Source organism: Leucothrix arctica (assembly GCF_003172895.1).
Taxonomy (GTDB): Bacteria; Pseudomonadota; Gammaproteobacteria; order Thiotrichales; family Thiotrichaceae; genus Leucothrix; species Leucothrix arctica.
Map to the genome: position 1 here is coordinate 1 of NZ_QGKL01000011.1, position 57,671 is coordinate 57,671.

At 42.8% G+C, this 57,671-nt stretch carries 49 protein-coding genes, 3 tRNA genes and 2 riboswitches (1 of these 54 running past the window's edge); of the genes, 41 read left to right on the top strand and 11 right to left on the bottom strand.

Annotation, left to right across the window (positions count from 1 at the left end):
- Positions 1-988: DUF481 domain-containing protein (locus DKT75_RS03160; protein ID WP_109821987.1), on the top strand; the 988-nt coding region annotated here is incomplete at its 5' end.
- A gap of 717 nt (positions 989-1,705) precedes the next feature.
- On the opposite strand, the gene DKT75_RS21725 is transcribed toward DKT75_RS03160, so the two are convergent.
- Positions 1,706-1,909 (bottom strand): hypothetical protein, encoded by a 204-nt coding sequence (locus DKT75_RS21725; RefSeq protein WP_146201313.1) that lies wholly within the window; start codon positions 1,907-1,909, stop codon positions 1,706-1,708.
- A 106-nt stretch (positions 1,910-2,015) separates the two neighbouring features.
- Between DKT75_RS21725 and DKT75_RS03165 the strand changes: the two genes are divergently transcribed.
- Positions 2,016-2,092, top strand: a tRNA-Arg gene (locus DKT75_RS03165).
- Between the two features lie 75 nt (positions 2,093-2,167).
- On the opposite strand, the gene mutS is transcribed toward DKT75_RS03165, so the two are convergent.
- Positions 2,168-4,747 (bottom strand): DNA mismatch repair protein MutS, encoded by a 2,580-nt coding sequence (mutS, locus tag DKT75_RS03170; RefSeq protein ID WP_109821988.1) that lies wholly within the window; start codon positions 4,745-4,747, stop codon positions 2,168-2,170.
- 212 nt (positions 4,748-4,959) lie between these two features.
- Here mutS and DKT75_RS03175 point away from each other — a divergent pair, with 212 nt between their 5' ends.
- The 7 genes from DKT75_RS03175 to DKT75_RS03205 all read left to right on the top strand — a co-directional run bounded on the left by DKT75_RS03175 (position 4,960) and on the right by DKT75_RS03205 (position 10,724).
- Complete coding sequence (locus tag DKT75_RS03175) at positions 4,960-5,451, top strand: CinA family protein (RefSeq protein WP_109821989.1); 492 nt, start codon at positions 4,960-4,962, stop codon at positions 5,449-5,451.
- An 84-nt stretch (positions 5,452-5,535) separates the two neighbouring features.
- Positions 5,536-6,585, top strand: coding sequence for a recombinase RecA (gene recA / locus DKT75_RS03180; protein ID WP_109821990.1), 1,050 nt, complete (start codon positions 5,536-5,538; stop codon positions 6,583-6,585).
- Positions 6,566-7,030 carry a regulatory protein RecX gene (locus DKT75_RS03185; protein ID WP_158278787.1) on the top strand — a complete coding sequence of 155 codons (465 nt, stop codon included), beginning with the start codon at positions 6,566-6,568 and terminating at the stop codon, positions 7,028-7,030. Before recA ends, DKT75_RS03185 begins: the two co-directional genes overlap by 20 nt.
- A gap of 82 nt (positions 7,031-7,112) precedes the next feature.
- A complete protein-coding gene (locus DKT75_RS03190) occupies positions 7,113-8,330 on the top strand; it encodes a YeeE/YedE family protein (protein WP_109821992.1) in 1,218 nt (405 codons plus the stop codon).
- Between the two features lie 63 nt (positions 8,331-8,393).
- Positions 8,394-8,469 (top strand) — tRNA-Lys (locus DKT75_RS03195).
- A 19-nt stretch (positions 8,470-8,488) separates the two neighbouring features.
- A tRNA-Lys gene (locus DKT75_RS03200) sits at positions 8,489-8,564 on the top strand.
- 519 nt (positions 8,565-9,083) lie between these two features.
- The gene (locus tag DKT75_RS03205) at positions 9,084-10,724 is read left to right on the top strand and encodes an electron transfer flavoprotein-ubiquinone oxidoreductase (RefSeq protein WP_109821993.1); all 1,641 of its coding nucleotides are present in this window, start codon (positions 9,084-9,086) and stop codon (positions 10,722-10,724) included.
- 68 nt (positions 10,725-10,792) lie between these two features.
- Here the strand turns inward: DKT75_RS03205 and DKT75_RS03210 are convergent, their stop codons facing one another.
- Positions 10,793-11,713, bottom strand: a complete 921-nt coding sequence (locus DKT75_RS03210; RefSeq protein WP_109821994.1) for a LysR family transcriptional regulator — start codon at positions 11,711-11,713, stop codon at positions 10,793-10,795.
- Positions 11,714-11,862: 149 nt separating this feature from the next.
- Between DKT75_RS03210 and DKT75_RS03215 the strand changes: the two genes are divergently transcribed.
- The 15 genes from DKT75_RS03215 to DKT75_RS03285 all read left to right on the top strand — a co-directional run bounded on the left by DKT75_RS03215 (position 11,863) and on the right by DKT75_RS03285 (position 29,082).
- Positions 11,863-14,289 (top strand): FAD-dependent oxidoreductase, encoded by a 2,427-nt coding sequence (locus DKT75_RS03215; protein ID WP_109821995.1) that lies wholly within the window; start codon positions 11,863-11,865, stop codon positions 14,287-14,289.
- Positions 14,290-14,392: 103 nt separating this feature from the next.
- Positions 14,393-15,139: an electron transfer flavoprotein subunit beta/FixA family protein gene (locus tag DKT75_RS03220; RefSeq protein ID WP_109821996.1), complete on the top strand. Its 747-nt coding sequence runs from the start codon at positions 14,393-14,395 to the stop codon at positions 15,137-15,139.
- Positions 15,139-16,068, top strand: coding sequence for an electron transfer flavoprotein subunit alpha/FixB family protein (locus DKT75_RS03225; RefSeq protein WP_109821997.1), 930 nt, complete (start codon positions 15,139-15,141; stop codon positions 16,066-16,068). Before DKT75_RS03220 ends, DKT75_RS03225 begins: the two co-directional genes overlap by 1 nt.
- A gap of 500 nt (positions 16,069-16,568) precedes the next feature.
- Positions 16,569-17,621, top strand: a complete 1,053-nt coding sequence (locus DKT75_RS03230) for a taurine ABC transporter substrate-binding protein (RefSeq protein ID WP_109822093.1) — start codon at positions 16,569-16,571, stop codon at positions 17,619-17,621.
- 157 nt (positions 17,622-17,778) lie between these two features.
- A complete protein-coding gene (locus DKT75_RS03235; protein WP_109821998.1) occupies positions 17,779-18,573 on the top strand; it encodes an ABC transporter ATP-binding protein in 795 nt (264 codons plus the stop codon).
- Positions 18,574-18,575: 2 nt separating this feature from the next.
- Positions 18,576-20,507 (top strand): ABC transporter permease, encoded by a 1,932-nt coding sequence (locus DKT75_RS03240; RefSeq protein WP_109821999.1) that lies wholly within the window; start codon positions 18,576-18,578, stop codon positions 20,505-20,507.
- 66 nt (positions 20,508-20,573) lie between these two features.
- A complete protein-coding gene (gene purU / locus DKT75_RS03245; protein ID WP_109822000.1) occupies positions 20,574-21,446 on the top strand; it encodes a formyltetrahydrofolate deformylase in 873 nt (290 codons plus the stop codon).
- Positions 21,447-21,694: 248 nt separating this feature from the next.
- Positions 21,695-23,626, top strand: coding sequence for a threonine--tRNA ligase (gene thrS / locus DKT75_RS03250; RefSeq protein ID WP_109822094.1), 1,932 nt, complete (start codon positions 21,695-21,697; stop codon positions 23,624-23,626).
- 50 nt (positions 23,627-23,676) lie between these two features.
- Positions 23,677-24,213, top strand: coding sequence for a translation initiation factor IF-3 (gene infC / locus DKT75_RS03255; RefSeq protein WP_109822001.1), 537 nt, complete (start codon positions 23,677-23,679; stop codon positions 24,211-24,213).
- A gap of 84 nt (positions 24,214-24,297) precedes the next feature.
- Positions 24,298-24,495: a 50S ribosomal protein L35 gene (rpmI, locus tag DKT75_RS03260; protein WP_109822002.1), complete on the top strand. Its 198-nt coding sequence runs from the start codon at positions 24,298-24,300 to the stop codon at positions 24,493-24,495.
- A gap of 16 nt (positions 24,496-24,511) precedes the next feature.
- Positions 24,512-24,871 (top strand): 50S ribosomal protein L20, encoded by a 360-nt coding sequence (gene rplT / locus DKT75_RS03265; protein WP_109822003.1) that lies wholly within the window; start codon positions 24,512-24,514, stop codon positions 24,869-24,871.
- A 119-nt stretch (positions 24,872-24,990) separates the two neighbouring features.
- A complete protein-coding gene (gene pheS, locus DKT75_RS03270) occupies positions 24,991-25,989 on the top strand; it encodes a phenylalanine--tRNA ligase subunit alpha (protein ID WP_211665145.1) in 999 nt (332 codons plus the stop codon).
- Between the two features lie 13 nt (positions 25,990-26,002).
- The gene (gene pheT / locus DKT75_RS03275) at positions 26,003-28,390 is read left to right on the top strand and encodes a phenylalanine--tRNA ligase subunit beta (RefSeq protein WP_109822005.1); all 2,388 of its coding nucleotides are present in this window, start codon (positions 26,003-26,005) and stop codon (positions 28,388-28,390) included.
- Positions 28,391-28,445: 55 nt separating this feature from the next.
- Positions 28,446-28,745 carry an integration host factor subunit alpha gene (gene ihfA / locus DKT75_RS03280; RefSeq protein WP_109822006.1) on the top strand — a complete coding sequence of 100 codons (300 nt, stop codon included), beginning with the start codon at positions 28,446-28,448 and terminating at the stop codon, positions 28,743-28,745.
- Positions 28,726-29,082, top strand: a complete 357-nt coding sequence (locus DKT75_RS03285) for a MerR family transcriptional regulator (RefSeq protein WP_109822007.1) — start codon at positions 28,726-28,728, stop codon at positions 29,080-29,082. Before ihfA ends, DKT75_RS03285 begins: the two co-directional genes overlap by 20 nt.
- Positions 29,083-29,121: 39 nt before the next feature.
- On the opposite strand, the gene DKT75_RS03290 is transcribed toward DKT75_RS03285, so the two are convergent.
- From DKT75_RS03290 to DKT75_RS03300, 3 genes are all read right to left on the bottom strand, one after another.
- Positions 29,122-29,643 carry a hypothetical protein gene (locus DKT75_RS03290; protein WP_109822008.1) on the bottom strand — a complete coding sequence of 174 codons (522 nt, stop codon included), beginning with the start codon at positions 29,641-29,643 and terminating at the stop codon, positions 29,122-29,124.
- A 92-nt stretch (positions 29,644-29,735) separates the two neighbouring features.
- Positions 29,736-31,988, bottom strand: coding sequence for a GumC family protein (locus DKT75_RS03295; protein ID WP_109822009.1), 2,253 nt, complete (start codon positions 31,986-31,988; stop codon positions 29,736-29,738).
- A gap of 233 nt (positions 31,989-32,221) precedes the next feature.
- A complete protein-coding gene (locus tag DKT75_RS03300; RefSeq protein ID WP_109822010.1) occupies positions 32,222-34,081 on the bottom strand; it encodes a hypothetical protein in 1,860 nt (619 codons plus the stop codon).
- Between the two features lie 261 nt (positions 34,082-34,342).
- Here DKT75_RS03300 and DKT75_RS03305 point away from each other — a divergent pair, with 261 nt between their 5' ends.
- Together DKT75_RS03305 and DKT75_RS03310 are read left to right on the top strand one after the other, a co-directional pair.
- Positions 34,343-35,524, top strand: coding sequence for an O-antigen ligase family protein (locus DKT75_RS03305; RefSeq protein WP_158278788.1), 1,182 nt, complete (start codon positions 34,343-34,345; stop codon positions 35,522-35,524).
- 11 nt (positions 35,525-35,535) lie between these two features.
- Complete coding sequence (locus DKT75_RS03310; RefSeq protein ID WP_109822012.1) at positions 35,536-36,951, top strand: lipopolysaccharide biosynthesis protein; 1,416 nt, start codon at positions 35,536-35,538, stop codon at positions 36,949-36,951.
- On the opposite strand, the gene DKT75_RS03315 is transcribed toward DKT75_RS03310, so the two are convergent.
- The 4 genes from DKT75_RS03315 to DKT75_RS03330 all read right to left on the bottom strand — a co-directional run bounded on the left by DKT75_RS03315 (position 36,939) and on the right by DKT75_RS03330 (position 40,822).
- A complete protein-coding gene (locus tag DKT75_RS03315; RefSeq protein ID WP_109822013.1) occupies positions 36,939-38,309 on the bottom strand; it encodes a leucyl aminopeptidase family protein in 1,371 nt (456 codons plus the stop codon). The two genes, DKT75_RS03310 and DKT75_RS03315, sit on opposite strands and share 13 nt — an antisense overlap.
- A gap of 20 nt (positions 38,310-38,329) precedes the next feature.
- Positions 38,330-39,202: a DUF4743 domain-containing protein gene (locus DKT75_RS03320; protein WP_109822014.1), complete on the bottom strand. Its 873-nt coding sequence runs from the start codon at positions 39,200-39,202 to the stop codon at positions 38,330-38,332.
- On the bottom strand, positions 39,203-40,042 hold the full coding sequence (locus DKT75_RS03325; protein WP_109822015.1) for an SDR family NAD(P)-dependent oxidoreductase: 840 nt from the start codon (positions 40,040-40,042) through the stop codon (positions 39,203-39,205).
- Positions 40,043-40,168: 126 nt separating this feature from the next.
- On the bottom strand, positions 40,169-40,822 hold the full coding sequence (locus tag DKT75_RS03330) for a sugar transferase (RefSeq protein WP_109822016.1): 654 nt from the start codon (positions 40,820-40,822) through the stop codon (positions 40,169-40,171).
- A gap of 301 nt (positions 40,823-41,123) precedes the next feature.
- Here DKT75_RS03330 and DKT75_RS03335 point away from each other — a divergent pair, with 301 nt between their 5' ends.
- On the top strand, positions 41,124-41,348 hold the full coding sequence (locus DKT75_RS03335) for an FmdB family zinc ribbon protein (RefSeq protein ID WP_109822017.1): 225 nt from the start codon (positions 41,124-41,126) through the stop codon (positions 41,346-41,348).
- A gap of 21 nt (positions 41,349-41,369) precedes the next feature.
- On the opposite strand, the gene DKT75_RS03340 is transcribed toward DKT75_RS03335, so the two are convergent.
- Positions 41,370-42,137, bottom strand: coding sequence for an inositol monophosphatase family protein (locus DKT75_RS03340; protein ID WP_170310652.1), 768 nt, complete (start codon positions 42,135-42,137; stop codon positions 41,370-41,372).
- Positions 42,138-42,362: 225 nt separating this feature from the next.
- On the opposite strand from DKT75_RS03340, the gene DKT75_RS03345 reads away from it, so the two are divergent.
- The 14 genes from DKT75_RS03345 to DKT75_RS03410 all read left to right on the top strand — a co-directional run.
- Entirely contained in the window at positions 42,363-42,947 is a 585-nt protein-coding gene (locus tag DKT75_RS03345) for a ZrgA family zinc uptake protein (protein ID WP_109822019.1), read from the top strand.
- Between the two features lie 4 nt (positions 42,948-42,951).
- Positions 42,952-43,860: a site-specific tyrosine recombinase XerD gene (xerD, locus tag DKT75_RS03350; RefSeq protein ID WP_109822020.1), complete on the top strand. Its 909-nt coding sequence runs from the start codon at positions 42,952-42,954 to the stop codon at positions 43,858-43,860.
- 70 nt (positions 43,861-43,930) lie between these two features.
- Entirely contained in the window at positions 43,931-44,692 is a 762-nt protein-coding gene (locus tag DKT75_RS03355) for a DsbC family protein (protein ID WP_158278789.1), read from the top strand.
- 56 nt (positions 44,693-44,748) lie between these two features.
- Positions 44,749-44,839: riboswitch (glycine riboswitch) on the top strand.
- 4 nt (positions 44,840-44,843) lie between these two features.
- A riboswitch (glycine riboswitch) is annotated at positions 44,844-44,923 on the top strand.
- A 49-nt stretch (positions 44,924-44,972) separates the two neighbouring features.
- Complete coding sequence (gene gcvT, locus DKT75_RS03360) at positions 44,973-46,061, top strand: glycine cleavage system aminomethyltransferase GcvT (RefSeq protein WP_109822022.1); 1,089 nt, start codon at positions 44,973-44,975, stop codon at positions 46,059-46,061.
- Positions 46,062-46,124: 63 nt separating this feature from the next.
- Complete coding sequence (gene gcvH, locus DKT75_RS03365) at positions 46,125-46,511, top strand: glycine cleavage system protein GcvH (protein WP_109822023.1); 387 nt, start codon at positions 46,125-46,127, stop codon at positions 46,509-46,511.
- Positions 46,512-46,539: 28 nt separating this feature from the next.
- Positions 46,540-49,434, top strand: coding sequence for an aminomethyl-transferring glycine dehydrogenase (gene gcvP, locus DKT75_RS03370; protein WP_109822024.1), 2,895 nt, complete (start codon positions 46,540-46,542; stop codon positions 49,432-49,434).
- Between the two features lie 29 nt (positions 49,435-49,463).
- Positions 49,464-49,826 (top strand): diacylglycerol kinase, encoded by a 363-nt coding sequence (locus DKT75_RS03375; protein WP_109822025.1) that lies wholly within the window; start codon positions 49,464-49,466, stop codon positions 49,824-49,826.
- Positions 49,827-50,026: 200 nt separating this feature from the next.
- Positions 50,027-51,472 carry a cytochrome-c oxidase, cbb3-type subunit I gene (gene ccoN / locus DKT75_RS03380; protein ID WP_109822026.1) on the top strand — a complete coding sequence of 482 codons (1,446 nt, stop codon included), beginning with the start codon at positions 50,027-50,029 and terminating at the stop codon, positions 51,470-51,472.
- 27 nt (positions 51,473-51,499) lie between these two features.
- The gene (gene ccoO, locus DKT75_RS03385) at positions 51,500-52,258 is read left to right on the top strand and encodes a cytochrome-c oxidase, cbb3-type subunit II (RefSeq protein ID WP_211665138.1); all 759 of its coding nucleotides are present in this window, start codon (positions 51,500-51,502) and stop codon (positions 52,256-52,258) included.
- Positions 52,259-52,290: 32 nt separating this feature from the next.
- Positions 52,291-52,494, top strand: coding sequence for a cbb3-type cytochrome c oxidase subunit 3 (locus DKT75_RS03390; protein WP_109822027.1), 204 nt, complete (start codon positions 52,291-52,293; stop codon positions 52,492-52,494).
- A complete protein-coding gene (gene ccoP, locus DKT75_RS03395) occupies positions 52,487-53,413 on the top strand; it encodes a cytochrome-c oxidase, cbb3-type subunit III (protein WP_109822028.1) in 927 nt (308 codons plus the stop codon). Before DKT75_RS03390 ends, ccoP begins: the two co-directional genes overlap by 8 nt.
- Positions 53,414-53,477: 64 nt before the next feature.
- Entirely contained in the window at positions 53,478-54,887 is a 1,410-nt protein-coding gene (gene ccoG, locus DKT75_RS03400; RefSeq protein WP_109822029.1) for a cytochrome c oxidase accessory protein CcoG, read from the top strand.
- 9 nt (positions 54,888-54,896) lie between these two features.
- Positions 54,897-55,667: a FixH family protein gene (locus tag DKT75_RS03405; protein WP_109822030.1), complete on the top strand. Its 771-nt coding sequence runs from the start codon at positions 54,897-54,899 to the stop codon at positions 55,665-55,667.
- On the top strand, positions 55,667-57,671 hold the 5' portion of the coding sequence (locus tag DKT75_RS03410) for a heavy metal translocating P-type ATPase (protein ID WP_109822031.1). It continues 452 nt past the right edge of the window; only the first 2,005 of its 2,457 coding nucleotides appear in the window; it begins with the start codon at positions 55,667-55,669; the stop codon falls past the right edge of the window. Before DKT75_RS03405 ends, DKT75_RS03410 begins: the two co-directional genes overlap by 1 nt.

The following is a 57,671-nucleotide window of genomic DNA, read 5'->3' on the forward strand; positions in this document are numbered from 1 at the left end:
GTCTTCATACTCTGCAGCTCTAGGTTTTGATGCTGAGCGTGTATTCAGTTCTGCAAGCCGTAACACAACTATCGAAGCTGATGCTGCAGGTTCTATTTCTCGTGGTTCTGCTGATGGCGCTAACTCAGTAAGCTACTTCGATGCAGGTATTGCTGGTCAGGTTGATACATATTTCCGCCCTAATTCAAAAGGCGCATTTTGGTTCGGTGCTGCAAGTCTAGATGCTGAAAAAGATCAGGAAGACTTCGGTAGTACTGTTGGAGTTGGTCTAGGTTACGGTCGTGTTGTTAACGCTACGCCAATGGCTAAGGCGATTCGTCTAGTTGAAGCGCTTCGTGTTCAGGGTGCTTTGAAGTCTGTACCAAGCACAGCTGCTCACCAGCAAATTGCTAACATCATCAACAACGAAACTGCTTATAAGAGCAAGCACGGTTTTGACGTTTATGAGCAGTACTGGTTTGCTGACATGGAAAAAGCATTGGGCCAAGGTCAACTAGGCGCTGGCGCAATCATCAAGGCATATGACGTTCTAACTAATGAGTATTTCACTACTCGTAAGATTGGTTGGAAAGTTCAAGCGGGTGTTGGTGTTGAGCTAAGCCGTATTGATGGCGAAGATGGTGGAGATCCAACAGTGACTCTTGCTGGTGAATACCACAAGCCACTAAACCGTAAGACACAGTTCTCTAATGAAGCTGAGCTAGTGACAGACTACGGTGATGACAACGGTTACGACTTTGAAAATGTTATGACGCTTACTTATGAGCTAAGTGACAAGATTGACTGGGAAAACTCTTGGACACTTACTTCTGTAGATTCTGGTGTTTCTGGAACAGATAATACAACTAACAACTATCTTTCTTCAGCGTTTAGCTATGAGTTGGATAACCAGTTAGACCTAGGTCTTGTTGCTACAATTACTGATCTAGATGGTGCTGATGACCTTGATACATCTCTAAACTTTAACGTTGGCTACCGCCTTCGTTAATTATTATTACTGAGCTTTATAGTTCAGTAATGGTAGGAAAAAGCGGAGTGATGCCTATGCATCCTCCGCTTTTTTTTGCTTTGAAAATAGCTAAATGAATAAAGTATTATTTGTCGGTATAAGGGGAGTGTATGAATTGTCAGCTGACCTATAAATCTAAGTAATACACTAAAAGAATACTTAAGCAGTTCAGAGTTATACGCTCCATTTCGTTATATATTTAATGAGTTAAATAGCGTGTAAATATTTGATGGACGTGACTGTGCGTAAAATAAAATGCTGAAGAGGTGTTGGCATGCATTAAGGGGGGGGGGGGCAGGAGAGAAAGGGGTGGGGTGCAATTAACACCCCAATATTATTTGTTTACTTATGCCCTTTATAAATCTATCAAAGTAGCGTTTTATTTTTATTGTTCTCAGCCAGTTTATTCTTATTGTTTATTTTGTTCTTATTCTTTGCTTCGGCTGATTGGCTACTCGATGTGAGAACTATAAGTTAAAGCCGATGAACGGTATCTTAATGGGTGGGGGATTTTTAAACTTTAATTGTTGATTGGGCAATTAGTTTCATATTTCACGCTTTTGAGTCGCTCAGCAGGTAAATAAGTGACAAGTATCAAAATAGTGACGTCGTAACGTGACACTATCAGTTTTTCAGAACCTGTTTTTTGTAAGTGATTAAAGGTATTAAGTTATTACTTTACAAGGGCTTGAGTTTTTATGTGGGAAGTTGGCATGCTAACTGCAATATATAAATCAACAACAGAGCAATAATAATAAAATAACTATAAAAAGATTTACCAGCAAGCCCCCGAGAAGAGCGATCTATAAATAATAAAAATAAGATCACCGCCAATCTCAATCCCCTAGCGCCCTTTACTTCCCCCGGTAAAGGGCGTTTTTTATTTCCGAAGGCTTTCACATTTCACCCCTTATTTATGCTGGCGGGTGATTCACTGGTTATGTGCCACAAAAGTTTTTGAATGGATTCAACTTGACAGGTTTTGCTGCTAGAATACTTGCGCTAAGTCCCCGTAGCTCAGTTGGATAGAGCATTCGCCTCCTAAGCGAAGGGTCGGACGTTCGAATCGTCTCGGGGACGCCACTCCAATACTTTCTGTATTAAATGCCTTTTATATTCTGAAGCCTTACTAGTAACTATAAGTAACTGATTGTTTAATTACTTTATCAACTTGCGAAGTTGGTACAGTGCGTCATGAGCCTGTCTCGGGGTCAAGTCGTCCGGATCAATCTCAGCAAGTGCCGCCTTAACGGCATCTGCCTGTGGGTCATGAAATGGCTCTGGTTCAAAGTTAAGCGCTAGCGGTAACGTTCCGCCTTCAGGTGCTTTCAATGATTCAGCTTCAAGCGCATGAAGTTTCTTTTGTGCCTGATGAATAACTGACTTTGGAACACCTGCAAGCTGTGCAACCTGCAAACCATAACTCTGGTTGGCAGGGCCATCTTTAACTCTGTGTAAAAAGACAATTTTATCCGCGTGTTCAACCGCATCAATATGAACATTAGCGATACTGTTTATTTGATCTGGCAGAACTGTTAGCTCGAAGTAATGGGTAGCAAACAAGGTAAACGCCTTTCGTTGAATCGCAAGGTATTCAGCGAATGCCCACGCCAATGACAAGCCATCAAATGTACTCGTACCGCGTCCGATCTCGTCCATCAGTACTAATGAGTTGGAGGTTGCATTATTAAGAATGTTAGCCGCTTCGGTCATCTCAACCATAAAGGTAGATCGACCTGTGCTTAAGTCATCATGTGCACCGATACGGGTAAAGATACGATCAATAGGGCCAATTACTGCACTTTGTGCAGGGACAAAGCTACCAACATGCGCCATCAGTACTAATAGCGCAACTTGTCTCATGTAGGTCGACTTACCACCCATGTTTGGTCCAGTGACCATTAACATGCGACGCTTCGTATTCATCACAAGATCATTGGGAACAAAAGGTGCGTCCAGCGTAGTTTCAACAACAGGGTGGCGACTCTCAACGATGTTTAAGCCCGCTTTATTCGTCAGTTCTGGGCGGGAGTAATTTAGAGTAACGGCACGCTCAGCAAAGTTACTCAATACATCTAGCTCAGCAATAGCTTGAGCGGTGGTGCGTAATGGTTGTAGATGCCCAGCGAGTGTTTGAAGTAGCTTTTCGTATAATGACTTTTCACGCGCCAAGGCGCGTTCACGAGAGGACAGTACCTTGTCTTCAAATTCCTTAAGCTCTGGTAAAATAAAGCGTTCAGCGCCTTTGAGAGTTTGGCGTCTTACATACTCAGGAGGGACTTGATCCGAGTGCAGTCGAGAGACTTCTATATAAAATCCATGAACACGATTGTACGCAACTTTTAGCGTTGAAATCCCCGTACGCTGGCGCTCGCGTGTTTCTAAATCGAGTAAGTATTGATCTGCATTTTGACTAAGGTTGCGTAGTTCATCTAGCTGTTCATCATAGCCTTCAGCAATCACGCCACCATCGCGGATGAGGGCTGGCGGTTCATTGATAATTGCCTGGCTTAATAATTCCAGTAGCTCACTATGACAGTCGATTTGTAAGCGTAAATCTTGTATGTAGTTGAAATCAATAGGATCAATCGTTGAATGAAGTTGCGGCACAATTGTTAGTGAATTTCGCAACGTTGATAAGTCACGTGGACGTGCCGACCCTAATGCAATACGAGAAACGATTCGTTCAATATCGCCAATTTGTCGCAGTAGCGGTTTGATGTCTTCATAGCCATAAGTATCAATCAAGCACTCTACGGATTGGTGACGATTGCGGAGCACGTTCTGGTCCTTTAGCGGTTTGTTCAACCAGCGACTGAGTAAGCGTCCGCCCATGCTCGTTGCCGTTTGATCAAGCACTGAAATCAGTGTGTTCTTATGGTCACCACTTAAACTTTGCTCAAGCTCAAGATTACGACGACTAGCAGCGTCTAGCACGATACCGTCATCGGTCGATTCAATATGCATGCCTGTAATGTGAGGTAGGGCAGCGCGTTGAGTTTCTTGGACGTATTGTAAAAGTGCGCCAGCAGCAACAATGGCTAGCGGCAGGTCGGTACAGCCAAAACCACTAAGGTCATGAGTTCCAAACTGCTTAGTCAACAATTGTAGTGCAGTGTCACCATCGAAGTGCCAGCTGGCGCGTCGAGTAATTGAATGCTGTGTCTTGTGTAGTGGGTTTTGTTCTTCTTGGAGAAGTATCTCTGCGGGCTGTAAGCGCTCAATTTCATTAATTAAAGAATGTGAGTTCTCAAGCTGTGAAAGTGTGAAACGGCCACTACTTAAGTCGATATAAGCCAGACCAAAAGCATCATTTTCTTGGAAAATGGCCATTAGTAGGTTGTCACGTGTTTCATCTAAAAGGAAATCATCGGTCACTGTGCCGGGCGTTAAAACGCGTGCCACCTTACGTTCAACAGGGCCTTTACTCGTTGCAGGGTCGCCCACTTGCTCACAGATAGCCACTGAAACACCGAGCTTCAGCAGCCGAGGCAGGTATTGTTCAGCGGCATGGTAAGGTATCCCCGCCATAGGAATAGGCTCGCCATTTGACTTGCCACGAGCGGTGAGTGTGATGTTGAGTAGTTCAGATGCTTTTTTTGCGTCCTCAAAAAACAACTCATAAAAATCACCCATGCGATAAAATAACATTTGATCTGGATGCTCAGCCTTAATTTTAAGAAACTGTTGCATCATAGGGGTATGAGTTGGTTTGGCTGTTTTTGGTTTTGCTGGCATTGTCTAAGCTAACTCTATTGAGTGACGTAAGGGGTAGCTCGCTATCATAGCGAATGCCGCATCGTTCCTCTAGTAGAGAGTAGGTCTAGCAGTGAATGATGTCGCCTACTTTTGCGTCGGTTCTTATTATATTAATGGTTCGAGTGTCATCAAAAGAAACAAAAAGCGAACAAAAGCTTTTTAAGCGCAAATTTTTTAGGTAGGATATGGCGATGAATGAGTTAAACCTCCAAAACACAGCAAAGCAGGTAATGAGCTTGTTGGCTGAAAGAAATTATCAATTGGTTGCTGTTGAGTCATGTACGGGTGGTTGGGTTGGTAAAATTATCACTGACTTGTCGGGTAGTTCGGCTGTGTTTGCTGGAAGTTTTGTTACTTATAGTAACCGTGCTAAACAGCAAATGGTGGGTGTTCAACTTAAAACCTTAGAAGCTTTCGGTGCAGTAAGCGAGCAGGTTGCTGCTGAAATGGCTCAGGGTGCAGTACAAAGAACGGATGCTCAAATTGCACTATCAATTACCGGTGTAGCAGGTCCAACGGGTGGTACCAAGGCAAAGCCAGTGGGTATGGTTTGTTTTGGTTGGGCGATAGAAAATAACGATCCTGAAACAACGGTTTGTTATTTTGATGGTGATCGTGACGAGGTTCGTCAGCAAGCAGTAGAATATGCATTGCAGGGTGTCGCATTGCGTTTGGCTAAGTAAGTCATATACGTTTAGAATGCGTCACAACTTAAATTATAATAATCGGGCAATCCTATTTGCCGTTAGCTGAAAGGAAATTTACGCGTGGATGATAATAGAAAGAAAGCTTTAGCCGCAGCACTTGGTCAGATTGAAAAGCAGTTTGGTAAGGGCGCAGTTATGCGCATGGGCGATGATAGCGCTGCTCGTAATATTGAAGTTATCTCTACAGGTTCTCTGACCTTGGATATCGCATTGGGCATAGGTGGTTTACCACGTGGCCGCGTCATCGAGATCTATGGTCCAGAGTCGTCAGGTAAAACAACCATGACGCTGCATACTATTGCAGAGTGTCAAAAAGCAGGTGGTACAGCAGCATTTATCGATGCTGAGCATGCACTAGATCCAGGTTATGCTGAAAAGCTGGGTGTACAAATTGATGATCTACTCGTTTCTCAGCCAGATAACGGTGAGCAAGCACTAGAGATAGCGGATATGCTAGTGCGCTCTGGTAGTGTTGATTTGGTTGTCATTGACTCGGTGGCTGCATTGACGCCTCGTGCAGAAATTGAAGGCGATATGGGTGACTCTCATATGGGTCTTCAGGCGCGTTTGATGTCACAGGCTCTACGTAAGCTGACTGCAAATATCCAGAAATCAAAGACGATGGTTATCTTCATCAACCAAATTCGTATGAAGATTGGTGTGATGTTTGGAAGTCCAGAAACTACAACGGGTGGTAATGCACTTAAGTTCTACGCATCTGTTCGTTTGGATATTCGCCGTATCGGTGGTATCAAGAAGGGTGACGAGATCGTTGGTAACAGCACGCGTGTTAAAGTTGTTAAGAATAAAATGGCACCTCCGTTCAGAGAGGCTGAGTTTGAAATTCTTTATGGTCAAGGTGTTTCTCAGCAGGGTGAGATAATTGACCTTGGTGTTAGAGAAGGTTTGATCAATAAAGCAGGTTCCTGGTATAGCTACAAGAGCAATAAGATTGGTCAGGGTAAAGATAATGTTCGTACCTTCCTTTTGGAAAATCCTGATATTTCTGACACGATTGAAAAGCAACTTCGTGAGAAATTGCTAAAGCCTGCCGGTCGTCCTGAGAAGCCAGTCGAGAAAGAAGAAGACGGTGCTGACGAAGCAGAATAAGTTAGATGATGTCAGTCGCTGCTGGAAGTCAGCGATTGACTATTTGTCGAGGCGTGAACACTCGCGCCTCGAACTTAAAAGAAAGTTACAACTTAAGCCTTTTTCCGAGTCTGTTGATTTAGAAGGGTTACTAGATCGCCTGTTAGAATCAAACTATCAGAGTGATGAGCGTTACGCTGAGAGCTTCGTTCGATCTAGGATAATTAAAGGGCAGGGCGAGAATAAAATTCGCCAACAACTACTCCAGCGTGGGGTTGATAGTCGACTGGCCGATCGCTCAATTCAAGAAGCTGATGTTAATTGGTGGGATCTTGCTGAAAAACAGCGAGAGAAGCGCTTTGGTGAGGCTTACCCTGTTGGCAGAGACGCACAAGCCAAGCAATCGCGTTTTCTCTTATCTAGGGGCTTTCCCTCATATATCGTTCGTGAAGTGACTCAAGCTTAATTTTTTAATTAAAGCGTTTATAATGCCGTCCTTAGTCTAGCGCTGTTGTTGCTAGTGACTTTATATTTAGGGCGTACTTATTATGGAAATCACCACTCAGGTGCTTCTTTGGGCTTTCGGGCTCGCATTTATCTTAGGCGTCGTAGCCACCAAAACCAGTTTTTGTACTATGGGTGCTGTGTCCGATATAATTAATATCGGTAATACAGGCCGTATGCGTGCATGGTTGTTTGCAATGGGGCTAGCTATACTAGGTGTTAGTTGCTTAAGCTTGTTGGGTTATGTAGATATGTCATGGACAGCTAGCAATGACACTGCAAACCCTCCTTACCGTGCACCATTGTTTGCGTGGCCTAGGCATTTACTCGGTGGGGTGATTTTTGGGGTGGGTATGACAATCGCCTCAGGTTGTGGAAATAAAACGCTAATACGAATTGGTGGAGGTAATCTCAAGTCGGTAGTAGTGCTCTTGGTTATGGGAGTTGCCTCCTACTTGATGATTTTTACTAACTTTAGTTATGACTACTTTATTGGGTGGATGGAACCCGCTTTCATTAACCTCAGTCAATATGGTGTTGCAGACCAAGGCGTGAATACAATAATAAGCACCCTAGGCGGTTTTGATAGTGACCGTAGCTTGATGGTTACTGCTGGAGTAATCGGTGGAGGGTTTGTCTTATGGGCGTTTCTCTCTAAAGACTTCACTGCTTCATTTGATCATTGGTTATCAGGTCTTGTGGTTGCTGTAGTGATCGTTGCAGCGTGGTGGGTTACAACCGGTACGTTAGGTGTTGAGCTATTAGATGAAGTTGAAATGATGGATGAGCGTCCTTTTGCGGTGGGTGCGCAATCATTTACCTTTGTGCAACCTTCGGCTCATTTATTAAGATGGATTGAAACAGGGTTTTCGAGTCAAATGATTACTTTCGCGCTGTGTGCAGCTGCGGGAGTTTTATCTGGAGCTTTTGTATATTCACTAGTCACGAAGCAGTTTCGAGTTGAGTGGTTCTACAATGTAAAAGACTTCGTTGTTCATGTGATCGGTGGCTTCTTGATGGGGGTTGGTGGTGTGCTTGCGATGGGTTGTACTGTTGGGCAAGCAATCTCAGGGGTCTCTACGCTGGCGTTGGGTTCTTTTCTGACATTTGCGTCGATTGTTTTTGGTAGTGCTTTAACAATGAAAATCCAGTATTACGGAATGGTCTATGAAGATGAATCTAACATCTTAAAGGCGTTAGTTTCATCATTGGTTGATATGCACTTATTGCCAGAAAAACTGCGTCAATTACAAAAAGTGTAAAAAGTTTTAAAAAGAACTTGTAAAAATAATCGCGGTGTCTATAATACGGCTCTTCTTGACGGAGGGGCGTTAGCTCAGTCGGTAGAGCAGTTGACTTTTAATCAATTGGTCGAGCGTTCGAATCGCTCACGCCCCACCATCCTCAAGAATCCCAAAATGGGGCGTTAGCTCAGTCGGTAGAGCAGTTGACTTTTAATCAATTGGTCGAGCGTTCGAATCGCTCACGCCCCACCATTCTTTTGCAGTATCCTCTCATAGTTAATCCTCAGTAAAATTCAGTTCGAATAAACCAATCAATTGTAATTAAATTTACCCTTGTTACTACCCAGTAAGCAAGCTTATCTGCGCCCTAAATAAAAGATTTTTCATTGTGTGCGATGGTATTCTTAAGCCTGTTTTTCAGGTGAAAATTTCTTCAAATAGTCAGTAAAAAAAACACTCATAAAGCTATTTTGGCGGAATAAAAACACCCTATTTAGTGCTTATAATTTCAGTAAATTATTTAAAATTGATTTTTTCTCTAGCTTAAAAATATTTTTCGGTGCTATTCTTTTTCTCTTCAAATTAAATTTTATTCGAAAGGCGAGCCTATGAATTTTAGAATTCAGTCAAGAAAGGTGACCCTTGTCAGCATGCTCCGCAAAGAAAAAGCTATGTTTTAGACGTGGTGTTGGTGAAGCTTCGGCGGTAAGTGATGGAGGAGCGTGTTGATCCTAAATACATATTAAGTTTAGACATTATAGAGAGAAAGCCATGAGTGAAAGAGATGCTATAGATGTGGATGTAGTTATTGTTGGTGCTGGCCCTGCTGGTTTATCGGCGGCAATTCGTCTGGCACAGCTAGCCCAAGAAAATGACAAAGAAATAGCAATTACAGTGTTAGAGAAAGCGGCTGAAGTAGGTGCTCATTCTTTGGCAGGAGCAGTCCTAGAGTCACGTGCTCTAGATGAGTTAATACCAGACTGGCGCGAAAAGGGTGCGCCAATCAAGACTCAAGTGACGGAAGATCACTTTGTGTATCTTACTGAGAAAAAATCAATACGCTTACCGACGCCGCCATCAATGGATAATCATGGTGAGAAAAACCATATTGTTAGTTTAAGTCGTTTGACTAGCTGGTTAGGTGAGCAAGCCGAGGCTATGGGTATTGATATATATGCGGGTTTTGCTGCAGCCGAAGTGTTAACCGATGAGAATAATAAAGTTGTTGGTGTGGCTACGGGTGAAACAGGTGTAATGAAAGATGGAACCCATGGTCCTGAGTATGACCCAGGTATGGAGTTGCGCGCTAAGGTAACGATTGTTGCAGAAGGTTGTCGCGGATCAGTTAGTCGTGTGTTGATCGATAAATATGATCTTGCTAAAGACTCGGCGCCACCAACTTACGGTTTGGGTATTAAAGAAATTTGGGAAGTGTCGCCTGAGCAGCATTCAGAGGGGAGAACATTACACTCGATTGGTTGGCCTCTGAAGAGTGATACTTACGGTGGTTCATTCTTATATCATATGGAAAACAACCTAGTTGCTGTTGGTTTTGTTGTTGGTCTAGATTATTCAAACCCTTATTTAAGCCCTTTTGAAGAATTTCAGCGCTTTAAAACTCATCCAGATATTCGTAAAACATTTGAAGGTGGTAAGCGTGTTAGTTACGGCGCTCGTGCAATCACTGAAGGTGGCTTGCAATCATTGCCTAAACTTGATTTTCCTGGTGGCTTACTGGTTGGTGATGCGGCAGGTTTCTTGAATGTTGCAAAAATCAAAGGTATTCACACAGCAATGAAAAGTGGCATGTTAGCTGCTGAAGCTTGTTTTGATGTGGTGACTGCTGAAGATTCTGAGGCTGTTGGTGATGTTTCTTATGATGCCGCGTTCCGTAGTTCTTGGATGTTTGATGAGCTGAATGCGGTGAGAAATATCAGGCCTGCGTTTAGTAAAGGTCTTCTGTTCGGTTTAGTAAATGCTGGCTTCACTGCCTATGTGACTCGAGGTAAAGAGCCTTGGACAATGACGCATCATGCAGACCATTTGCAGCTAAAGAATAAAGATGCTGTTGAAAAGATTGAATATCCAGCGCCTGATGGAAAGTTGACGTTTGATCGTTTGTCATCGGTGTATTTGTCTAACACTAACCACAATGAACAACAGCCAATTCATTTGAAATTGAAAGACCCTAGTGTTGCTATCGATACTAACTTGGCACTCTATGATTCACCGGAGTCGCGCTATTGCCCAGCTGGAGTATATGAAATAGTTGAGCATACGGAGGGTGTGCCAGAAATGCAGATTAATTCGCAAAACTGTGTGCATTGTAAGACGTGTGATATCAAAGATCCGACGCAAAATATTGTATGGACAACGCCTGAAAGTGGTGGTCCTTTATACAGCAGTATGTAATCTTTGGACTTGAAATAATGGTTGGTGTGAGCTAACCATTGTTTCAATTGGCCAAATTAGCAAGCAAATTACAGCTCAAGATCCTTCGCGATCCAATCCCTTAATATCATTGCGTTATCAGAATACATTCTTGTTGATGCCGCATAAAAGTCATAGCTGTAACTATTTAGAGATTTTTTGAATAGTCGTATGAGCAAGCCATTGTTTAGTTCGTTAAGCATTAGTTCATCCGCTAAAACTAAACCCTGTCCATCGACAGCGGCTTGTGCGCGAACATTAGCATCGCCCAGTGTTCGACGTGGATTGTTTAGTCTTAGTTCGCTGTCTGGCAGTTGATATGCATCAAGCCAGTCTTGCCACATATCTTCTTCTCTATCTTCGCATAGCAAAGGAATATTTTTCAGTGGTCCGCTCAGTAGGGTGTCGATGTTTAGGTGCTGTGTCGAGCTGATATTGTGAGTTTCTAATAGTCGTGGGCTTATAACTGGAAATAAAGGCATGGTAATTTTAGCAAAACGATCTTTGTCTAATTTATCGTTACGAGGTCCCCAGATAATAGCTAAGTCAACATCGTCGAGCTTGAAATCATCCGCGTCTACAGTGTGTTGAAGCATAATGTTGATGTTTGGAAATGCTTCGTTGAAGCGACTAATGCGTGATGATAGCCAGCGTGCGGCGACATAGGTTGTGGCTGCAATAGTCACATTTGCTTGTTGTTTGCTGACTTTTAGTTTGGAAACTGTGTGCTCTAATTCTTGAAATAATCGGCGAGTCGTTTGGAAGAGTAATTGCCCTGCTTCGGTGAGATAAATTTGACGTATGGAACGTTTAAATAATTTGCATTGGAGGTCTTCTTCTAGTTTCCTAATTTGGTAGCTGACTGCTCCTTTGCTAACACATAGTTCTTTGGCTGCTAGCAAGAAGCTTAAGTGGCGAGCGGCTGCTTCAAAGACCTTTAGACTTTCAAGTGGCGGGAGTGAATGTTTCATTAGTCATGTTTTCCGAAGGTGGATGAGCGAGGAAGGCTTTAATGTATGGGTCAGTTTATTTGAACTATATAACAGAAACTTTCGTTTGTCATTCATGTGTCGTATTGTGCATTATGATAATCAATATTTAAATAGCTTGGAGTATGTAGATGGTTGATTCAGTTAAATCCCATGCGCGCGTCGTGGTCATTGGTGGTGGTATCGCAGGTTGTTCAACGCTGTATCACTTGACTCAGTTAGGCTGGACGGATGTTGCTTTGGTTGAGCGTGACGAGCTAACGTCAGGTTCTACTTGGCATGCGGCAGCTCAGGTTACACAGTTTGGTGGAAATCAAACGATGATTGGTTTGAAGCGTCATAGTATTGATTTATACCGTGAGCTTGCTAAAGATACTGAGCATCCATTCTATTATGAAATTACGGGTGGTATGCGTACTGCTTACACTCAAGATCATATCGATACTTATCAGCATTACATTGGTATGGCTAAAAGTATGGGTGTTGAGATGGAGTACATCAGCCCTAAAGAAATTAAAGAACGTCATCCTCTTTTGTCGACTGATAAAATGTTGGGGGCTTGGTGGGATCCATTGGATGGTTATATTGATCCATCAGGAATCACACTAGCACTTGCTCGTAAAGCACGTGAAGCAGGCGCATCGGTTTACCGTTCAAACCCTGTTGAAAGTATTACTAAGAAAGAAAATGGCGAGTTCATCGTTCATACAAAGAATGGTGATATCACTTGTGAAAAAGTAGTTAACGCGACAGGTTATCGTGTAAATGAAGTAGGTAACATGTTGGGTGTAGAGCATCCTGTTACATCAATGGAGCACATGTACTTCCTAACGGACAACTTACCTGAGCTTGAAGCGCTAGATTTCCAAGTTCCAATCATTCGTGATCCTCTTGATGACTTCTATAGTCGTCAGGAAAAGAATGGTCTATTGGTTGGTATTTACGAGCAAGATTGTAAGACGTTTGGTATGGATGGTATCGATCCTAACTTTACACGTGACCTATGCCCACCAGATCTAGATCGTTGCCTAGATAACATGGAGCGTATCTTTGAGCGTATGCCTGCACTACAAGAAGCGGGTATTCACACAACAGTAAATGGCCCAATCACTTATACAATTGATGGCGCGCCATTGATTGGTCAGATTCCAGGTATTGAAAACGCTTACTGTGCAATCGGTCTTCGTGCGGGTATCGGTGAAGGTGGCGGACACGGTAAGATTTTGGCAGACTTGATCGTTCATGGTGAATGTGAGTGGGATGCTTGGTGTGTTGATCCACGACGTTTCACACAGTATGCAAACACAGAGCATACGACTTTAAAGACGATCGAAGATTATCAGAACGAATTCCATTACCACATGCCGCATGAGCATCGTCCAGCGTCACGTTTAGCAAGAACAACACCTATTTATCCTGTGCTAGATCAAAAGGATGCAGCTTGGGGTGTGGTTAATGGTTGGGAAAGAACATTGTTCTTCAAGCCAACTCCTGATTTTGTAGATGAGCATTCGTTCCGCTTTACACCAACAAAAGATGTTGTTGATAAAGAAATCAAAGCGATGACTAAAAATGTCGGCATCATGGAAGTTTCAGGCTTTAACCGTTTCTCTATTCAAGGTGAGGGTGCTGCTGACTTCTTAGATGGTTTGACGTGTAGCAACATTCCTAAAAAGGTCGGTAAAGTAAGTCTGTGTTACTTGCTAAACGAACATGGTCACGTACTAACTGAAGCAACACTTGCTAAGTTAGATGAAGATCATTTCTGGTACGGTTCTGCGGCTGCGGCTGAGTGGCACGATTTAGATTGGTTGAATAAGCATAAGCCAGACACAGTAACGATTACTGAAATGGCAGCTTCACATACTATTCTTGTGGTTGCTGGTCCTAAGTCTCGTGAATTGTTGCAGTCACTATCACCACGTTGTGATTGGTCAAAAGCAGCATTCCCTTGGTTGAATGCGAAAGAAATGACAATTGGTCACGCTAAAGTAATGGCAATGACAATCAGTTTTTCTGGTGAACTTGCATACGAGTTACACGTTCCAAATGAGCAATTGTACTTGGCGTATAAGTTGATCAACGAAGCGGGTGAGAAGTTTGGTTTGACCCAGTTCGGTATGTACGCGACAGAGTCAATGCGTATGGAAAAAGGTTACCTACACTGGAAAGCAGATTTGATCTATGAGCGCAACCCAATGGAATCAGGTATCGGCTTCTTCGTGAAGATGGATAAGCCAAGCTTCATCGGTAAAGAGCCACTAGCAAAAATGATCGCTGAAGGTAATAAGAAGCAGCTAGCTACATTCGTATTTGAGTGTGATATAGCACCTGCACACGTAGGTGACTCTATGTACAACGGTGACAAGTTGGTTGGTACAGTAACTTCTGGTGCTTACGGGCATCGAGTTAACAAAAACATTGCGTATGCTTTTGTTGAGCCTGAGTTTGCAGTTGTTGGAACTGAGTTGAAAATTGAAATACTTGGTGAGATGTATCCAGCAGTTGTTACTGAAACTTGCTTGTATGACCCTAAGAACGAATTAGTTCGAGGTTAATCAGTGTGGCAGGGTAGTTGCTGTGATACAGCAACTACCCTGCATTAGGTAATTTCTAATAGGTAAGACCTATTGGTTAAGTACTTTGAAAAGAGGAATATTAATGAAAGTTTTAGTTGCTGTGAAACGTGTTGTTGATTACAACGTGCGAATTCGCGTTAAGTCAGATGGTACGGGTGTCGATAAAGACAATGTTGTGATGTCGATGAATCCTTTCGACGAGAACAGTCTAGAAGAAGCGATGCAGATGAAAGAAGCTGACGTTGCTAGCGAAGTTATCGCTGTCAGTATTGGTGATGAGAAATCGGAAGATACGTTACGTAGTGCATTTGCAATGGGTGCTGATCGTGCGATTTTGATTAAAACTGACGTAGAGTTAGAGCCTTTAGCGATTGCTAAATTGTTGGCTAAGGTTGTTGAACAAGAGTCGCCACAGGTTGCGATCTTGGGTAAGCAAGCGATTGATGATGACTCAAACCAAACAGGCCAGATGTTATCTGCAATGCTAGGTTGGTCTCAAGGTACTTTTGCGTCAAACGCTGAGCATGTTGACGGTGCGATAAACCTAACACGTGAAACAGATGCGGGTTTAGAGACAATCAAAATTACACTTCCTGCTGTAATTACAACTGATTTACGTCTAAATACACCTCGTTTACCTAAGCTACCTGCAATCATGAAAGCTAAGAAGAAGCCGATTGAAACGCATGAAGCAGATTCGTTTGGGATTGATTTAGCGCCGCGCTTAGAGGTTGTAAGTGTTGCAGCACCAGCAGAGCGTGCAGCGGGTATCATTGTTGCAAATGCAGCAGAGCTTGTTGAAAAATTGAAAGAAGCGGAGGCACTATAATGTCTATTTTAGTAGTTGCAGAGCATGATAACGCTAGCCTGATTTCTGGCACGTTAAGTACATTGGCAGCAGCAAAAATTATCGGTGGTGATATCACTGTATTGGTTGCCGGTGAAAATGCGGGTTCAGTAGTGACTGAAGCTCAAGCTTTAGAAGGTGTGAGCAAAGTATTGGTCGCTGATAATGCGGCACTTGCTGATGGCCTTGCAGAGAATATTGGTAACTTAGTATCGAGTATTGCTGGTAACTACAGTCACGTACTAACACCAGCATCAAACTTCGGTAAAAACTTCATGCCACGTGTAGCTGCAAAGCTAGATGTGATGCAGGTTTCTGATATCGTCGAAGTAGTTTCTGCTGACACATTTGTACGTCCTATTTATGCAGGTAATGCATTAATGACGGTGAAGAGTAATGATACTGTTAAGTTAATTACTGTTCGTAGTACGGCATTTGATGCAGTTGAAGCGACTGGTGGCTCTGCTGCAGTAGAAGATCTTGCATTCTCTGATGTATTTGCTGGCTCCTCATTTATTAGTCGCGATGTGACTTTGTCTGAAAGGCCAGAGCTTGGGACAGCGAAAATTGTTGTTTCTGGTGGTCGTGGTGTCGGCAGTAAAGAAAACTTTGCTGTGATTGAAGGGTTGGCAGAAAAGCTAAATGCAGCTGTTGGTGCATCTCGTGCGGCAGTAGATTTAGGTTATGCGCCTAACGATTGTCAGGTCGGTCAAACAGGTAAAGTTGTTGCTCCTGAAATTTATTTCGCTATTGCTATCTCTGGTGCGATTCAGCATCAGGCTGGTATGAGTGAAAGTAAAATCATTGTAGCGATTAATAAAGACGCTGACGCACCAATTTTCAATATTGCAGATTACGGTATTGTGGGTGATTTGTTTGATGTCGTTCCAGAGTTAATGGAAGTTTTATAAGGCATAGTTCAAATTTGCAGGGTGAGAATTTTGCACCCTGCGTTTTGTTAAAGCTCTTTTAATAGTCGAGTTATCGGTTCTTTTTAATATCCTATGGAAGATGTCATAAATATAAAACAAGTTTTTCTGGGAATGTTTGTCGTTATAAAGTTTTAAAAAAGCAGTAAATTGTTGTGTGTTTATTGCCCTTGAAGGATTGTCGTTTTCCCTGTAAATGTAGGGGTTAGCGTTTGTTGAGTGGTTTTTATCGTTTTGGTTGATACTTATTTATTTGTTTTTAATCACTGAATGTTGGTGGGTATAGGACTAGTCAACTGAACCATTGATTTAAATTACTCATTTGTCATATGGGTTGATTTATGAGAAGTTTTCATGGTCAATTCTTTATTGACTTAAAGAATACGGGTCTGTTCTGCTTGTGTTGGTAACAAGATGGTGATTACTGCCAAGGTCGTATCTCTTTGGTTAACTGTTAGCAATGAGAGGATAAAATGAAACCAATGAAAAATCTTTTAAAGAAAGCTACGTTTACAGCAATCGGTTTAACATTTGCAGCATCTGCTTCCGCAGATATTAATGTTGCATATTTCCTAGAGTGGGCAACACCGAATCAAATCGCGAAAGTTGAAAAAACATACGACGAGGCACTGGGTGAAAAAGTTAACTGGGTTAACTTCGCATCAGGTGTTGCAATGACGGAAGCGATGTTATCTGGGGATATTGATATCTCTTTCAGTCAAGGTATGGCGCCTTTTGTAAACGCAATAAATGCGAATGCTCCACTTAAAGCGGTTGGTATTGCTGTTGTTTATGGTGCTGGTGGTGATTGTGTTGTTAGCAATGCTTCAGGTATCACTAAGGACAATGCTTCAGAGTTAGAAGGCCAATCAGTTGCTGTACCACTGAATACAATGTCTGATTTTGAATTCCGTATGACAATGGTAAACCTTGGTGTTGATGTAAGTAAAATTACAGTGGTTGACCAAGAGCCAGCTGACGCAGCGGTATCACTAACAGATGGTCAAGTTGCAATGGCTTGTGGTTTTGGTGAGAACTCTCTTTCTAAGATGAAAGAAGTTGGTAAGCCAATCTTCACCTTAGCGGAAAAGACTGCGGCAGGTATTGAAAGTTACGACATTGTTTCTGTATCAGAGAAGTTTGCTGAAGAGAATCCAGAAGCACTGAAGACTTTCATGGAAGTCACATCACAAGCAAATGCAGACTTTGCTAAAGATCAGTCAAAAATATCTGTTATCGCTAGCGATGCAGGTATGAGTGTAGACAAAACGAAGAAGCAGATGGCTGGATTTAGCTTCCCTTCAGCAGAAGTTCAAGTAAACGAGTACCTTAGTAAAGACGGTAAAGTTGCAACGCTATTGCCTTTCATGGGTAAGATGTTTGCGACAGCAGCAGCGCCTGCAAAAGCAGATTACAGCGCTGTGATTGACGCATCTTTTCTTGGTGCAACACCAGCAGTAGCAGCGACTTTAGAGTCACTAGCAGAGCGTGTTATGTCACTAGAAGCTAAAGTAAAGACTTTAGAAACTAAGTAATAATCGTCGTGTTACTAAAAGCGGCAGCGAGAGTTCTCTCTCTGCCGCTTTTTTTTAATCAAAAAATTCGATGATCAGTAACTAATAGTAGCCGGAGCTAGGCCTGCTTAGCTAATAGTTACCTGAAGAGTGCGGTTCATTATTTTAAAGGGAATATATGAGTGATCTTGTCGCGAAAGACTTAAGTATGGTTTTTGATGTTGGTTCGGGGGGGCAGGTGCATGCGCTTAAGAATATCAACTTCACATTGAAAAATGGTGAGCTACTCTCCGTTTTGGGACCATCAGGGTGCGGAAAAACTACGCTGTTAAATATCATTGCGGGCTTTAACCGCCCTACAGGTGGGGCAGTCTACTTAGGTGATGAAGAAATTGAAGGGCCAGGTGTAAACCGAGGGATGGTTTTCCAGCAAGGCGCTTTATTTGAATGGTTGACTGTGTCAGAAAATATTAGTTTTGGCCTTCGTATGAAGGGTGGAACATCAAAAGGAAGTCAAAAAAGGGTTGATGAGTGGTTGGATATTGTTGGCTTGTCAGGCTTCGGTAATGTGCCAACGTATCAATTATCTGGGGGTATGCAGCAACGTATTGCATTAGCACGTTGTCTTATTAATGACCCTGATCTGATTTTGATGGATGAGCCATTAGGTGCTTTAGATGCGCTTACACGAGAAAAAATGCAGGCTCTAGTTCTGAAAATTTGGAAAGAGACTGGAACCACCATCATGATCATTACTCACTCAGTAGAAGAAGCGTTACTGCTAGGGGAAAGGTTGTTTGTTATGGCGCCACGTCCAGGGCGAATTCATAAAGAATACAATCTTCCATTTGCGGAAATGGGGGTGACTCAAGACACTCGCGATATCAAAAATACACCTGAATTTATTCAGACACGTGAAGAGATTCTTACCATGATTTGGGATATGGAAGAAGAAATTATGGGGCAGACGTAATTATGTTAGATTTCTTATTTACATACCGAGGCCCCATCGTAGGCACGCTATTCCTGGCTTTAATTGCGACTATTGTCTGGGCTGTGCTTTATGGCCGTAAACTCATGCGTACAGAAAAGTCAGATGCTGTTTTTGGTAATCCAGAGCGTGCATTAGGTGGTTGGCATTGGGTAATTACAGGTGTCAGTTTTATCCTGTTGTTATGGTTCTACTTCTCTTGGGATGCAGCAAGGGCGTTTCGTCCAGTAGCGGCAAACGAGTTTTGCCAAGTAGACAAGCTTTCATCAGCAGGTAATCCAATTCGTTCTGTTTTGCCTCTGGAAAAATCTTTCTTGAAAGGCACTAGTCTATTAGTTAGAGAAAATAGGCAATTAAGCGATTTAGCGGACGACCTCGAACGCCTTGGCTTTTCTGATACAGAAAAAGCGGAAGCGAAAGAGATTGTCAGCTTGATGCGGTTAGCTATTGTGGGAGCAACGTCTCCACAGTATTTGGATGCGTCAACGCAAACTAGATTTGTAGATATTGAAAGTCGTATAACAGCACTAACCGCTAAATTAGCGAATGAAGGCTACCCAGGTGCTCCAACGGCAGCTCAAGAAGAAGCCGCTGCTAATATTGCACGCTGGGGTGATTCTGGTAACGAAATACCATATGCACCAGCAACACCTCTTGGTTATAAGTTCGCTGCTGCTGCAGTAGAAATGAAAGCTATTTCTAAAGACTTTATTAAGATAAAAAATACCAACGAGCACTTTTTAGGTCAGGTTGATGAGCTTAAGTCTCAGATAGCTGCGTTTGATACTAAAGCTAAAGCTGCCACTGGTTTAGATGAGCTACTCGTTGAGAATCGAGCTGATTTCTTTAAGGGTTTAACGCATGTGTTACGACGTGTTGATGACGGTAATATTTTTCCGCCAGATGCGTTAAATGGCATTCAAACAGCTTTAGTAGCACTAGATGGTGAACAAAAGAGTCAGCAGGGTGGGTTGAAGTATTTTGGTGCATTAATGATGCCAGGTGGTGAAATTCGTGCCGGTAGTAACTCATGTAGTGAGCAAGGTTCAGGGCGTTGGTTGCCAAAGCCATCTGACACTTTGCGTACATTTGTGCGTATCTCTAACCCTGAAATTGGTTACAAAGGTAACCCACTACTTTGGTACAAAATGAAGCCGTTTGGTGAAATGGTTGACTTGGTTGTTCCAGACTTTATTTCTTCTTTCGTTCCTGGTGACTTCCCTCGTCATGATGAGAATGGCGTCGTTACGCCTAACCTGAAGAGTAAAGTACATGACTTTGTTACTGGTAATTTTGTTTCATTTAAAGTGCCGATGCCAGCAGGCCATGTTTGGGACTCGTTAATCCGTGTTGTTGCAGGACTGTTCTTCGGTATTCTCTTAGGGGTTCCATTAGGGTTGTTCATGGGGCTGTCGAGATTTTCGAAAGGTTTCTTTGACCCAATTATCGAGCTTTATCGTCCTGTACCGCCACTTGCTTGGGCGCCATTGATCTTAACGATCTTCGGTATTCAAGATGACGGAAAAATTTTCCTACTATTCATGGTTGCCTTCGCAATTATGGTTGTCTCTGCAAGAACAGGTGCGACAGGTACAAATCTCTCTAAAATCCATGCAGCTCATTCGCTGGGTGCTTCTAAAGGGCAGATTTTGCGTAAAGTGATTTTGCCAAACTCTTTGCCTGAAATACTGACTGGTATTCGAATTGCCATTGGTGTTTGTTGGGGGACGTTGGTCGCTGCTGAAATGCTCGCAGGAACGACGGGTATTGGTTTTGTAGAGAACGTTGCACGTAAGCAGTCGGACTACGAAATTATTTGGACGACGATTATTATCCTTGGATTACTTGGATTGTTATTTGACCTGATGATGCGTTGGGTGATTGATAAGACAATTCCATGGAGAGGTAAAGGTTAAGCCTCAGTTATACGCTGTTTTTTGTGATTACAGATTTATTTACTAAACTTTTTAGAGATTGCAACAATGTTAGAATCAACGTTATCGAACGACGAATTTATTTTCCAAGCAACATGCCCCCTAGGAGGGGGTATTGTTTCGGAAGTATCGTCTTATTTGTGGGATAAAACCTGCTACATAAAAGAACTGCATCAATTTGATGATTTAAATACCGGTGAGTTTTTTATGCGTGCGGTATGTCGCATCGACTCTGATGAGGTATCAATAGACTCTATTCGTGAAGGGTTTGGTGCTCTTTCCGATAAGTTCGGCATGACGTGGGACATGCACGACAGCACTAAGCCTTGTCGCGTATTAATCATGGTAAGTAAGCTGGATCATTGTCTTGATGATCTTCTTTATCGTCACCGTAAAGGTGAGTTGGCAATGGATATCACGGCGATTGTTTCTAACCACCAAGACGTGCGTCCAATGGCAGAGCGAGAAGGGATTCGTTTTGTGCATTTACCAATAACGAAAGAGAATAAAGCTGAGCAAGAAGCGGCTTTACTTGAAATCGTTGATGAGACGAATACTGATTTAGTTGTTCTAGCTCGTTATATGCAGATTCTTTCTGATAAATTGAGTAAAAGACTGAGCGGTAAGGTAATCAATATTCATCACTCTTTCTTGCCAGGCTTCAAGGGTGCTAAGCCTTATCATCAAGCGTTTGATCGTGGTGTTAAGTTGATCGGTGCGACGGCTCACTACGTAACGGCTGATCTTGACGAAGGTCCAATTATCGAGCAGGCAGTACAGGTAGTAGACCACTCGTTCAATTCAGAGATGTTGACTGCTGCAGGTCGTGATACAGAGACAATTGCACTAGCGAAAGCAGTTAAGTACCATGTAAACCATCGTGTGTTTATGACGGGTAATAAGACTGTCGTGTTTAAGTAAAAGCTTCAAACATTGAAGCCTTATGTTACCTATAATAGGTAACTGAGGTTTCAATGCTCTTCGATAAAGCGTTTGTTCATATCTCCTAAAGCAAAATAGCGTCGTAATAACCAACAAACTTATGAAAAACAATGGTTACTCTAACGCGATGAAGTTGCTACACTTCGCACTCTGAATTTACCAACACCGATTAATACGGTGAAAAAATCATGTGGCCATTGGTATTGGTCACCACTGGAGATAAAGATATGCCTGTAATTACCCTTCCTGACGGTAGTCAGCGTGACTTTGACGCACCCGTAACTGTTTTAGACGTAGCATTTGATATTGGCCCAGGTTTGGCCAAAGCAACCTTGGCTGGAACAGTTAATGGTGAGCTTGTTGATGGCAGTTATGTAATTAGTGAAGACGCTAGCTTAAGTATTGTCACTGCTAAAAATGATGAAGGACTAGAAGTGATTCGTCACTCGTCTGCTCATTTGATGGGGCAAGCTGTAAAACAGTTGTTCCCAACGGCTCAGGTAACGATAGGCCCGGTCATCGAAAATGGTTTCTTCTATGACTTCGCATATGAGCGTGCATTCACGCCAGAAGATCTAGAAGCCATCGAAAAGCGCATGCAGGAACTCATCAAACAAGATATCCCTGTTACTCGTGAGCTAATGGAGCGTGATGAAGCGGTGAGCTTCTTCCGTGGCATGGGCGAAGAATATAAAGCAGAGATCATCGAGTCTATTCCCGCGGATCAAGCGTTATCGCTTTATCGTCAAGGTGACTTCATTGATCTTTGTCGTGGACCACACGTACCAAGTACAGGAAAAATTCCAGCGATTAAGTTAACGAAACTTGCAGGCGCGTACTGGCGTGGAGATTCTAACAATGAAATGTTGCAGCGTATCTATGGTACGGCTTGGGGTAACAAGAAAGACCTAAAGTCTTATCTACATAACGTAGCAGAAGCTGAAAAACGTGATCACCGTCGTCTAAGTCGTCAGTTGGATTTATTCCACATTCAAGAAGAGGCACCGGGTCAGGTATTTTGGCATCCAAAAGGTTGGACTGTTTATCAGACAATCGAAAATTATATGCGTGAGCAGCAACGCTTACGTGACTACAAAGAAATTAAAACACCACAGTTAGTTGATTTTTCTTTGTGGGAACGCTCTGGTCATGCGGCTAAGTACAGTGAAGATATGTTCTCACTGGTATCTGATGAAAAGCAGTTTGCTTTGAAACCAATGAATTGCCCATGTCATGTGCAAGTATTTAATCAGGGTCTTAAAAGTTACCGTGATTTGCCAATGCGTTTGGCAGAGTTTGGCTCATGTCACCGAAACGAGATGTCAGGTGCGCTACATGGTTTGATGCGTGTGCGTGGATTTGTTCAGGATGATGGGCATATCTTCTGTACTGAAGATCAGATTCAAACAGAAGTTGCTGACTTTATCGACTTCTTACATGACGTTTATCGTGACTTTGGTTTTGATAATGTTATTTATCGTTTATCGACACGTCCAGAAAGTCGTGTAGGTAGTGATGAAAATTGGGATAAAGCAGAGAAAGCGTTAAGTGATGCGTTAGATGCGCAAAACTTAGACTGGGAAGAAAACCCTGGTGAAGGTGCTTTTTATGGTCCTAAAATAGAATTCTCATTTAAAGATTGTATCGGTCGTACTTGGCAGCTTGGTACAGTTCAGGTTGATTTCTCTATGCCTGGGCGTCTTGATGCACAGTATGTTGCTGAGGATGGTTCTCGCCAAGTGCCGGTTATGTTACATCGTGCGATCCTTGGGTCATTCGAGCGTTTCATCGGTATTTTGATCGAACATCACGAAGGGCGTTTCCCTTTGTGGTTGTCTCCTGATCAAGCTGTTATCATGAATATTACTGATTCTCAGTCAGATTTCGTTCAATCGGTAGCCGATAGACTGAAAAAAGTTGGCATTCGAGCGACTTCGGACTTGAGAAATGAGAAAATTGGATTTAAAATCCGCGAGCACACTTTACAACGCGTCCCATATCTATTAGTGGTTGGTGATCGTGAAGTAGAAGCTGATTCTGTTGCAGTAAGAACGCGAACAGGTGAAGACCTAGGTACAATGACTGTTGATGCCTTGATTTCACACCTGCAAACCGAAATTACTCAGCGTGCAGACTTAAATGGTGTGCAGAAAGACTAAGCCAAATGGTTTGTCTTTTATATTTTTTAATAATTAAGGAGGGCTAGCATATCGCTCGCAACCTAAAAAAGAATCGTGTCAATGAAGAAATTACCTTGCCGAAGGTAAGGTTAATTGATGCAGAAGGAGAAAATGTTGGTGTTGTATCTTATGAAGATGCAATGGCACGTGCTGCAGCAGTGACACTTGATTTGGTTGAAATCGTGCCGAATGCTGAGCCTCCAGTATGTCGAATTATGGACTTTGGTAAGTTCAAATTCGAGAGCAGTAAGAAGAAAGGTGCTGCTAAGAAGAAACAGAAGAAGACTCAAGTTAAAGAGATCAAGTTCCGCCCAGTGACAGATATTGGAGATTACAATATCAAGCTGCGTAACATGATTAAATTTCTTGAAGTTGGCGATAAGACTAAGGTTACAGTACGTTTCCGTGGTCGTGAGATGGCTCATCGTGATTTAGGCATGGCTATGCTTAAGCGTGTTGAGAAAGATCTTGAAGAGTACGGTACTGTTGAGCAATTCCCTAAGATGGAAGGTCGCCAGATGATTATGGTGATGTCTCCAATTAGTAAAGATAAGCAACAGCCGTAACAAGCTAAAGCGTTCGAGCGCATCACTTTAAGGAGGGCACTCTTGAGTGATGTTTGATTAACCCGTTACTAACGGAGTATGAAGATGCCTAAGATCAAAACTAACAGCGGTGCTGCAAAGCGTTTCCGCAAACGTGCTAATGGCACATTTAAGTGTAAGCAATCACACTTGCGTCATATCTTGACTAAGAAAAGCTCAAAGCGAAAGCGTCACCTGCGTGCAGGGGATGTTATTGAGGCGTGTGATACGCCTGCGGTTCGTAAAATGATGCCTTACGCTTAATCAGGAGATTTAAAAGATGGCAAGAGTTAAACGTGGTGTAACAGCCCGTGCTAAGCACAAAAAAGTACTAAAGAAAGCTAAAGGTTATTATGGTGCGCGTAGTCGTATCTATCGTGTTGCGACACAGGCAGTAACTAAAGCTGGTCAATATGCATACCGTGACCGTCGTCAGAAGAAACGTCAATTCCGTTCTTTATGGATTGTTCGTATCAATGCGGCAGCTCGTATGTTTGATATGTCTTACAGCCGTTTAATGAACGGTATCAGTAAGGCTGGTATTGAAGTTGATCGCAAGATGCTGGCTGACCTAGCAGTACATGATATTGATGCATTTGAGAAGATAGCAGAGAAGGCTAAAGCCGCCCTAGCTGTTTGATTCAATAGTATCGAGTCAAAATAAAAGCGGGGAAAGGTAATGCCTTTCCTCGCTTTTTTTTTATAAGTACAAAAACAGAAGTTACTGGGAGTTTTTCTGTGAATCAATTACTGGAACTCATGGGCCAAGCGCATGAAGAAATTTCAGCAGCAGCAAGCCTTGTTGCGTTGGATGAAGTGCGTGTTCGCTACATGGGAAAAAAGGGGTTACTGACCGACCAGCTTAAGCAGTTGGGTCAATTACCTCCAGAAGAGCGTCGCGAAGCAGGGCAAGAGATTAATAAGGCTAAGAAAGCATTAGCTGAAGCTCTTGATCTACGCAAAGAAAGCATGCAAGAAGAGGCGTTAAATGCGCGTTTGCAAGCTGAGCGTGTCGATGTCAGCTTACCTGGGCGTAATGCCGAAGCAGGTAGTCTTCACCCTATCACTCAAACGATCAAACGTATTGAGGCAATCTTTGCCCAACTAGGTTTTGAGACAGTGGAAGGGCCAGAAATTGAAGATGATTTCCATAACTTTACTGCGTTAAATGTGCCGGAGCATCATCCAGCACGTGCAATGCATGACACATTCTATTTTGATGATGGTTTGCTACTTCGTACTCACACATCGTCAGTTCAGATTCATACTATGGAAGACAACGAGCCGCCATATCGCATTATAGCGCCAGGTCGTGTTTACCGTTGTGACTCTGATATTACACATAGTCCAATGTTCCATCAGGTTGAAGGCTTGATGGTTGATAAGGATGTTACTTTTGCTGATCTTAAAGGTGTTTTAGACGCCTTCTTCAAAGCATTCTTTGAAGTTGATGAGTTGCCAGTACGTTTCCGTGCATCTTACTTCCCATTCACTGAGCCATCCGCTGAAACAGATATTCAGTGTGTTTTATGCTCGGGTGAAGGTTGTAAGGTTTGCAGTCATACCGGTTGGTTGGAAGTAATGGGTTGCGGCATGGTGCACCCTGAAGTACTTAAACACACAGGTGTTGACCCTGATAAATACACGGGATTTGCCTTTGGCTTCGGTGTTGAGCGTCTTGCGATGCTCCGCTACGGCATAGACGATCTACGTATTTTATTCGACAACGATACTCGCGTTCTAGAACAGTTCAGCTAAGGGGATACACAAAATGAAAGTCAGTGAAATGTGGCTGCGTGAATGGGTTAACCCTAATATTGATGCGGCAGAAATTGGTAGTCAGCTTACGATGGCTGGTGTTGAGCTAGATGGTATTGAGCCAGTAGCTAGCGATTTTACCAAAGTGGTAATCGGCGAAATCTTAAGTACTGAAAAGCACCCAGATGCAGACAAACTTCGTATTTGTCAGGTTGCCTGTGGCGAAGCTGAGCCAGTACAGATTGTGTGTGGTGCGCCAAATGCACGCACAGGTCTGAAAGCACCTTTAGCAATGATCGGTGCAAAGCTTGGTACAAGCGACGGTGGTAGCTTCAAAATCAAGAAGTCAAAGCTTCGTGGTGAGTTATCATTTGGAATGCTTTGCTCTGCAAAAGAGCTAGGTATGGAAGACGCTATCGATGGTTTGCTAGAGCTTGCGAGCGATGCAACTGTAGGTATGGATATTCGTGAATATCTAATGCTTGAAGATGTAGTGCTAGAGCTAGATGCAACGCCAAATCGTGCAGATTGCCTAAGTATTGCAGGCATTGCGCGTGAGACGGGTGTATTGACTCAAACAGAAGTGACGGAGCCTGTTATTACAGCCGTTGCTCAGGCTTCGGATGAGCAATTCCCAATAGAAATTATTGCAACGGATAAGTGTGAGCGTTTTGTTTCTCGTGTTATTCGTAATGTAAATGTTAAAGCTCAAACACCATTGTGGATGGTTGAGCGCTTACGTCGCGCAGATATCCGTAGTTTAGGACCGATTGTTGACGTGACTAACTATGTAATGATCGAGCTAGGTTCGCCTATGCACGGTTTTGACTTTGATAAGCTTGTAGGTGGTATCAAAGTGCGTAACGGTGTCGAAGGTGAGCCTCTGACGCTGCTTGATGGGCGTGAAGTTAAGTTGCGTGAAGATACATTAGTTGTTGCTGACCATGAGAAAGCATTAGCACTTGCCGGTATCATGGGTGGTTTGGATTCGTCAGTGACTGATGAGACACAAAACATCATGTTGGAATGTGCGTACTTCGTGCCTGAAAAGATCATGGGTAAGTCTCGTACTTACGGTCTCCACACGGATGCTTCTCACCGTTTCGAGCGTGGTGTGTCTCCTGACTTGCAAGAAAAAGCAATACAGCGTGCAACACAGTTAATCGTTGAAATTTGTGGTGGTGATGTAGCTGCTGTGAATGATGTTATTAGTAATCCAGAGCTACTGTCTCGCGATTCTATTACTTTGAAGGCTAGCGATATCGTTCGTCACCTTGGTATTGAAGTCGATGCGGCACGTGTGACGGATATCCTGACACGTATCGGTTGTGATGTGTCGGTAGGAAGTGATAGTTGGACAGTAGTTCCTCCTGTATTCCGTTTTGATATTTCTATTGAAGTAGATCTAGTTGAAGAAATCGCGCGCGTATACGGCTACGATAAAATTCCTTCTCGTTTGCGTCCAATGACTCCGGTTATTGCGCGTAAGCTTGAAACAGAAGTAAATGATGATGTTCTTCGCCAGTTGTTGGTTGATGAAGGGTATCGTGAGGCAGTGACTTACAGTTTCGTTCCTTCCGAGATTGAATTGATGCTAAACCCTGCGCATGAGCAGATTCGTTTGGCTAACCCAATTTCTGAAGAACTAGCGATCATGCGTAGTACCTTATGGTCTGGTTTATTGCCTGCATTGGCTAAAAACTTGAACCGTCAGCAGTCACGTGTTCGTTTGTTTGAAGTGGGACTGAACTTTGTAAACGGCGAATCAGGCATGAAGCAGCGTAAGCAGCTTGCAGGTGTTATTACTGGTACGCGCAATACTGAGCATTGGGATGTAAAGCCAGATAACGTAGACTTCTTTGATGCTAAAGGTCACGTTGAACAGCTTTTGGCTCAAGCAAGTGGAAGTAAATATCATTTTGTCGCGGTTGCGCATCCTGCATTGCATCCTGGTCAGTCAGCGCAAATTACTGATGGTGAGAATGTTGTTGGTTGGGTTGGGGCGTTACATCCACGTTTAGAGAAAAAGTTTGGTATTTCTCAAAGCGTATTTATGTTTGAGTTAGACCTAGGTTATGTGGCTAAGAAGTCACTAGCGGCCTATGAAAAAGTCTCACGTTTCCCATCAATTCGTCGTGATTTGGCGTTAATTGTTGATCAAGCGGTAACTGCATCTGCCATTGAAAATTGCTTGAATGCATCCGGTATCGACATCTTACAATCGAGCCGAGTGTTCGATGTATACGAAGGTGCTGGGGTAGAGGACGGACAAAAAAGCCTTGCTCTAGGCTTGATTTTTCAAGACTTTTCACGCACTCTAGAGGATGGCGATATCAATTCATCAGTAGATGAAATTGTTCAGTTGCTAGAAAAACAAACAGGTGCGGTACTGCGTCAATGATGAATTTTATCAATCTGAATATATTCTCAAAAAATCGAAGGTTAGGAGCTACACAATGACATTGACCAAAGCGGAAATGGTCGAACATTTATTTGATGAACTTGGTTTAAATAAACGTGAAGCTAAAGAGCTTGTCGAGATGTTTTTTGAGGAAGTTCGTGGTGCACTTGAACGCGGTGAAGGGGTAAAGTTATCAGGTTTTGGTAACTTCACTCTGCGCGATAAAAAGCAGCGTCCAGGAAGAAATCCGAAATCAGGTGAGGCAATCCCCGTCAGTGCAAGACGAGTGGTAACCTTCAGACCTGGACAAAAACTGAAGCAGCGGGTAGAAAACTATGCTGGAACCGTCGAATAATCAGGAGCTTCCTCCAATACCGGGGAAGCGCTATTTCACTATTGGTGAAGTAAGTGACCTATGTGGCGTTAAGTCACACGTATTGCGTTACTGGGAGCAGGAGTTTCCTAATCTCAAGCCGATGAAACGACGTGGAAATCGTCGTTATTATCAGCGTCAGGATGTGTTATTGATTCGTCAAATACGCAGCTTGTTGTATGAGCATGGTTATACTATCAGTGGTGCTCGACAGAAATTAAATGGTGAAGAAGCTGAAGATGATACAAATCAATCTAAGCAACTCATTCGCCAATGTATTACTGAGCTTGAAGGTATTTTAAAGCTTCTTAAGCAGTAATAGGAGTAAATCAAGGAAGTGGGCTTAAGCAATTTAAGCTCACTCACTAGATGCTACACACTCATCAACTAACATTTTTATCTCTTCTTGTGAAAGCGACTCTAGTTGGCTAATTGCTGATTCGCACTCTTCCAATACTGCCATATATTTGTCGTCAACGTCAGGCTCATTTTGAGTGAGATGGGCACTGTTGCGATTGATGCACTCCATCGTTGCTTGCTCTATTTGAGCTTCAGGTATTCCTACCGATTGGGTAAGGCTTTGACATTCAGAGACAATATCTTCGATAGTAAGATCTAAAGATCCTAAGGAAATTGGATTTTTGTCCGTTGCTATAGGCTCATCAATCAACTCTGGAATTTTCGCGTTTTTATCAGGTGTGAAAAGAGGGGCTTTTTCAAGAGAAACTGAACCAGTAGTGTCAGATTGCTTAACACTATCACTTATAGATAATTTGGGCTCTGCATCTTCTACCCAGTTGTATTTCATGCCGAAATAGATAGCGGCAAAAAATACACATACTGCAATTATAATAGTCCAGATTATTGATTTAAGCGTCATCAGTTTTGACTCTACTAACTAAGGTTACATACGACCTGAAATTAGATCAGAAATGCATTCGGATAGCTAGAGAGTCACCACTAAATTAATGATTAGGACCTGCCAAGTAGTCGGTTGTTATTACGCTGGCGTGAACGTTGTAGATACTTATGATCTTGCTGTGCTGCTGTTTTAGCATTAACAACTAAGAACCCGCTCACATTTTGTTTGATACGTGTGAGTGAGTCCACTGTACGTTTTACACGATCAGAATGATTTTTCATGTTCTTTTCATTCGTCACCATAAGTGTCTTAGTTGCAAGTGAAGATAGAACAAGTGTTTCAGCTAGCCCCGAAGCAGGTGCAGAATCCATAATGACAAAATCAAATCTCTGTGATGCTTGTGCAATTAAGTAAGCCATCTTTTCACTACTCAGTAACTGCATAGGGTCAGCTTTAAAGTTTCCAGCAGTAATAACAAACAAGTTTGGTATTGCTTTGATTGTTTGTGTAATCCCAACTAGATCTGTTTCATTACCTAGGTAGTCAGACAGTCCAGTGGTATTTTGTATGCCTATCTTGTGATGTATCGAAGGCAGTCTAAGATCACCATCTATCAGTAATACTCTCATACCCATCTGTGCATAAGCGCAGGCAAGGTTGCACGCTGTTGTGCTTTTTCCTTCTTCTCCCATGGTACTTGTGACAAGGAGTACTTGATCTGCTTCATGGCCTTGTAGCTTCATGTTAGCTGCAAATATCCGGTAGGCTTGAGCAAATTGAGTATCGGGTGCTGTTTTACAGGCGAGGGCAAGGTTCTTTTTCGCTTTGCCATCTGGTTTTGGTATAGAGCCTAAAACGGGTAAGCCAGTAAACTTCTGTAGATCATCAGGAGACTTAATTGATTGGTCCAGTGAGTCTCTAAGGAAAGCTAATCCAATACCTAGTAGTACACCTGCAAGCGTTCCAACCAACACATTAAGTTTTGGGTTAGGACGATACTTCTTAACTGGCTCACGTGGCGGATCAATAATACTGATGCTGCTTGTATTAGCATTAGCGGCAGATGAAATCCCAAACTCTTCAACGCGTTGTAATAAGCCGTTATATAGCGCACCACTAGAGTCTACTTCACGCTTCAACGTATTGTAGTCAAGGCCCTTGCCTTGTAATGAATAAAGTTCTCTATTGAAGCTTTTTAGCTCAGCACGAAGTTTGTCTTCTTGTCTGCGCGCAGACTCAAAATCTGACTCTAGAGAGCCTTTAATTGTACTTAGCTCTCTTGTTAAGTTTTGACGTAACTGAATAATCTGCTGATTAAGTCTCTGCATATCAGGATAACCCGGCTTAAATAGCTTAAGCTTTTCTTGATACTCGCCTTCAAGTTGGACTAGACGACCTTTAAGGTTGGTAATAACTGGGTTATTGAGGACTGTTGAGACAGAACCAGTATTTTGCATTTCGCGAAAGTGACTTTCGGCTGCTGTTCGACGAATTTCTGCTTGTACTAATGCAGCGCTTAGATCGTTTAACTTTCTAACGTGTCGTGTTTGATTGCTGTCGATAGCCAATATGCCGTTCTTATTTGAATAAGTAACGAGCTTCTTTTCAGCATTCTGTAAATTACCGCGTGCTTTTTCTAGCTCACGACTTAGGAATTCTTTTGCGTACTCACCTGTTTCACTTTTTGTATCGATCTGCATTTGGATGAAGTTACTAATCACAGCGCTAACGGTACGCTGTGCTTCATTTGGAGAGCTAGCTTCATAAAATATATTTACAAGGTGAGTCGCATCGATAGCTTGAATTTGTAAATTCTTACCAAAAAGCTCAGTGATATCTGCTTGAGGCTGCGCATCCACTTCTGCTGCTGACTTATCTGATCCTAACCACTTTGAAACACTAAATAGGCTGAAAAAGCCTTTCATCGCTTCAGGTGGTTCACCGGCAGTTCGTAAGCTTGTTTCTAGGTTTTCCTGATCAACAACAGTTTCAGCAAGTGCTCGACTTTTCAGCATTTCGTAGCGAGTACGAAAGAAGGGGTCTTGCAGAGAGTCTGGTGCTCCTTGAGTCGTAGTAGGGCTAAAGGAAACGACTGTAGGTGCTTCTTTCTCAATTTGAATAGTTGCATGTGCAACGTAGCTAGGCTTTGTTGAGAATGTGAATAGAAGCGCGAAGAGTATTGTGAATAATGTTGTAAACAGGATTGTCCACTTACGCCTTCCTAATATCGAAAAGATATCACGAAGTGACAATTGCCCTTCATCTACAGAAGGCGCTGGGCCTGCATGCATAACTGATACATGCGGAGCTCCGCCCACCTGTGGGACTGCCCCATTTTGCTGTACCACTGGTACTCTAGACATGATGTGATCCTAATTCTTTATTATATTTGCATGGTCATCTACCAAGAAAATTATTGGTAAAAACTCAACTGCAGGTCGAATTATTGAAGTAATTAGTGAGCAATGTTAAGAGTAACGGCTGTACACGTAAATGTTTTCAAGATGAAAGGGGAAGGACTGCATTTATCGGAAGGGTTAAGCGAGGCATACGGTATCTATGATCCGTATGTCTTTGCTCGGTTAAAGGTTCGTCATTACTGCTGTAAAAAATTGACTCTTAATAGCATGAGATTGACGGGGTTAATGTTTGCAATTAGCTTGAAGTCAGCTTGATTATTATGACTCGGTGTTAGATTGATCCTAAACGTGGCCGTTCTCAATTTACCATCACCTTTTGTAGCTAACGCAGCTGTTTTTTTGTTGTCAGTTTGTATTGATAGTTTAGATTGCTGACTATCAAGGTAGGTCACTTTGACCTCTACAGGGCAGTCGCCATTGCATCTAGTTTTGGTCAGTTGGTCATTTAAATTGAATGAAAACGCCTGTGATGAGCGTGCCGCATACTCATAATCAATCCCTTGAGGAAGGTAGTAACCTTGTCCCCAGAGCTTATCGCTAGCAGGCATATTTATGCGCATAGCAGGCTTACTATCACTTGTTTCAGTTATCCAGCGTCCAAATGATCGAAAGGCTACTCGGTCTTTTACTTGGCAGGCTTTACGTTCTGGATATTCTGCTGCTAAACGATAATCAGCGACATAGCGCTCCCCTAAAAGGATGAATGCATCCGGAGTATCATTTTTTAACTTACCCATCGTTTTATCAAGGTAGCGCAAAAACTCCTGAGTTTTATAGACAGGGTGATCTAGTTTTTCCATACCACGTGCAAATATAAGCGAATAATTTCGACGCATCTGTAAGCCACGTAATGAGCTAATAAGAAAGCGGTAGGCTTGGTTTTGATAACTTCCATGCTCAGCCCGTACATAATCTAGGTCTCCATAAAACTCATTTTCAGTTCCCCAGTAGCGGGTCGAAAACCGATCAGCAACACGTTCATCCATATCGAGGGAGCATGTGCCGTTATTTGCAGGCTTCACTTGCATACCGAGTATGCGGTGCATGTATCTCATCCAGTGTTCGACTTGTCCATCACGTGCGCCAATACCTTTGTCTAATACGTATTTAGCAATGACAGGAATTCTTTGATTGTATGGCTCTGCAATAGCATTCCATGAGAACTGTTCAAGGTTGTTAAACACGAGCTTAGAAACATTAGCTCCAAATGCATTGGCGAATACGTTGACGATTTTTTTTGTAGAAGACTCAAGCTTTTCAGGTGTGAAGCCAAAGTTTGTTTCAGCTTCTTTTAATTCTTGAGGGTTCATATTGAATTCACCCCAACCATCTTTGAGTGCAAAGTTTTTACAATCTCCTCTGTATTCACCGTCTCCAATCCCTAGCTGGACACCAATGACTTGAGGGTTTTTGCGAACAAAGTTTGCGAGTGCTTTAATGAAGGGCTCAACAATACCTGCATACTGTGAATCCCAAAATATTAAACTACCATGCTGGGTATGTCTTAATTGCTTAAGCGCCCACGCGGGTGCCTCGCAGCGTGAATAAATTTCAGGCCTTAACAGGATTTGTTGGTTTGGTGCTCTATCTAATGCGCGCTGTAGCTCTGTGAAATTGTATTGTCCTGAACTAGGGTTTGTTTTATCCCATCGAACAATGTGGAAGTCACCTCGAACATAGTCAGAAGCACCTGCTGTTTCGGAAATGAGACCGCCGTTTTTACTGCGCTTAGCATAGCTAGGTAAGCGCCAGTCCATACCCTCGATAACCTCAACTTGGCTATTTAGTCTAGCTGGCTCAGCTTTTACTTGTTGGAAGGCGGGAGGCTTGGAAGCAACTTGTGTATCCCTGGCTTGAGGTTTGATCAGCTGTGTTGTTTTTATAGGTTTTGCTAGCGAGGAGGGTTGTGAAGCAGTATGAGTTTTTGGGTAAAGCAGGTCGTCATAAAACCCCTTAGGCATCAACAAGGCAGCGGTTAATGCCAGCAAAGTGCCACCTAGTAGTATTATAAATAAGATATTCTTTAGTATTTTCATTGTCAGTATTCATTATTTTAAAATTACCTGAAACTAGATGGTAACGATAAGCGCGGCTATGCATGTGGGTGAGTCTATTAATGGTTGAAAATTCACGATAGTGGGTTGTGTGGCAAACCATCCTTCTGGAATACCGCAGACTTTATCCCCTTGAGTGATTGTTAATACATCACCTAGGGTAGAGTGACGGAACTAGCAGCTTACAAAACATCAATAATTAAAATGATAAGTAACAGTAATGCACCTCAACAGCCATCTGTAATGACAAAACCAAAAATGAGCTTTGTCCATCGTTTAGCATGGTACTGCTTGTTGTTAATGGTATTTCTGATTCCATGGGGAGAGGGTTTGTATGATGGCGCGGCCAAGGTCATGGCTATGCCGACAATCGCTTTATCACTTGTTATGGTGGTTCTTGAGGGAACGCATCGCCGCTTTTTTGCTTTTAATTTCTTTGCTTTATTACTGGGTGTTTGGTACTTGGTAGGTGTTTGGTGGGCGCCAGATCTCGAGTGGGCAAAAGAAATCGTAAAAACTTATGTCATGTTAATCCTCATGTCATTCATGTTTACTTACTTAATAAACAGTGAATATAAGTTTCGTTGGATCTATCAGGCTTATGTATTAGGTGCTTTGGCAGCGACAGGAATTATTTTCAATAATTACCTTAATGGCATCACTGGCCCTTATTATAATCGCTATACGGTTGAGAATATTGAAACGGATAATATGGCAATTCTGTTGTCGTTTGGTATCCCTTTAGCCGTTTGGCTCTATACCCAGTATCAACAGTGGTGGCTTAAGCTACTTAATGTGATGGCTATTCCTATCATTTTTTATGGCATCTTTTTGACTGGTACCCGAACAGGCTTGGTAACAGGGATGTTGGGGATGATGTATTTGGCATTTACGCAGAGAAAAGCATCGTTTAACTTAAAAATGATTTATGTTGGCGGTGCGATTGGCGCTGCTATAGCCGTGATTAGTTTGGCACCACCAGAGTCCGTTGAGCGTATATTCTCCATTGGTAAAGCACTTCAGAGTGGTGACTTAAACCATCGAGAAGTGCTTTGGGCGAAAAGTCTCTCGGTATGGTTAGATAATCCGATACTAGGTAATGGCACAGGGTCACTTGGCTATGTACTGAATCCGCTTCATGAAGACTTCAAATGGGCACATAATGCCTATGTTCAAATCTTAGCAGAGAATGGCCTTATTGGTCTGTTGATCTATTTAGCAATGATAGGGAGCTTGCTTTACTACATCACCAAGTGTGGGATTGAAAATCAAATATTTCTGTTCACACTTTGGGTCACGATAGCGATATCTCAGATGACGCTACATTCTCAGAACTTAAAAGAAGTCTGGTTTATTTGGTCTCTTATCGGGATTCATGGTTATCACTACTCACACAAGTTTGCCAAAGCCCGACGTGGGCATTAGAGACAACATTCATGTTAGTTAAAAACAGTAGTATTTATGTGCTGGCAAAGGCAATTCCTGGGTTAATGGCGTTCACTGCATTAGCTGTTTACACTCATCTATTAACGCCTCAAGAGTATGGTATTTACACCTTAATATTCTCTGCAGCATTATTTTTACACAGTGCGGTGTTTAACTGGCTACCAGTCGGAATGATGCGATTTTGGCCAGGTGGTACCTACAAAGATAGCGCCTTTATCTCGACACTTGGTGTTATCTATCTAAGGTTGCTCACTCCCATAGGCGTCATCATAGTGCTAGCGTTGCTAATACTTGGGTGGGATTACATCTTGCAGATCATGGCAGGTGTGCTGTTACTGACAGGTTTCGCAGTTTTAACGATTGGCCAGCAACTACAGTCTGCTCAGATGTTGCCAAATCGTTATGCGATCATGACAATAAGCTATTCATCATTAGCGTTAGCTTTCGGAGCAGCGCTTGCCTACTTTGGCTTTGGTCCTACCGGCGTTGTAATAGGTGTTGCCTGCGGTATGTTATTACCAGCCGTAGTTATTAGTGCTAGAAGTTGGGCTTTATTCGACAGGACTCTGTATACCCCAGAACTCACACAAAAGCTATTGATGTACGGGATGCCCTTAGCGGCGTCATTTTTCTTAGATGAAGTCGCAAACTTATCAGATCGTTACATGCTGGCATGGTTGGTCGATGAAGCAGAGGCAGGTAAGTACGCAGTGGGTTACGATTTGGCGGGTAATTCCATCATGATGGTGATGAATGCAATCAACCTTGCAGCATACCCAATGATCGTTAAGTTGCTTGACCAAAAAGGTAAAGAGGCTGCATTAGAGTACTTCAATACTTACGTTATTTTGCTACTCGGTATTTCGATTCCAGCGGTAATGGGTCTGTCTCTTGTGGGGCCGGGCTTAGTTGATATGATGATTGGAGAAGAGTACCGAGAGTCGGTAACTTTGATATTGCCATGGGTTGCGAGCGCTATTTTCTTTATGGGGCTAGGTGCATTCTACTTTCACCTGCCATTTCAGCTTGGTAATAAAAACTTCGGTATTTTCCGTATTGCAGGAGCAACTGCTGTACTCAACCTTGCGCTGAATTTTTGGCTTATTCCTAAAATGGGAATGCACGGAGCAGCGATAGCAACACTCTTGTCGTTTATGTTTAGTGCTGCGCTAGGTTTTATCTACGGTAGAAAGGTCTTTCCAATTCCATTTCCAGGAAAAGAAGTCGGCAAAATTATCATTGCAACGTTATTCATGGGCTTTTGTCTTTGGTTCTTGAAAGACTTAAGAGGCTGGGACTGGTTGGCATTACAAATGGTGGTTGGCTTAGGAAGTTACGGTGTAGCAAGTTACCTGCTTAACATTGGTGGTATTAAGCAGGTAATTAAGGCGCGTTACGCTGGGTAACGGTTCTGTAAATAATCAAATACAGCAAATAAACCCATCGCCTCGCCACCTAATGGTCGGCCGGGGCGTTTGCGTACATTGAAGGCCATCAGGTCGATGTGTGCCCATGAAATATCTTCATCGACAAACTCGTTAAGGTATAAAGCTGCAGAAATTGCACCACCATAACCGCTAGCGCTATTCACCATATCAGCTACATTGCTTTCAAGGCCGTAAAAGTAGGGCTTGTATAACGGTAGTTGCCAAATAAGCTCTTCACTTTTGACTGATTGGCGTTGAATATCTTGAGCGACGTCATTGTCATTACTAAAGATAACAGGTACTTCAGTACCTAGTGCCACACGAGCAGCGCCTGTCAGTGTGGCGAAATCAATGATTAGGTCTGGATAAGCATCGCAGGCGAGAGATAACGCATCGCACAGTACCAAGCGACCTTCAGCATCCGTATTATCTATCTCAACAGTCTTACCACTACGCGTTTTGATCACATCACCAGGTCTAAATGCATCGCCTGAAATTGCGTTGTCTACTGCAGGGACCAGAACTTCAAGTGATACTGGAAGTTGAAAAGCCATGACGAGTTTAGCTAGTCCTAAAACGTGAGCAGCGCCGCCCATGTCTTTCTTCATTTGGCGCATGAAGTTAGAGCCCTTGATGTCCAAGCCGCCCGTATCAAAGCAAACACCTTTACCAACCAACGAGAGTCTCGGGTTTTCTGGCTCACCCCATGTTAATGACAGTAAGCGTGGCGCGTGGTCGCTTGCTCTACCAACAGCATGAATAGTGGGGAAGTTTTGAGTTAATAAGTCATCCCCAACAATTTCGCTAAACTCTGCATCATATTCATTTGCCAATGTTTCTAGCTCTTGTGACAAGTGCTCCGGCATCATGTGGTTTGCAGGTAGGTTAATTAGATCGCGTACCGTGCAAAGCGAATCGTAAAACGCTGTAACCGTTGTTTTGAGAGCGCTAGGCAAGTGAAGTAGTGGCATCGCTTTGTCGTTATCAATGAACTGGTCAAACTTGTAACTACCTAAGCCCCAGCCAATAAGCGCTTGAGTTTGCTCTTCAGTCGTCCAGCTACATTGTAGCTCGTAGTGGTTGACGGGTAGCTGAGTTGGTAAGCCAGAAATTGACCATCGACGATCACCTTTTCTTGCCACACCAATCAATACTTCAGCAAGCTCGCCCATTTCATTGCTAATTAGGCAGTACTCACCTTCCTTTGCCTCAAAGTCACTTTGTTGAATCCAGTTGCCTACTGCAGGCTTTGAGTGCTCGATCAGTGATTCAAGCTGACTCTTAGTAACAGGAGTAATGGGAATGTAAGAATTTTTTAGGTCACTGGAATAAGGCATATAAGTTACTCGGCTATATATTAGGTATGTATTTGAATAGGGGATGGCTTTGCATAAAGCAGACTGCATATTTCCTGATAGTCAGGATGGCTTGAGTCGATTAGGCCTAAGCGTATTAGTAAGTCGATATTAACGAGGTTGCAGTTACTTTTAAATTCACTTGTCTCATCAGTGATTTTTGCCATTTCTTCGATAGGCATTAATTTAAAAGACTCAACCTCACCGTCAGTATTGTGTGGAACGAAGTCTTCAGGAAGCCAAAGGTCATAGTTAAACAAACCATCATTATGCAAACCGCGTTCGCCGGCATTGCAATAGTGAATCTCGCCTTCAAAGGTGGCAGTCGCTGCGACTTCAGGTGTGATATCTGCTTCTTCTTGTGATTCTTTAATGATGTTTTCTTGAGGGCTGAGGCCAAAAGGCTGACCGCCAGCGACGATTTGATCCAGCATGCCTGGCCAAAATGGCTTACTCAAAGAGCGCTCAGCGATCCAAATATAAATACCGTCTGCTTTTCGTACTAAGCCATTTAAGTGTACGCCATAGCCCCTAGTACCTAAAAATGCCACTGCCGCGCGTTCAATAAGCATCGCGCTAGGGCTGTCAAAGCTTTCACTAATGTTGTATTGCTCACCAACCCATGAGTCAATGATACCTTTTTTATGCAACGCCCACATGACTTCATTAGCAGCGTTAGTGCGAAGCTCTGGTGTATTTAGCTCAGGGTTTAAGTACAAGCCCTGACTGTCAGCACTAAAAACTTCTGGCCACTCAATAAGGTGTTGAATATGTGTCTTATGAGTCAGTCCATAGCAGGTTTTACCAATGAAAAAAGGTAAAAAATCTTCAGCAGGGTAGCTGTTACATTGTTTTATGTGATCAAGGTAAGACATCTATTTCATTTCCGATTTAGAGACGTAAAGTAATACTTTGTCTAACCAGCGAGTCGGCAGGATACGTTTCAAATATCCAAACAAGTAGGTCGGAAAAGTCACGTAGTACCGTGCTTTTGGTTTGTTGCTTTCGAGCGCATGAATGACTTTCTTCAATACCGCTTCAGCGGGAAGTGTAAAGGGTGCAGCAGGGCCGATGGTTTCCATGCGTTTAATCTGGCGCAAATATTTTTTCGAGTGATGACTATTCTCAATATCGATATTAGCTTTGAAGGCTTTTAGAGAGTTTTTTCGAAAGTCACTTTCTACTGGGCCGGGCTCAATAAGGCATACATCAATGTTACTAGAGTGAAGTTCTAGGCGCAGTGTGTCAGCCATACCTTCAAGTGCATACTTGCTCGCGTTATAAGAGCCACGGTATGGTAGTGAAATAATACCAAGTACAGAGCTATTGAAAATAATGCGTGCTTTGTCTTGTTTCCTAAGCAAAGGAATCAATAGGTTGTTTAACTCAACCCAGCCAAAAAAGTTGGTAGCAAACTGAGTTTCTAATACTTTACGGCTCAAGTCTTCGATAGCGCCCGGTTGCCCATAGGCAGCATTGTGAAATACGGCATACAGTTCGCCATTACAAAGCTCATGCACTTTTTTGACGGCCTGGTGAATGCTGTCTGAGTCGCTGACTTCTAAGTTGATAACTTCAAGACCTTCAGCCTCAAGTTTGGCAATATCATTTTCTGTTCTTGCTGTCGCAATGACACGATAACCTTTCACTTTTAAGCCTAAGGCTGTGCAATAACCGATTCCGGTTGAACAACCTGTAATAAGTACATTTTTCATGCGAATTATCCTAACAGAAAGCTATTTGTATGATTAGAATAAATCATCACATAGTCGTTAGTCCAAATACACAAAAACCTGCATCCTCGTTAAAGAATGCAGGTTTTGAAAGAAGCAGGGCTTATTTTAGTAAGCGCCGCGACCTTGAAATATTACACTTAATGTTTTGAACATAAGAAACATATCCGTATGCATTCTCCAGTTCTCAATGTAATAGCAATCTAGACTGATGCGTTCACGGTAAGTTGTGTCATTTCGACCACTGACTTGCCATAAACCTGTCATACCTGGACGAGCTGACATGTACTTTTGGGTAAGTGCTCCATACATTGCTAATTCATCTGCAACGACAGGGCGGGGACCAACAAGGCTCATATCACCTTTTAAAACGTTGAACAGTTGTGGTAACTCGTCAAGACTGGTTTTACGAAGAAAACCACCAATACGGGTTATACGAGGGTCGTTCTTTAGCTTGAAATCTTTCTTCCACTCGGCACGAGCGTCAGGGTTGTTAGCTAGAAAGTCTTCCAAAAATTGTTGAGAGTCCATAATCATGCTGCGAAACTTAAAGCACTTAAACGATTTCCCACCATATCCAACACGGGACTGGCTAAAAAGACTAGAGCCACCGTCACGGTAAATCAAAAAAGCAATTACAATAAGTATGGGGGAAAATAAAGTAATGAGTGTAAGGGAGCCAACAATATCCATGGCACGTTTAAGCGAGTTGCTTCCGAGGTCGATGTCAGAGGCCTTCCATTGAGCTGACACTTTTTCCATTGTCTATCCTCATCGATAGTTAAATATGTAACAGGGGTATGAAGTAATACGCTATTTGTAGTCTACCGCTCATCAACTGGAAATCTGTTTACTTGTAGACGGTAGCTTTAGTCCAGCCGGATGGTATGTCGCTATTTAAAAGTGTATGAAAACTTGTCGTTCTATCGTGTGATAGCTAATATTTTACTCTGCTTGAAATAGAAGCAGGTGCTTGTTTTAGTTGCTTCAATATACTTGAAAGCCTATGCTTCACGCCCATAATTGTAGTGTGTTAGACAGTTCTTTTTTTACGAGGTTAGTTATGCCAATTTATGAATATCAGTGTGCAGAGTGCAAGCATGTTGAAGAAGTGATACAGAAAATCAGCGATGAGCCATTATCGGTTTGCCCAGCATGCAACAAGCCAGCTTTGAAGAAGAAGGTGTCTGCAAGTGGTTTTCGTTTGAGTGGTGATGGTTGGTATGAGACTGACTTTAAGAGCGGGAATAAGAAGAACTTAGCAGATAAAGGAAGTAACTCAGAGTAGAGTTACCTCCTCATTGATCGTTTAAACGTAGTTTAGGCGATCAAGTAATGCTTTATGTGTCGCTGCAGAGTTGCACGCTAAAACAGTCGTTGTATCTAGCGTTAATGCGTTACCAGACAAGTCTGTGAATGTTCCACCTGCTTCACCCACGATAACTGATAATGCAGCAATATCGAGGATGTTCACATCTGACTCTAGGACGATGTCAATTTTACCGCTTGCAAGTAAGTGGTAATGATAGAAATCACCGTAACCACGAATGCGGTGCACTTCTTGAACTAACTCACCAACCGTCTGCCACTGTGGCTTCGACGCGACTGTTGCGATATTACCCAGTGATAACGTTGCTTTACTAATATCAGTAATGTCACCCACTTCAATCTTCTCGCCATTTAGCCAAGCGCCTTGGCCTTTTTCGGCGTATGCCATCTCTTTAAACCCTGGGGCATTTGATACACCAACGATTAGCTCACCTTTATGCATCAATGCAATTTGCGTTGAGAAGAAAGGGTAGCCACGAACAAAGCTTTTTGTTCCATCGATAGGATCAATTAGCCAGTTGTAGTCAGCGTCTTCGTTAACTTTCCCTGTTTCTTCACCGAAAAAACCATGGTCAGGAAACGCATCAAGAATGATCTTTTTGATCGTTTCTTCTGTTTCAATATCGGCAATAGTTACGGGACTTTGGTCAGGTTTTATTTCAACCTCGAACTCGCCAGCATAGTACTTATCAATAACTACTTGGGCTGCCTGAGCAGCTTCGATTGCAATTTTTAGAAACGGTGACATTCGTATTCCTTGTGTAAAGAGTGGTGTGGGGATGTTGATAGTGTAATCTATATCGCCCTTTTTTCGCAGGCGAAGTTAACAATATTGAGGATAAATGACAAGGATGTGGGGGGAGGTGACTTAGCTAATTTAGGCATTATTCATGTTATTTATATCATTTTAATGTCATTTTAATGTGTCGTTATTTACACTAGCGTCATATTTAAATTTAACGAGGTCAATCAAATGACTTTTACTTCTCGTTTGGCAGCCTTATGCGTGTTGTCCATCTCTACCGCAATTGCTGTTCCACTTCATGGTCCTCATGAGCATGGGACACTCGCGGTGGCACTCATAAAAGAAGACAGTTTTTTAACGTTTAGAATGGTCGTTCCGGCTCAGGATTTGTTGGGCTTTGAAGATTCTCCAAAAAAGCCTGAGCAAAAAAAGAAGTTAAATGATCAGTATGCCAAGCTATATAAAGAAGAAGCGCTATCGAAACTCTTTAAGTTTACGCCTGCGAATACTTGCTGGGCTTACAGTGCAGACATGGACTCAGAAATGCTTGATTATCATGAGCATACAGACAACGAAAAAGAAAAATCTAACCCAAAAGACGTTCATAGTGTAGGTAATGCGAAAGGGCATAGTGATTTTGAGTTGGTCTATACCTTTGAGTGTGATGAGGTTGACAGTTTGCAAATCACTTTTAATGAAGTTTTTCCAAGTATCCGTAAAGTAGATTTTTACGGTAAAGGTGAGTTGAAAGGAAAAGTGCTACGTTCATTACCCGCAGATAGGGCAATAGTTAGTGGAAGCGAGTTGAAATAATCATTTGAGCCAATTAATAGAGCCATCGCAAATAATTGATAACTTCCTTGATGCCTTATGGTCTGAGAGGGGGTTAAGCCAAAACACGCTAGCCGCTTATGGTCGAGACTTGAAAGCTTGGGCTAAGTGGTTGGACGTTGAAAAATCATTGAGTTTATTCGAGGCTGACTCAATTGTATTACAGCAGTATTTGGCATTTAAAGGTAAGGAAGGCGCGAAGACAAGCAGCATGGCGCGTGTATTGTCTAGCTTACGGCGCTTTTATCGCTATCAAGTTAGACAAGGCTTGATGACGGAAGACCCTACTGCTTTGATCGATGCGCCACGCATTGGCCGCTCATTACCTAATACATTATCTGAAGCCCAAGTGGACGCGCTACTTGAAGCACCAGATACTGACCATATGTTAGGTCTAAGAGATCGCGCAATGTTGGAGTTGTTATATGCTTCAGGTTTACGTGTTTCAGAGCTAATTACTTTAGACCTCTCACAAGTTAACCTACAAATGGGGGTTGTGCGGGTTGTCGGTAAAGGTAATAAAGAACGTTTAGTGCCTTTAGGTGATGTTGCTGTTGACTGGGTAACGGAATATTTGGCTATTTCTCGACCTCAATTGATGCAAGGCCAAGGTGTGTGTGATGAAACTTTTGTAACACGCAGGGGTAAGGGGATGACGAGGCAGGCTTTTTGGTATTTAATTAAGCGATATGCTGTGAATGCAGGGATTGAGCAATCTTTGTCTCCACATACATTACGTCATGCGTTTGCCACGCACTTATTGAACCATGGGGCTGACTTAAGAGTCCTACAAATGTTGTTAGGCCATAGCGACCTTTCAACAACACAAATTTATACTCACATAGCGCAAGCACGTTTGCAGGAAGTTCATAAGCAACATCACCCTCGTGGTTGATTTGCATCCATTCAGCCTGCTTACAGCGTAATGTTATTAACGTATTTAAAAAATAATGGTAGTTAAAAAAATGATTAAAAAAACATTATGGACAGCCACTTTAAGCTTTTGTTTATTGGCTTCTGGCGTTGCGAGCGCTGCTGTTGATTCTACTAGTAACGATGACACGGTCACTAAAAACTTAAACAAGGTACTTGTTGATACGTTTAAGTCTCAACCTGACTCTGTAGCCGAAAGTGTGATTGCTGGTTTGTACCAAGTTATGTATGGTACAGAAATCGTATATTTGAGTGCAGATGGTAAGTACTTTATTAGTGGTGATCTTCTAAACTTGAAAACGCGTGAGAACATGACTGAAGTGTCTCAGCGTAGTGTTCGAAAGAAGATGGTTGACGATTTCGAAACGGAAATGGTGACTTTTAAAGCGAAAGATGAAAAACACGTACTGCGCGTATTTACGGATATCGATTGTGGTTATTGCGCGAAACTACATCGTGAAATGAAAGATATTAATGCGCTAGGTATTACTGTTCAGTACATGGCTTTCCCACGTGCCGGTCTAAACTCACCGTCATACGATAAGATTGTTAGTGTGTGGTGTGCAGATGATCAGCAAAGTGCGATGACTAAGTCTAAGAACCGTCAAGCAGTCGCTTCGAAGACATGTGCAAACCCAGTAAAAGCACAATATGAGTTGGGTCAAGCACTAGGCGTTAACGGGACACCTGCATTACTAACTGAGTCTGGCCAGCTTATCCCTGGTTATATGCCAGCGGATCGTTTGCTTGCAACTTTAGAGCAGGCAAAGCCAAAGACTGTGTTTAACCAGTAAGTTATGAATGGCGCTTTAAATAGCGAACCGTTTTGACTATACTTCAGATATTAGCAACACACTTTACAGAAGAGAGTCGACGTAAGTTGGCCGCCGAAGACGCAAATCCGCCCGGAAACGCTCAGGCAAAAGAACTGTAACAGTGTGCTAGCTCTGGAGAACGGTATTTAAGTATACCTACCGAAGGGTTTAACTCGCAAAGCGAGGAATATCTCAGGTATCAGGACAGAGGGGCGGCAGACGTATAAACGTCTGCCGCCTTTTTTTATGGAGATTACTGATGCCACAGCGTACTGCACTTTATGAAAACCACCTCAAAGCTAACGCCAAAATCGTTGACTTTGCAGGCTGGGAAATGCCAATCAATTACGGTTCTCAAGTTCAAGAACACAATCTAGTCAGAACCGCTGCCGGTATGTTTGATGTGTCACACATGGTTGTTGTGGACATCACGGGTAAAGAGGTCGGTCCGTTCTTACGTTACTTGTTAGCAAACGACGTCGCCAAGTTAAAAACATCAGGTAAGGCGCTTTACAGTGGCATGCTCAATGAAACCGGTGGCGTGATTGATGACCTAATCGTTTATTACATGGATGATGAATTTTATCGTTTAGTGGTTAACGCAGGTACTCGCGACAAAGATCTAGCTTGGATCGAAAAGCAAAGCCAGTCTTACGACTTAAATATCCTAGTGCGTGATGACCTTTCTATGCTGGCCGTTCAAGGCCCTAAAGCAATCAGTATTGTTCAGTCTCTATTATCAGAAGAAAGCCGCAAAGCCGTTGAAGGCTTAGGTGTTTTTTATGCTGCTGAAGTCGAAGGTAAATTTATTGCGCGCACGGGTTACACCGGTGAAGAGGGCTACGAAATAATGGTGCCTAATGAGCAGGTTAGTGATTTCTGGGATGAGTTACTAGCTGCAGGTGTTGCACCGATTGGTTTGGGCGCACGTGACACCTTGCGTTTAGAGGCAGGTATGAACCTTTATGGCTCGGATATGGATGAGACTATCTCTCCTCTCATCGCAGGCATGGGTTGGACAATCGTTTGGGAGCCTTCAGATCGTAAATTTATCGGTCGTGAAGCACTAGAAGCTGAGAAAGCAGCCGGCGTCACTCAAAAATTAGTGGGTTTAGTACTGACGGGTAAAGGTGTTTTACGTGGGCATCAAAAGGTATATTGTGCGGCAGGTGAAGGTGAAATCACGAGTGGTACATTCTCGCCAACACTGGGTAAGTCAGTTGCTTTGGCGCGTGTACCTGTCGGCATCGACGGTGCGTGTGAAGTAGAAATTCGCGGCAAGCTACTTGCCGCAACAGTGGTTAAGCCAGTGTTTGTTCGTAACGGGCAATCGCAACTCGATTCTTAAAATTATTAATTAACTTTACGGTGGTAATTTATTTATCAGCGTAATGCTATGGAGCAAAAAAATATGAGTGATTTTCCTACAGATTTAAAATATACGAGTTCACATGAGTGGGTTCAAAAGAATGACGATGGCACGATCACGATGGGTATTTCTGATCATGCACAGGACGCGCTAGGTGACTTGGTATTTGTTGAGTTGCCAGAAGTGGGCGAGTCATTTGGTAAAGAAGAGCAGTTTGCGGTTGTTGAGTCAGTTAAAGCAGCATCAGATGTTTACTCACCAATTTCAGGTGAAGTCGTTGAAGTAAACGAATCTTTAGAAGATGCACCAGAGCAAGTTAATACACATCCTTTTGCTGAAGGTTGGTTGGTACGTATTAAACCTTCTGATGAGAGTGAGATAGATACTCTTATGGATGCTGAAGCTTACAAAGAGTCTTGCGACGAGTAATTTGTTTTAAAATTTAAAGGTCTGATGTATGAAAGGTTCTGTTCCTTATTCGCTACAAACGCTTGAACAACACGATGATTTTGTAAGACGGCACAACGGTCCAAGAGTGCAAGATGTTGAACATATGTTGTCTACTATTGGTGCAGATAGCTTGGATGACTTAGTTAACCAAACTGTCCCTAAAAAAATCTTGTCGGATCAAGGCTTAGCACTGGGTGGTGCATGTAGTGAGCAAGAAGCACTTTCAGCATTAAAGGCCATGGCTGACCAAAATATCGTAGCGACGTCATACATTGGTATGGGTTACTACGATACGGTTGTTCCGCCCGTTATTTTGCGAAACGTATTAGAAAACCCTGGTTGGTATACGGCGTACACGCCTTACCAGCCAGAGATTTCTCAAGGTCGTTTAGAAGCATTACTTAACTACCAGCAAGTAGTGACTGATCTAACAGGGGTGGACATTGCTAATGCCTCTCTACTGGATGAAGCAACGGCAGCTGCTGAAGCAATGTCTTTGTGTAAGCGCTCAAATCGTCTTAAAACGGACAAGTTTTTTGTTGATAAAAATATCCATCCACAAACACTAGATGTACTTAAGACGCGTGCTTACCATTTTGGTTATGAGTTGATCATTGGCGATGCTGCGACTGAGTTAGTAGAACATGAAGTGTTTGGTGTGTTGGTTCAGTACCCCGATACGACGGGTGCCATTACAGACCTTCAGCCATTAATTGATCAAGCACATAAGCAAAAAGCACTGATTTGTGTGGCGGCTGACTTGATGAGCTTATTGCTACTTAAGTCTCCAGGTGAAATGGGGGCGGATGTTGTTTTAGGCTCTGCTCAGCGTTTCGGAGTACCAATGGGCTTCGGTGGTCCTCATGCCGCATTCTTCGCAGTACGTGATAAGTTCAAGCGCACCATGCCAGGTCGATTGATTGGTGTGTCGGTTGATACTAAAGGTAACGCTGCTTTACGTATGGCATTGCAGACGCGTGAGCAACATATCCGTCGTGACAAGGCGACATCAAATATTTGTACTGCGCAGGCATTGCTAGCGAATATGGCTAGTTTTTACGCGGTATACCACGGCCCAGTGCGTCTAAAGCAGATTGCTCAGCGAATTAATCGTATGGCAAGTATTGCAGCACTTGGTTTGACGCAAAAAGGCATTGAATTAGCTAACGACACTTGGTTCGACACATTGACACTTAACCTTGGTGATAAGCGCGACAGTGTTTACGCGGCGGCACAAGCTAAAAATATCAACTTACGTTTGATGGGTGATGATCAAGTCGGTATCAGTTTTGATGAGCGTAAAACTCGCCAAGATCTAGAAATGTTATTTGATGTAATTTTGGGTGAGGGGCATGGCCTTTCAGTTGATACGCTAGATGCAGCATGCACAGCAGATAATGCTGATTGTATTAACGCTGAGTACGTGCGTGAAAGTGAATATCTAACGCATGCTGTGTTTAACACGTATCATTCAGAAACAGAGATGCTTCGTTATCTGAAACGTTTGGAGAATAAAGACTTCTCATTGACTCACGGAATGATTCCTTTGGGGTCTTGTACCATGAAGTTGAACGCTACGAGTGAAATGCTGCCAGTGACATGGCCTGAGTTTGCAGATATTCACCCGTTTGCTCCGAAAGAACAAACCATTGGTTATCGTGCAATGATTGCGGACTTGGAAACAAGTCTAGAAGAAATCACCGGTTACGATGCAATCTCTATGCAGCCAAACTCTGGCGCGCAAGGTGAGTACGCTGGTTTGGTCGCAATTAGTCGTTATCACGAAAGTCGCGGAGAAGGGCATCGTAATATTTGTCTGATTCCAAGTTCTGCTCACGGTACTAATCCTGCTTCGGCTGCGATGCTGAGTCAGAAAGTTGTCATTGTTGAATGTGATGAAAACGGTAACGTGGATATAGCAGACTTCAAAGCGAAGGCTGAGTTACATGCTGATAACCTAGCAAGCGTTATGATCACTTACCCTTCAACGCATGGTGTGTTTGAAGAAGCGGTGGTTGAGCTATGTGAAATTACACACCAGTTCGGTGGTCAGGTTTACATGGATGGTGCGAACTTAAATGCCCAGGTCGGTCTTTCTAAGCCGGGTAAATTTGGTTCTGACGTTTCTCATCTAAACCTACACAAAACATTCTGCATTCCTCACGGTGGCGGTGGTCCAGGTATGGGGCCGATCGGTGTTAAGTCACACCTTGCACCGTTCTTGTCTAGTCACGTAGTTAGTGCGGTTGATGATAAGGTTGAAGGTAATAGTGCAGTATCTGCAGCGCCTTATGGTAGTGCGGCTATTTTGCCAATCACTTGGATTTACATTAAACAGATGGGCGCTGAAGGTCTCAAGCGTGCAACTGAATTAGCGATTTTGAATGCTAATTACATCATGGAGCGTTTGGCGCCTCATTACCCTGTTTTGTTTAAGGGTGCTCAGAATCGAGTAGCACATGAGTGTATTATTGATATACGCCAAATTAAAGTAGCGTCAGGTATTACAGAAGAAGATATAGCAAAGCGTTTGATGGATTACGGTTTCCATGCGCCAACAATGTCATTTCCTGTAGCGGGAACGCTGATGATTGAGCCAACTGAGTCAGAGTCTCTAGGTGAGTTGGATCGTTTTTGTGATGCAATGATCGCTATTAAGCAAGAGATTGATAAGGTTCAAGCAGGTGGGTGGCCAGCGGATAACAACCCGCTTGTAAATGCACCTCATACATTAAGAGACTTAACCGAAGCTTGGGATCACCCTTACACTCAAGTTGACGCAGTGTTTCCAAAAGGTGTATTGCAAACGAGTAAATACTGGCCTACTGTTAGCCGTGTAGATAACGTCTATGGTGACCGTAATTTAGTGTGTGATTGCCCTAGTATAGATGCTTATCGTTAATCATCTAACTTGAAAAGAGTAGAACTTGCATGGCTAAAAGTACAAATATTGGGTTAAAACGTTTAATCAATGCATTTGGCTTTTCTATGCAAGGGCTGAAAGCCGCTTACAAAGGTGAAGAGGCTTTTCGTCAAGAAGTTGCTGTATTAGTGCTCGCTGTACCTCTCGCCTTTTGGCTAGGTGACACAGCTATTGAAGTTGCACTATTGATAGGTAGTATCATTTTAGTATTAGTTGTTGAATTACTAAACTCCGCTATTGAGGCCGTGGTTGACCGCTTTGGTGGAGAGTTACATGTACTGTCTGGTCAAGCAAAAGATATGGGATCATCTGCTGTATTATTGATTTCGATCAATGCGTTAATTATATGGTGTGCTGTAATATTGTTCTGAGGAGGCGATGGTTTATTTAAGAATTAGATTCTAATCATCACTTCTTAAAGAAAATTATCATTAATTATGTTTTTAGGGGCAGTAAGCAATGACTAATTCTGTTCTTGTATTGTATGATTGCCACCCTTAGAATGCTCGCCCGCTAGAGACCTACTTGTTTCTAGCTTTAGTTACGGATTAATTTAAATTGAGGTAATAGCATGGTTCATAGTAGTGCCAGCTCAACAGAGCTATATAACTATGACATTGTAAAGAAATTCGCAATAGCATCGCTTGTATGGGGTGTATTGGGAATGTTTACTGGGGTCTGGATTGCCTCAGAATTGGCTTGGCCTTTTCTGAATTTTGATATTGCGCAGATCAGTTTTGGTCGTTTGCGCCCAGTTCATACCAGCGGTGTTATTTTTGGCTTTGGTGGTAATGCGTTATTTGCAACGTCTTTCTACATTGTCCAACGTACCTGTCAGGCGCGTCTAGCCGGTACCTACACTACACATAACTTCTTATTTATCGGTTGGAACCTTGCGCTAGTGATAGCGGCTGTAGGCTATACGATGGGTATAACTCAGGCGCGTGAGTACGCAGAGCCTGAATGGTATGTGGATATCATGATTACCGCCGTATGGGTTGTCTACTTCTGGGTATTCGTGACAACGATTACTCGTCGTAATCAGCCGCATATCTATGTTGCGAACTGGTTCTTCATGGCGTTCATACTTGCTACCGCCATTCTCCACATATTCAATAACTTGGCTATGCCGGTTAGCTTCACTGGCGCTAAATCTTACAGTCTGTTTTCAGGCGCGCAAGATGCAATGACGCAATGGTGGTATGGGCATAACGCCGTTGGGTTCTTCCTAACCGCGGCATTCTTAGGAATGATGTACTACTTCGTACCTAAGCAAGCGGGCCGTCCTGTTTATTCATATCGTTTGTCGATCGTTCACTTTTGGGCGCTAGGATTTATGTATATGTGGGTTGGAACGCATCATCTTCATTGGACTGCGATTCCTGATTGGACTTCATCGCTAGCAGCTGTGTTCTCGATACTACTGTTGATGCCATCTTGGGGTGGAATGATCAACGGAATTATGACGTTGTCAGGTGCATGGGACAAACTACGTACTGACCCAATCATGATGTTCATGATTACTTCATTATCATTCTACGGGATGTCTACTTTCGAAGGGCCGATGATGGCACTGAAAGAAGTTAACGCACTTTCGCATTACACGGATTGGACAGTAGGTCATGTTCACTCTGGTGCGCTGGGTTGGGTGGCGATGATCACTATTGGTTCTTTCTACCATATGATCCCAAGACTGTGGAATACAACACTTTATAACATGCAGCTAGTGAAGGCTCACTTCTTCTTGGCGACGCTTGGTATTATCTTGTACATCACAGCAATGTGGGCATCAGGTATCGGTCAAGGAATCATGCTTCGTGAGTTTGACGAGTTCGGAAATTTAGCAAATACGTTTATCTCAACAGTAGTTATGTCACATGGCCCATTTGTTGTGCGCGCTGTTGGAGGCATGTTCTTCTTAACAGGAATGTTGTTGATGGTTTACAACATATTCATGACTATCTGCCAAGCGAAGCGTGAAGAGCGTGCTTCAATTGAACAGTCAGTTACTGCCTAAAAGATCAGAGAAAGCTGGAAATTATTCATGAAAATTAAGCACGAAATTTTTGAAACGAATATTGGTGTGCTGATCGTCTTTACTATGTTGGCAATCAGTATCGGTGGTCTAGTAGAGATCGCACCGTTGTTTTATATCAACGATACGGTCGAGGATGTACGTAATGCGGATGGTACGCAATCTGTACGTCCTTATTCGGGACTAGAGCAGCACGGTCGTGACATCTACACTCGTGAAGGTTGCTACAACTGTCACTCACAGATGATTCGCCCATTCCGTGATGAGGCGTTGCGCTACGGTCATTATTCGTTAGCAGCAGAGTCTCAGTATGATCACCCGTTCCAATGGGGGTCTAAGCGTACTGGACCGGATTTGGCTCGAGTAGGTGAGAAGTATTCTGACGCTTGGCATGTGAAGCATTTGATTGCTCCACGGTCGGTTGTACCTGAGTCAGTTATGCCTAACTACCCATGGTTGCAGAAGAACGATTTAGATTACTCACAGACGCAAGCGAAAATGCGAGCACTGAAAAAAGTGGGTGTGCCCTATTCGTCAACGCAAGAAGAGTATGAGGCGAATGTGAAGCAGTTTGGACAAGCTGTTGCAGACAAGTTAGATATCACTCGCGCAGATGAAAACTTAATTGCTGAAGCTGAAAATAATAACCGTGACGGCCTTCCAGATCGTATTACAGAGATGGATGCTTTAGTTGCCTATTTGCAAGTGCTTGGAACGATGATTGACTTCAAAGCACATGATGAGCATGAGTTCATCAAAACACGCTAATTAGCAGTATCACGTTTTAAGGAGTATTGAGTATGACAGATATATGGTTATGGATGTCTGACCTAGCGAATAGCAAGATAACGGCATTGCTGATTTTCTTTACGTTATTCTCTGGCATGCTGCTTTATGTTTATGGCGATAAAAAGCGCAGTAAACGGTTAGAGTCTTACAAAGATATTCCGCTAGATGATGATATTCACGAGAATATGACTAAAGGTGATAGAAAAAATGGGTGAAAGAGATCCGCTTACTGGTGCTGAAACAACAGGCCATACTTGGGATGACAACATTCAAGAGTTTAATAATCCACTACCTCGTTGGTGGTTATGGAGCTTCTATGCGACAGTTATCTTTGCGATTGTTTATTGGACGATGTACCCATCCTGGCCTGTAGCATCTAGCTACCTGAAGGGATTGACGACCATTACTTACCAAACTGATGCTGGTGAAGAGGTGACTTCTCACTGGAATACGCGTGCTTTATTACAGCGTGACATGCAGACCGGTAAAAGTGCAGTAGCACAAAAGACTTATCTTAAGGTTATTGAAGACTCTAGCTACGATGATATCGCAGTAGATGCTGATAAAATGGCGTTTGTTGAGTCTTATGGTAACGGTGTCTTTGGTGATTACTGTGCGGCATGTCATCAGTCTGGTGCTGGTGGAGTTGTCGGTGAATATCCTAACCTTATCGATGATGATTGGTTGTGGGGTGGGAGTTCAACAGAAATCGAAACTACCCTCAAAGCGGGTCGTGTAGGTTTCATGCCAGCCTTTGAAGAAACATTCAATGAAGAGCAATTAACTCAGGTTGCTAGTTATGTGTTGAGTATGTCTGGTGAAGAAAACGACGCAACCCTAGCTAAAGCCGGTGAAGAAATATTTCAGGGTCAAGTCGGTGGTTGTCATCTTTGTCACACAAGTGCAGGTACTGGTTTGAAGTCTCAAGGTGCTGCAAACTTGACGGATAAGATCTGGACGATTGCTGATGTTCGTGGTGCGACAACACCCGAAGAGAAATTAAGTCGTGTGAAGAGTGTTATCCATAACGGTGTTAACCGTGTCATGCCAAGCTGGAGCTCTCGTTTAAGTGATACTGAAATCAAAGTACTGACAGCTTACTTGCTAAACAAGCGTGCTACTGGCGACCAGTAATAACAACTTATGATAGGTGTCGCTAACATTCCCCGTTAGTGGCACCAAAATATCGGTGACTAAGATGAACGAAGTTCCTCTAAAGTTTGTTGAATACCAGAAGATCATCGAGCCTCGCTCTGTAAAAGGGCAATTTCGCAATATTAAGACCATTATTTTGATATTGGCTTTTGTCACTTACTTTCTTCTTCCTTGGCTTCCATGGTCTCGTGACATTGGTCCTAACCAAGCGGTTATATTTGACCTCTCAAGTCATAAATACTACCTATTTAATTTAGTCCTTCACCCTCAAGATATTCTTTCCTTGGCTATTTTGATGGTGTTTGCGGCAGCTTTTCTATTTTTCATTACAACCATAGCTGGCCGAGTATTCTGCGGTTTTTTCTGTTTTCAAACAATTTGGACGGATGCATTTCGCCTAATAGAAAGACTTATTCAAGGTGATAGAGTCACTCGTCTGCGACTGAAAAAGCAAAAATGGAACTTTGAAAAGGTTCGAAAGGTTGGTTTAACCACAGCACTTTGGTTAGCTTTAGCATTTTGGAGTGGACTAACCTTTACATTGTATTGGTCAGAAGCCGGCCAGCTATTAGTCGACTTCTTTACCGGCCAAGCACCACTAGCTGCATACATGTGTACCGCTATTTTAACAACAACGACATTTCTTGCAGCAGGTATGGCGAAAGATGTTATCTGTATGCATATTTGCCCATACTCTCGTTTTCAAAGCGCTATGTTTGATGAAAACACAGCGATAGTAAGTTATGACAAAGTACGTGGTGAAGGTGAGAATGGTCGGGCTAAACCACTAAAGACATTAAAAACACAAGAAGATCGTACAAAGGCTGGTGTAGGTGACTGCATTGATTGCAACTACTGTGTACAAGTATGCCCAATGGGTATTGATATTCGAGATGGTTTGCAGGTTGCTTGTATCCATTGCGGCTTATGTATTGATGCTTGTGATAATATTATGGATAAGCAGGGCTGGGCACATGGTCTTGTTAGTTTTAGCTCTGAAAATGCCTTAGCCAAAAAGAAGACATCTCGTTTTGGGATACGAACCATTGGATATGGTCTGGCATCGTTGATTGCGGGGGCTTTCTTAGTCTTTAGTGTTGTTAACTCTGCCAAGCTGACTGTTGATATTGCCCATGTTAGAAGTCCTTTGTATGTTGTTCTGTCTGATGGCTCGATACAAAACAGTTATAAATTTAAGTTTTACAACATGACCTCGAAGCCAGCTACTTTTGACCTCAGTGTCGAAGGACTCCCTAACGCTAAAGTTGATATTGGTAAGCTCAAACATATCGAGCTAAAAGCGAGTAGAGGGTTACGAGTGTCTGTTCGTGTAAGACAAGCAAGTGCTGATGTGAAGCGTAATGCTAATCAGCCTATTCGATTTAAGTTAACACCCATTAAGGGTGAGTTTGAGGAGGCGATTATTCATCCTTCTCAATTTATAACACCCTAGAGGCGCCTGATGGCAAATATTCATATATTGATCACAATGGGTTGCGGTATTGTCGCTACCTTTTTGTTGTTCTTCCTATTTCATCTGGCTATAAAGTTGAGTGGGCGTTTTTCTGCTACGTTGACTATTTTGTTGGTTTGGTCGATTTACTTCCCGTTAGCATATTTCTATTGGCCAGGTATTGACGTATTCGCTATTCACTTTTCATTCTTTAGCATGACTGCTTATGGCTTGGGGATTGTTACCTACAGAAAAGAAGCGGTAACCGATGCTGATAAGGCGAATGCTGGTTGGTTTCATTGGGCACCTGCAACAATCGTTTGTTTCTTTTTGATTTTAACCATAGTGGATTCAAATATCATTGCATTTGCAATGAAGTATGCACCGGGTATTGTTGCTCATGATTTCCGCAAAAAGTCAGGCCAGTTTAATGAATACCTTGACCGTGTAGAGATTCAAAAACAACGCGGCTGGCAGGTTTCAGGCGGTTGGGATAAAGCACCTGAGTTGAATGTGAAAGAACCTATTGAGATGACGGTGCTGGATAAGCAAAGTCAGCCAATCGATGGTGCAACAGTAACAGCGAAACTATTAAGTACAACTGAGCCAGATCAAGATTATCAAATTGAATTAGTTGGAACGAGTGCTGGGGTTTATAAGGCTAATGCGACGTTAAATCGTCCGGGGCGATGGACCGTAGTGGTCACTATTGCTAGGGGTGATGATGTTCATGAAATTAAAGGTAGCGTCGATGTTGGGCGAGAGTTTCGTGGCAATTAATGATCGACGCGTCTTTTGTTGCTAAGCCGGACGACTGCTTTCATTGTGGTCTGCCGCTCAATGGTGCGACTTACTCTATAGTTATAGATGATAAGTCAGAACCGATGTGTTGTTTGGGTTGCCAAGCGGTCGCTCAAACAATCATTGATAATGGTTTAGATGACTTCTATCGTTATCGTACAGAGCCATCCGTTAGGCCAGATTCCGTTGTGCCAGATGTGCTTGAGCAGTTTTTGGTGTTCGATAATGATGCCGTACAAAAGACATTTGTTAGACAAAGTGATGATGAGAGTGAAGCGTCTCTTATTGTTGAAGGTGTTGTTTGTGCTGCTTGTGTTTGGTTGCTTGAGCATCACTTACAAAAACTACCCGGCGTCATTTCCTTTCGAGTTAATCTAACAACTCACCGCGCCGTTGTTGTGTGGGATAAGCAGCAGTTAGTGCTTAGTCAAATATTACTTAAAGTACAACAGGTGGGCTATCAGGCACATCCATTCGATACTGGCCGTTTACAAAAATTACATGATGATGAGCGAAAGCGATCACTAAGACGTATTGCGATTGCAGGCATTGGTATGATGCAGGTAATGATGACGTCTTTGGCGCTATATGTCGGTGCTGATAGCATGAGTGAGTCTGCACAGCAGATGTTGAGATGGGCAGGGTTTATCATCACTACGCCTGTCGTTATCTTTGCTTCAAGTATTTTCTTTAAAGCCGCTTGGCGGGATTTAAGGCGTAAACACTTAGGTATGGACGTCCCTGTCAGTATTGCGATCTTAGCAGCGTTTGTGGCAAGTATCTGGGCTACTTTTTCTGGTACTGGTGAAGTTTATTTTGACTCTGTCACGATGTTTACCTTTTTCCTGTTACTGGGTCGATACTTAGAAATGTCTGCCCGCCATCAAGCTGGAAAAGTAGCGGATGAATTAGTTCGTTTATTACCGGCAACCGCAACGAAAGTTGAGTCGGATGGTAGCTCCAAACTTATCAGTGTTTCTGAGCTTGAGTTGGGGGATGTTGTCTCTATAAAGCCTGGGGAGGTTGTACCTGCTGATGGTGTTGTGCTCGAAGGTAGAAGTAGTGTGAATGAATCTATGCTGACAGGAGAGAGCGTTCCTGTCTTGAAGTACGAAGGTACTTCACTCAGTGGTGGCACAGTTAATGTAGAAAGCCCCCTGATGATGAGCGTTGAAGCGCTTGGTGAAGAAACAATGCTGTCTTCAATCGTGCGTTTATTAAATCGCGCACAAATGGATAAGCCAAAGTTTGCAACCTTGGCAGACTCCGTTGCTTCATGGTTTGTTTTTGCCGTTTTAATCGTGTCAGTGGTGGTCTTTTCTGTTTGGTACGTTTTAGTGCCAGAGCAAGCTTTCTGGGTCACTATTTCAGTACTTGTTGTTACCTGTCCTTGTGCATTGTCACTGGCAACGCCTGTTGCGTTGACGACAGCAACAAGCCGCTTGACTAAAATGGGCTTACTGACTACTCAAGGCCAAGCTTTAGAGACGCTATCAAAAGTCACTCACGTTGTATTCGATAAAACGGGGACGCTGACAACAGGTAAGCTGATGCTCGTCGATGAGTACAGCTATGATGCTAATGATAGTCAGTTTATAAATGCTCAACAGCGCTTGATGTTGGCAGCAGGGCTTGAAAGTGCATCAGAACATCCGATTGGAAAAGCGATTTATTCAGCAAGCGCAGACAGATATACCTGTACTCATTTAATTAACGTTCCTGGGAAGGGTGTTGAAGGTGTTTATGGTCAGGAAAGTTATCGTATCGGAACCTTAGACTTTATTAGTGAGTGGATAGCCTATGATAAGGAGTTTGAATCGGGTCCGTTAGCGATCAATCAAGAGTCATTAAGAACGATTGTTTACTTAGCATCGCAAGATGAGTTATTGGCTATCTATTATTTAGAAGATCAAATTCGAGATGATGCACAACAAACGATTCAAGCATTAGGGAAGGAAGGTTATCAAACGGTATTGCTGAGTG

What these genes read in the sequence shown, in the direction of transcription:
- ihfA (WP_109822006.1), top strand. Translation starts at nt 28,446, where the DNA reads ATGACATTGACCAAAGCGGAAATGGTCGAACATTTATTTGATGAACTT.
- DKT75_RS03325 (WP_109822015.1), bottom strand. Translation starts at nt 40,042, where the DNA reads ATGAAAAATGTACTTATTACAGGTTGTTCAACCGGAATCGGTTATTGC.
- rplT (WP_109822003.1), top strand. Translation starts at nt 24,512, where the DNA reads ATGGCAAGAGTTAAACGTGGTGTAACAGCCCGTGCTAAGCACAAAAAA.
- DKT75_RS03240 (WP_109821999.1), top strand. Translation starts at nt 18,576, where the DNA reads ATGTTAGATTTCTTATTTACATACCGAGGCCCCATCGTAGGCACGCTA.
- DKT75_RS03315 (WP_109822013.1), bottom strand. Translation starts at nt 38,309, where the DNA reads ATGCCTTATTCCAGTGACCTAAAAAATTCTTACATTCCCATTACTCCT.
- DKT75_RS03300 (WP_109822010.1), bottom strand. Translation starts at nt 34,081, where the DNA reads ATGAAAATACTAAAGAATATCTTATTTATAATACTACTAGGTGGCACT.
- DKT75_RS03230 (WP_109822093.1), top strand. Translation starts at nt 16,569, where the DNA reads ATGAAAAATCTTTTAAAGAAAGCTACGTTTACAGCAATCGGTTTAACA.
- ccoP (WP_109822028.1), top strand. Translation starts at nt 52,487, where the DNA reads ATGGGTGAAAGAGATCCGCTTACTGGTGCTGAAACAACAGGCCATACT.
- DKT75_RS03235 (WP_109821998.1), top strand. Translation starts at nt 17,779, where the DNA reads ATGAGTGATCTTGTCGCGAAAGACTTAAGTATGGTTTTTGATGTTGGT.
- DKT75_RS03205 (WP_109821993.1), top strand. Translation starts at nt 9,084, where the DNA reads ATGAGTGAAAGAGATGCTATAGATGTGGATGTAGTTATTGTTGGTGCT.
- DKT75_RS03290 (WP_109822008.1), bottom strand. Translation starts at nt 29,643, where the DNA reads ATGACGCTTAAATCAATAATCTGGACTATTATAATTGCAGTATGTGTA.
- ccoG (WP_109822029.1), top strand. Translation starts at nt 53,478, where the DNA reads ATGAACGAAGTTCCTCTAAAGTTTGTTGAATACCAGAAGATCATCGAG.
- DKT75_RS03305 (WP_158278788.1), top strand. Translation starts at nt 34,343, where the DNA reads ATGACAAAACCAAAAATGAGCTTTGTCCATCGTTTAGCATGGTACTGC.
- purU (WP_109822000.1), top strand. Translation starts at nt 20,574, where the DNA reads ATGTTAGAATCAACGTTATCGAACGACGAATTTATTTTCCAAGCAACA.
- gcvT (WP_109822022.1), top strand. Translation starts at nt 44,973, where the DNA reads ATGCCACAGCGTACTGCACTTTATGAAAACCACCTCAAAGCTAACGCC.
- DKT75_RS03355 (WP_158278789.1), top strand. Translation starts at nt 43,931, where the DNA reads ATGATTAAAAAAACATTATGGACAGCCACTTTAAGCTTTTGTTTATTG.
- rpmI (WP_109822002.1), top strand. Translation starts at nt 24,298, where the DNA reads ATGCCTAAGATCAAAACTAACAGCGGTGCTGCAAAGCGTTTCCGCAAA.
- DKT75_RS03390 (WP_109822027.1), top strand. Translation starts at nt 52,291, where the DNA reads ATGACAGATATATGGTTATGGATGTCTGACCTAGCGAATAGCAAGATA.
- ccoN (WP_109822026.1), top strand. Translation starts at nt 50,027, where the DNA reads ATGGTTCATAGTAGTGCCAGCTCAACAGAGCTATATAACTATGACATT.
- DKT75_RS03340 (WP_170310652.1), bottom strand. Translation starts at nt 42,137, where the DNA reads ATGTCACCGTTTCTAAAAATTGCAATCGAAGCTGCTCAGGCAGCCCAA.
- DKT75_RS03210 (WP_109821994.1), bottom strand. Translation starts at nt 11,713, where the DNA reads ATGAAACATTCACTCCCGCCACTTGAAAGTCTAAAGGTCTTTGAAGCA.
- DKT75_RS03190 (WP_109821992.1), top strand. Translation starts at nt 7,113, where the DNA reads ATGGAAATCACCACTCAGGTGCTTCTTTGGGCTTTCGGGCTCGCATTT.
- DKT75_RS03335 (WP_109822017.1), top strand. Translation starts at nt 41,124, where the DNA reads ATGCCAATTTATGAATATCAGTGTGCAGAGTGCAAGCATGTTGAAGAA.
- DKT75_RS03310 (WP_109822012.1), top strand. Translation starts at nt 35,536, where the DNA reads ATGTTAGTTAAAAACAGTAGTATTTATGTGCTGGCAAAGGCAATTCCT.
- mutS (WP_109821988.1), bottom strand. Translation starts at nt 4,747, where the DNA reads ATGCCAGCAAAACCAAAAACAGCCAAACCAACTCATACCCCTATGATG.
- DKT75_RS03405 (WP_109822030.1), top strand. Translation starts at nt 54,897, where the DNA reads ATGGCAAATATTCATATATTGATCACAATGGGTTGCGGTATTGTCGCT.
- ccoO (WP_211665138.1), top strand. Translation starts at nt 51,500, where the DNA reads ATGAAAATTAAGCACGAAATTTTTGAAACGAATATTGGTGTGCTGATC.
- DKT75_RS03225 (WP_109821997.1), top strand. Translation starts at nt 15,139, where the DNA reads ATGTCTATTTTAGTAGTTGCAGAGCATGATAACGCTAGCCTGATTTCT.
- thrS (WP_109822094.1), top strand. Translation starts at nt 21,695, where the DNA reads ATGCCTGTAATTACCCTTCCTGACGGTAGTCAGCGTGACTTTGACGCA.
- gcvP (WP_109822024.1), top strand. Translation starts at nt 46,540, where the DNA reads ATGAAAGGTTCTGTTCCTTATTCGCTACAAACGCTTGAACAACACGAT.
- DKT75_RS03215 (WP_109821995.1), top strand. Translation starts at nt 11,863, where the DNA reads ATGGTTGATTCAGTTAAATCCCATGCGCGCGTCGTGGTCATTGGTGGT.
- gcvH (WP_109822023.1), top strand. Translation starts at nt 46,125, where the DNA reads ATGAGTGATTTTCCTACAGATTTAAAATATACGAGTTCACATGAGTGG.
- DKT75_RS03220 (WP_109821996.1), top strand. Translation starts at nt 14,393, where the DNA reads ATGAAAGTTTTAGTTGCTGTGAAACGTGTTGTTGATTACAACGTGCGA.
- pheS (WP_211665145.1), top strand. Translation starts at nt 24,991, where the DNA reads ATGGGCCAAGCGCATGAAGAAATTTCAGCAGCAGCAAGCCTTGTTGCG.
- DKT75_RS03375 (WP_109822025.1), top strand. Translation starts at nt 49,464, where the DNA reads ATGGCTAAAAGTACAAATATTGGGTTAAAACGTTTAATCAATGCATTT.
- DKT75_RS03295 (WP_109822009.1), bottom strand. Translation starts at nt 31,988, where the DNA reads ATGTCTAGAGTACCAGTGGTACAGCAAAATGGGGCAGTCCCACAGGTG.
- DKT75_RS03330 (WP_109822016.1), bottom strand. Translation starts at nt 40,822, where the DNA reads ATGGAAAAAGTGTCAGCTCAATGGAAGGCCTCTGACATCGACCTCGGA.
- DKT75_RS03175 (WP_109821989.1), top strand. Translation starts at nt 4,960, where the DNA reads ATGAATGAGTTAAACCTCCAAAACACAGCAAAGCAGGTAATGAGCTTG.
- DKT75_RS03345 (WP_109822019.1), top strand. Translation starts at nt 42,363, where the DNA reads ATGACTTTTACTTCTCGTTTGGCAGCCTTATGCGTGTTGTCCATCTCT.
- pheT (WP_109822005.1), top strand. Translation starts at nt 26,003, where the DNA reads ATGAAAGTCAGTGAAATGTGGCTGCGTGAATGGGTTAACCCTAATATT.
- DKT75_RS03285 (WP_109822007.1), top strand. Translation starts at nt 28,726, where the DNA reads ATGCTGGAACCGTCGAATAATCAGGAGCTTCCTCCAATACCGGGGAAG.
- DKT75_RS03320 (WP_109822014.1), bottom strand. Translation starts at nt 39,202, where the DNA reads ATGTCTTACCTTGATCACATAAAACAATGTAACAGCTACCCTGCTGAA.